General features: G+C 59.8%; 54 protein-coding genes, 1 tRNA gene and 1 pseudogene (1 of these 56 running past the window's edge). 34 read left to right on the forward strand and 22 right to left on the reverse strand.

The genetic code is table 11. The features are described from left to right. The 4 genes from HF949_RS07575 to HF949_RS07590 all read right to left on the reverse strand — a co-directional run. A partial coding sequence (locus HF949_RS07575) for a BapA/Bap/LapF family prefix-like domain-containing protein (protein WP_292899543.1) occupies positions 1-449 on the reverse strand: 449 nt, incomplete at its 3' end. Positions 450-895: 446 nt separating this feature from the next. Then, complete coding sequence (locus HF949_RS07580) at positions 896-2,371, reverse strand: TolC family protein (protein WP_292899545.1); 1,476 nt, start codon at positions 2,369-2,371, stop codon at positions 896-898. 376 nt (positions 2,372-2,747) lie between these two features. After that, positions 2,748-2,821 (reverse strand) — tRNA-Gln (locus HF949_RS07585). Positions 2,822-2,849: 28 nt separating this feature from the next. After that, positions 2,850-3,074 carry a hypothetical protein gene (locus tag HF949_RS07590; protein WP_292899547.1) on the reverse strand — a complete coding sequence of 75 codons (225 nt, stop codon included), beginning with the start codon at positions 3,072-3,074 and terminating at the stop codon, positions 2,850-2,852. On the opposite strand from HF949_RS07590, the gene HF949_RS07595 reads away from it, so the two are divergent. Both HF949_RS07595 and HF949_RS07600 read left to right on the forward strand, forming a co-directional pair. Beyond that, positions 3,057-4,562 carry a Ppx/GppA phosphatase family protein gene (locus HF949_RS07595; RefSeq protein WP_441338391.1) on the forward strand — a complete coding sequence of 502 codons (1,506 nt, stop codon included), beginning with the start codon at positions 3,057-3,059 and terminating at the stop codon, positions 4,560-4,562. The two genes, HF949_RS07590 and HF949_RS07595, sit on opposite strands and share 18 nt — an antisense overlap. A gap of 10 nt (positions 4,563-4,572) precedes the next feature. After that, positions 4,573-5,295 (forward strand): RlmE family RNA methyltransferase, encoded by a 723-nt coding sequence (locus HF949_RS07600; protein WP_292899549.1) that lies wholly within the window; start codon positions 4,573-4,575, stop codon positions 5,293-5,295. A gap of 9 nt (positions 5,296-5,304) precedes the next feature. Here HF949_RS07600 and HF949_RS07605 read toward each other — a convergent pair whose 3' ends face one another. Next, positions 5,305-6,720, reverse strand: a complete 1,416-nt coding sequence (locus tag HF949_RS07605; protein WP_292899551.1) for a DHA2 family efflux MFS transporter permease subunit — start codon at positions 6,718-6,720, stop codon at positions 5,305-5,307. A gap of 297 nt (positions 6,721-7,017) precedes the next feature. On the opposite strand from HF949_RS07605, the gene guaB reads away from it, so the two are divergent. After that, on the forward strand, positions 7,018-8,520 hold the full coding sequence (guaB, locus tag HF949_RS07610; RefSeq protein ID WP_292899553.1) for an IMP dehydrogenase: 1,503 nt from the start codon (positions 7,018-7,020) through the stop codon (positions 8,518-8,520). Positions 8,521-8,569: 49 nt separating this feature from the next. Here guaB and HF949_RS07615 read toward each other — a convergent pair whose 3' ends face one another. Next, the gene (locus HF949_RS07615) at positions 8,570-9,250 is read right to left on the reverse strand and encodes an MIP/aquaporin family protein (RefSeq protein WP_292899555.1); all 681 of its coding nucleotides are present in this window, start codon (positions 9,248-9,250) and stop codon (positions 8,570-8,572) included. 107 nt (positions 9,251-9,357) lie between these two features. On the opposite strand from HF949_RS07615, the gene HF949_RS07620 reads away from it, so the two are divergent. Next, a complete protein-coding gene (locus HF949_RS07620) occupies positions 9,358-9,777 on the forward strand; it encodes an MAPEG family protein (RefSeq protein ID WP_292899557.1) in 420 nt (139 codons plus the stop codon). Positions 9,778-9,780: 3 nt separating this feature from the next. On the opposite strand, the gene HF949_RS07625 is transcribed toward HF949_RS07620, so the two are convergent. Next, positions 9,781-10,692, reverse strand: a complete 912-nt coding sequence (locus HF949_RS07625; RefSeq protein WP_292899559.1) for a hydrogen peroxide-inducible genes activator — start codon at positions 10,690-10,692, stop codon at positions 9,781-9,783. A gap of 139 nt (positions 10,693-10,831) precedes the next feature. Between HF949_RS07625 and katA the strand changes: the two genes are divergently transcribed. The 5 genes from katA to guaA all read left to right on the forward strand — a co-directional run bounded on the left by katA (position 10,832) and on the right by guaA (position 16,467). Next, on the forward strand, positions 10,832-12,337 hold the full coding sequence (gene katA, locus HF949_RS07630; protein ID WP_292899561.1) for a catalase KatA: 1,506 nt from the start codon (positions 10,832-10,834) through the stop codon (positions 12,335-12,337). 119 nt (positions 12,338-12,456) lie between these two features. Next, on the forward strand, positions 12,457-13,743 hold the full coding sequence (locus HF949_RS07635; protein ID WP_292899563.1) for an RsmB/NOP family class I SAM-dependent RNA methyltransferase: 1,287 nt from the start codon (positions 12,457-12,459) through the stop codon (positions 13,741-13,743). A gap of 18 nt (positions 13,744-13,761) precedes the next feature. After that, on the forward strand, positions 13,762-14,214 hold the full coding sequence (locus tag HF949_RS07640; protein WP_292899565.1) for a PaaI family thioesterase: 453 nt from the start codon (positions 13,762-13,764) through the stop codon (positions 14,212-14,214). Beyond that, a complete protein-coding gene (locus tag HF949_RS07645; protein WP_404933509.1) occupies positions 14,211-14,852 on the forward strand; it encodes a 5'-methylthioadenosine/S-adenosylhomocysteine nucleosidase in 642 nt (213 codons plus the stop codon). Before HF949_RS07640 ends, HF949_RS07645 begins: the two co-directional genes overlap by 4 nt. Before the next feature lie 55 nt (positions 14,853-14,907). Continuing rightward, entirely contained in the window at positions 14,908-16,467 is a 1,560-nt protein-coding gene (gene guaA / locus HF949_RS07650; RefSeq protein ID WP_292899567.1) for a glutamine-hydrolyzing GMP synthase, read from the forward strand. Between the two features lie 813 nt (positions 16,468-17,280). On the opposite strand, the gene HF949_RS07655 is transcribed toward guaA, so the two are convergent. The 3 genes from HF949_RS07655 to HF949_RS07665 are packed head-to-tail and all read right to left on the reverse strand — an operon-like array spanning position 17,281 to position 23,070. Continuing rightward, positions 17,281-18,648 (reverse strand): alpha/beta hydrolase family protein, encoded by a 1,368-nt coding sequence (locus HF949_RS07655; protein WP_292899569.1) that lies wholly within the window; start codon positions 18,646-18,648, stop codon positions 17,281-17,283. Between the two features lie 13 nt (positions 18,649-18,661). After that, a complete protein-coding gene (locus HF949_RS07660) occupies positions 18,662-21,844 on the reverse strand; it encodes an efflux RND transporter permease subunit (protein WP_292899571.1) in 3,183 nt (1,060 codons plus the stop codon). Next, a complete protein-coding gene (locus HF949_RS07665; RefSeq protein WP_292899572.1) occupies positions 21,841-23,070 on the reverse strand; it encodes an efflux RND transporter periplasmic adaptor subunit in 1,230 nt (409 codons plus the stop codon). The genes HF949_RS07660 and HF949_RS07665 overlap by 4 nt, the downstream gene beginning before the upstream one ends. Positions 23,071-23,422: 352 nt before the next feature. Here HF949_RS07665 and HF949_RS07670 point away from each other — a divergent pair, with 352 nt between their 5' ends. Next, complete coding sequence (locus HF949_RS07670) at positions 23,423-23,920, forward strand: TetR/AcrR family transcriptional regulator (RefSeq protein WP_292899574.1); 498 nt, start codon at positions 23,423-23,425, stop codon at positions 23,918-23,920. Between the two features lie 630 nt (positions 23,921-24,550). Then, on the forward strand, positions 24,551-25,372 hold the full coding sequence (locus HF949_RS07675; RefSeq protein ID WP_292899576.1) for an IclR family transcriptional regulator: 822 nt from the start codon (positions 24,551-24,553) through the stop codon (positions 25,370-25,372). A gap of 75 nt (positions 25,373-25,447) precedes the next feature. Here the strand turns inward: HF949_RS07675 and HF949_RS07680 are convergent, their stop codons facing one another. From HF949_RS07680 to HF949_RS07690, 3 genes are read right to left on the reverse strand one after another with little or no spacing between them, the layout of a single operon-like run. Further along, on the reverse strand, positions 25,448-26,239 hold the full coding sequence (locus HF949_RS07680; RefSeq protein ID WP_292899578.1) for an HpcH/HpaI aldolase family protein: 792 nt from the start codon (positions 26,237-26,239) through the stop codon (positions 25,448-25,450). 17 nt (positions 26,240-26,256) lie between these two features. Next, positions 26,257-27,054, reverse strand: a complete 798-nt coding sequence (locus HF949_RS07685; protein ID WP_292899580.1) for a creatininase family protein — start codon at positions 27,052-27,054, stop codon at positions 26,257-26,259. A gap of 48 nt (positions 27,055-27,102) precedes the next feature. Beyond that, positions 27,103-27,876 (reverse strand): creatininase family protein, encoded by a 774-nt coding sequence (locus HF949_RS07690; RefSeq protein ID WP_292900067.1) that lies wholly within the window; start codon positions 27,874-27,876, stop codon positions 27,103-27,105. A 194-nt stretch (positions 27,877-28,070) separates the two neighbouring features. Here HF949_RS07690 and HF949_RS07695 point away from each other — a divergent pair, with 194 nt between their 5' ends. From HF949_RS07695 to HF949_RS07725, 7 genes are all read left to right on the forward strand, one after another. Continuing rightward, complete coding sequence (locus HF949_RS07695) at positions 28,071-29,621, forward strand: ABC transporter substrate-binding protein (protein ID WP_292899582.1); 1,551 nt, start codon at positions 28,071-28,073, stop codon at positions 29,619-29,621. Between the two features lie 192 nt (positions 29,622-29,813). After that, positions 29,814-30,833: an ABC transporter ATP-binding protein gene (locus HF949_RS07700; RefSeq protein ID WP_292899584.1), complete on the forward strand. Its 1,020-nt coding sequence runs from the start codon at positions 29,814-29,816 to the stop codon at positions 30,831-30,833. Then, complete coding sequence (locus HF949_RS07705; RefSeq protein ID WP_292899586.1) at positions 30,830-31,876, forward strand: ABC transporter ATP-binding protein; 1,047 nt, start codon at positions 30,830-30,832, stop codon at positions 31,874-31,876. Before HF949_RS07700 ends, HF949_RS07705 begins: the two co-directional genes overlap by 4 nt. Beyond that, the gene (locus tag HF949_RS07710) at positions 31,873-33,270 is read left to right on the forward strand and encodes a dipeptidase (RefSeq protein WP_292899588.1); all 1,398 of its coding nucleotides are present in this window, start codon (positions 31,873-31,875) and stop codon (positions 33,268-33,270) included. Before HF949_RS07705 ends, HF949_RS07710 begins: the two co-directional genes overlap by 4 nt. Positions 33,271-33,305: 35 nt before the next feature. Beyond that, a complete protein-coding gene (locus HF949_RS07715; RefSeq protein WP_292899589.1) occupies positions 33,306-33,752 on the forward strand; it encodes a GlcG/HbpS family heme-binding protein in 447 nt (148 codons plus the stop codon). Between the two features lie 24 nt (positions 33,753-33,776). Beyond that, complete coding sequence (locus HF949_RS07720; protein ID WP_292899590.1) at positions 33,777-34,700, forward strand: ABC transporter permease; 924 nt, start codon at positions 33,777-33,779, stop codon at positions 34,698-34,700. A gap of 2 nt (positions 34,701-34,702) precedes the next feature. Then, a complete protein-coding gene (locus HF949_RS07725; protein WP_292899592.1) occupies positions 34,703-35,581 on the forward strand; it encodes an ABC transporter permease in 879 nt (292 codons plus the stop codon). A 168-nt stretch (positions 35,582-35,749) separates the two neighbouring features. Here HF949_RS07725 and HF949_RS07730 read toward each other — a convergent pair whose 3' ends face one another. Together HF949_RS07730 and HF949_RS17605 are read right to left on the reverse strand one after the other, a co-directional pair. After that, a complete protein-coding gene (locus HF949_RS07730) occupies positions 35,750-36,589 on the reverse strand; it encodes a LysR substrate-binding domain-containing protein (RefSeq protein ID WP_292899594.1) in 840 nt (279 codons plus the stop codon). A 21-nt stretch (positions 36,590-36,610) separates the two neighbouring features. After that, positions 36,611-36,733: pseudogene (locus HF949_RS17605) on the reverse strand (helix-turn-helix domain-containing protein); the annotation flags it as partial. A 333-nt stretch (positions 36,734-37,066) separates the two neighbouring features. Between HF949_RS17605 and pcaC the strand changes: the two are divergent. The 4 genes from pcaC (at position 37,067) to HF949_RS07750 (ending at position 39,927) form a co-directional block, all read left to right on the forward strand. Then, positions 37,067-37,450, forward strand: coding sequence for a 4-carboxymuconolactone decarboxylase (gene pcaC / locus HF949_RS07735; protein WP_292899596.1), 384 nt, complete (start codon positions 37,067-37,069; stop codon positions 37,448-37,450). Beyond that, the gene (gene pcaH / locus HF949_RS07740) at positions 37,447-38,175 is read left to right on the forward strand and encodes a protocatechuate 3,4-dioxygenase subunit beta (RefSeq protein WP_292899598.1); all 729 of its coding nucleotides are present in this window, start codon (positions 37,447-37,449) and stop codon (positions 38,173-38,175) included. Before pcaC ends, pcaH begins: the two co-directional genes overlap by 4 nt. A 2-nt stretch (positions 38,176-38,177) precedes the next feature. Beyond that, positions 38,178-38,777, forward strand: coding sequence for a protocatechuate 3,4-dioxygenase subunit alpha (gene pcaG / locus HF949_RS07745; RefSeq protein ID WP_292899600.1), 600 nt, complete (start codon positions 38,178-38,180; stop codon positions 38,775-38,777). Positions 38,778-38,841: 64 nt separating this feature from the next. Then, on the forward strand, positions 38,842-39,927 hold the full coding sequence (locus HF949_RS07750; RefSeq protein WP_292899602.1) for a 3-carboxy-cis,cis-muconate cycloisomerase: 1,086 nt from the start codon (positions 38,842-38,844) through the stop codon (positions 39,925-39,927). A gap of 61 nt (positions 39,928-39,988) precedes the next feature. On the opposite strand, the gene HF949_RS07755 is transcribed toward HF949_RS07750, so the two are convergent. Then, positions 39,989-40,432 (reverse strand): amidase family protein, encoded by a 444-nt coding sequence (locus HF949_RS07755; protein ID WP_292899604.1) that lies wholly within the window; start codon positions 40,430-40,432, stop codon positions 39,989-39,991. A 300-nt stretch (positions 40,433-40,732) separates the two neighbouring features. Here HF949_RS07755 and HF949_RS07760 point away from each other — a divergent pair, with 300 nt between their 5' ends. From HF949_RS07760 to HF949_RS07810, 11 genes are all read left to right on the forward strand, one after another. Then, complete coding sequence (locus HF949_RS07760) at positions 40,733-41,458, forward strand: GntR family transcriptional regulator (protein ID WP_292899606.1); 726 nt, start codon at positions 40,733-40,735, stop codon at positions 41,456-41,458. Positions 41,459-41,461: 3 nt separating this feature from the next. Continuing rightward, positions 41,462-42,493 (forward strand): ADP-ribosylglycohydrolase family protein, encoded by a 1,032-nt coding sequence (locus tag HF949_RS07765; protein ID WP_292899608.1) that lies wholly within the window; start codon positions 41,462-41,464, stop codon positions 42,491-42,493. Next, a complete protein-coding gene (locus tag HF949_RS07770; RefSeq protein ID WP_292899610.1) occupies positions 42,490-43,470 on the forward strand; it encodes a PfkB family carbohydrate kinase in 981 nt (326 codons plus the stop codon). Before HF949_RS07765 ends, HF949_RS07770 begins: the two co-directional genes overlap by 4 nt. 31 nt (positions 43,471-43,501) lie before the next feature. Next, positions 43,502-44,557: an ABC transporter substrate-binding protein gene (locus HF949_RS07775; RefSeq protein ID WP_292899612.1), complete on the forward strand. Its 1,056-nt coding sequence runs from the start codon at positions 43,502-43,504 to the stop codon at positions 44,555-44,557. A gap of 78 nt (positions 44,558-44,635) precedes the next feature. Continuing rightward, the gene (locus HF949_RS07780) at positions 44,636-45,499 is read left to right on the forward strand and encodes an ABC transporter permease (RefSeq protein ID WP_292899614.1); all 864 of its coding nucleotides are present in this window, start codon (positions 44,636-44,638) and stop codon (positions 45,497-45,499) included. Next, a complete protein-coding gene (locus HF949_RS07785) occupies positions 45,499-46,287 on the forward strand; it encodes an ABC transporter permease (protein WP_292899616.1) in 789 nt (262 codons plus the stop codon). Before HF949_RS07780 ends, HF949_RS07785 begins: the two co-directional genes overlap by 1 nt. A 3-nt stretch (positions 46,288-46,290) precedes the next feature. After that, positions 46,291-47,352 (forward strand): ABC transporter ATP-binding protein, encoded by a 1,062-nt coding sequence (locus HF949_RS07790; RefSeq protein ID WP_292899618.1) that lies wholly within the window; start codon positions 46,291-46,293, stop codon positions 47,350-47,352. A gap of 82 nt (positions 47,353-47,434) precedes the next feature. Then, positions 47,435-47,797, forward strand: coding sequence for an ArsC family reductase (locus HF949_RS07795; RefSeq protein ID WP_292899620.1), 363 nt, complete (start codon positions 47,435-47,437; stop codon positions 47,795-47,797). Positions 47,798-47,916: 119 nt separating this feature from the next. Next, entirely contained in the window at positions 47,917-49,470 is a 1,554-nt protein-coding gene (locus HF949_RS07800) for a phospholipase D-like domain-containing protein (RefSeq protein ID WP_292899622.1), read from the forward strand. A gap of 40 nt (positions 49,471-49,510) precedes the next feature. Further along, positions 49,511-50,023, forward strand: a complete 513-nt coding sequence (locus HF949_RS07805; protein ID WP_292899624.1) for an HdeD family acid-resistance protein — start codon at positions 49,511-49,513, stop codon at positions 50,021-50,023. Continuing rightward, a complete protein-coding gene (locus HF949_RS07810; RefSeq protein ID WP_292899626.1) occupies positions 50,007-51,095 on the forward strand; it encodes an AI-2E family transporter in 1,089 nt (362 codons plus the stop codon). The genes HF949_RS07805 and HF949_RS07810 overlap by 17 nt, the downstream gene beginning before the upstream one ends. Before the next feature lie 82 nt (positions 51,096-51,177). On the opposite strand, the gene HF949_RS07815 is transcribed toward HF949_RS07810, so the two are convergent. From HF949_RS07815 to HF949_RS07840, 6 genes are all read right to left on the reverse strand, one after another. Then, the gene (locus HF949_RS07815; RefSeq protein ID WP_292899628.1) at positions 51,178-51,420 is read right to left on the reverse strand and encodes a hypothetical protein; all 243 of its coding nucleotides are present in this window, start codon (positions 51,418-51,420) and stop codon (positions 51,178-51,180) included. Between the two features lie 209 nt (positions 51,421-51,629). After that, the gene (gene panC, locus HF949_RS07820; RefSeq protein ID WP_292899630.1) at positions 51,630-52,487 is read right to left on the reverse strand and encodes a pantoate--beta-alanine ligase; all 858 of its coding nucleotides are present in this window, start codon (positions 52,485-52,487) and stop codon (positions 51,630-51,632) included. Then, entirely contained in the window at positions 52,484-53,317 is an 834-nt protein-coding gene (gene panB, locus HF949_RS07825) for a 3-methyl-2-oxobutanoate hydroxymethyltransferase (protein ID WP_441338392.1), read from the reverse strand. Before panB ends, panC begins: the two co-directional genes overlap by 4 nt. Positions 53,318-53,434: 117 nt before the next feature. After that, positions 53,435-54,424 carry a hypothetical protein gene (locus tag HF949_RS07830; RefSeq protein WP_292899634.1) on the reverse strand — a complete coding sequence of 330 codons (990 nt, stop codon included), beginning with the start codon at positions 54,422-54,424 and terminating at the stop codon, positions 53,435-53,437. A gap of 424 nt (positions 54,425-54,848) precedes the next feature. Beyond that, positions 54,849-55,259 carry a hypothetical protein gene (locus HF949_RS07835; protein ID WP_292899636.1) on the reverse strand — a complete coding sequence of 137 codons (411 nt, stop codon included), beginning with the start codon at positions 55,257-55,259 and terminating at the stop codon, positions 54,849-54,851. Positions 55,260-55,266: 7 nt separating this feature from the next. After that, positions 55,267-56,463: a glycosyltransferase gene (locus HF949_RS07840; protein ID WP_292899637.1), complete on the reverse strand. Its 1,197-nt coding sequence runs from the start codon at positions 56,461-56,463 to the stop codon at positions 55,267-55,269. Positions 56,464-56,785: 322 nt separating this feature from the next. On the opposite strand from HF949_RS07840, the gene HF949_RS07845 reads away from it, so the two are divergent. Next, on the forward strand, positions 56,786-57,332 hold the beginning of the coding sequence (locus HF949_RS07845) for a polysaccharide biosynthesis/export family protein (protein ID WP_292899639.1). The gene runs 785 nt beyond the window's last position; 547 of the gene's 1,332 nt are visible here — the first part of the coding sequence; its start codon is at positions 56,786-56,788; its stop codon lies beyond the right edge, outside the window.

The following is a 57,332-nucleotide window of genomic DNA, read 5'->3' on the forward strand; positions in this document are numbered from 1 at the left end:
GCATCGGCGTCAGCATCAGCATCACCGTCGTCAGCGTTGGATCCGCCGCCGGAAAGTGCGGCTGCCCCGCCGGCGAGAAGGCCCAGGCCTGCCAAACCCATCAGTGAGGATCCACTCACGCCGCCCCCGATAAGGTGATCGACAGAGGCAATTTCGGAGAACTGAAAATCGGCGAGACCTGCGGTGTGATCTCCAAACCACAGATCTCCGCTCGGATCCTCAAGAACCAGGTCGCTTTTGGCACCGTCACTTTCGATATAGAAATTCTCTATTCGAACCACGCGCCCGTCGTGCAGCTTCAAGAGAAGGTGATTGCCATCGCGGGTGAAGCTTTCTACCGCGCTGGGGGGGATTTTCAGGGTGACGACGCTTGGCGCGTCCAAAGCTATAGCGTCAAGAGCCGCGGTTCTCTCGCTTCCGGTGCCTTTAACTGAAATTACAGCTGCCACGAGATCACCTCTGTCAACAATGTTGCCCTAAATCAATTCTAATTCAATAAATAACCTGAAATAAAATTAGTGTAGACAAAATCCGTTTCAAAAAGAAATACGGGGATATATATGATCGTGAGAATATTGATAAAGGGAAAAAATCACGCAACATCAAATAGATAATAAAATTAGCTTTATAACCTTTTCAGAGATTCATTGTTTTCGATTCATTGATTTGGTTATTAAAAATATAAATATAAAAAGAGAAATATATAAGGCGTCAAAACTCTAGGTTGATTTGTCATTGCAAGGATCGCCAGATCTCTGCAGGTATGTCGCGAAAAACTGCTCCCGCAGTGGTAGATCCCCGCGAATCACTTGAACAAGCGCGGGCTAGCTTCTCCCGGGGGCGAGCGCGGAAGAAAAGACAGATGCGTCACGGGGCGTATGCAACTGCAAAGCCCCTAAAGGCGAACGCCGTGCAGTCTCTCGCCCTCCAGATTAAGGTAGTGGCGCAGCAGCCCTGTTTGAAAAGCGCAGTCCACGTTCAGTTTTTGCAAGTCGTAACGGATATTTGCAGCTTCAAAACGGGCGGCGTGAAATTCCTGGTCGGCGTTGAGAAGATCGAGAAGCGTTCGCGTGCCCAGGTCCAGATACTGTTTGCGATAAAGGTCGCGTGTCTGCTTCATCATCGCTTCACGCGAGGCTATGGATGCGAGCAATTGTCGATAGCTGGCGATCTGCCCGTTGGCCTCAAGCAGCTTGCCTTCGACCTCGACCCGCACACGATCGCGCGCCTGCGATGAAGCGCGCAAGGCCAGGTTGGCGGCGCGGTTGCGGGCGGCGTTTTCGCCGCCGTTGTAAAGGCTGCCCTTTACATTCAGGCCGATATTGTATTCGGGATCGCTATCGTCAAGTTCCAGGAGATCGGCGCCGACACTGGCCTCCAGCGAGAAGGTGGGGAGGCCCTCTGCCTTGCTTAGATCGACTTGCGCTGTCGCCGCCGTCCGTTCGGCGTCTGCCTGCATGATCGCGGGTATCCGCGACCAGTCCGGCTTATCGACCGAGCAGGCCTCGCTGAGCCATTTCGGCGCCGTCCCAGACACAGGCGTCCCAGACATGGCCGTTCCGGCCCCGGTAGCTCCGGTCAAAGTGCCGAGCCTGCTCCGCCAGCGTCGCGCCTGGGCTTCGATTTCAAGTTGCTTTGCGCGTGCCGCCTGTACCCTTGCCTCGGCTTGAAGCTGATCGGAACGCGTACTGGCGCCCTTGTCGGTGCGGGCGCGCACGAGGTCGAGAATGGCGCGGGTGTCGCGCACCTGGTCCTGGGCAATCCCGCCCAGCGCCTGGTTGCGCTGCACTTCAGTGACAGCCAGAGCGGCGTCGCGGATCAATTCATCCACCCGCAACAGCACTTGAGATCTGCGACCCTCAACACCGGCTCGCTCAACCTTTATCTTATGGTCGACCTTGCCGAAATCGTAAACCATCTGCGATGCGGACAGGTTGACCGTCGGCTTGTACCCGCTTTCATCCGCGTCGCTGCCATAAGAGGAATTCACGCCCCAGTTCACCCGCGGCAGATAGCCCGCACGCGCCTGTGCCACAATCTCGTTCTGCTGGTTCAGGCGCTCGACCGTTTCCTTCACCGAAGGGTGCCAGGTCAACGCACGGCGTACCATTGCCTCAAGCCCCGAGGGGCTCTTTTCGCCACGGGGCCTGGGAGAAAACTGGCGCTCCGTGCTCTGCTCGTCCTGAACAGACGGTGCTTCATTCGCCGGGCTCGGCGCCTCGGGCGTCCTTGTGATCGATCCGGTTATTTCACTGCTCGGCTGTACGGCGAGCTCCCCGGCGGGCTGTGTTGTCGGCGTGCTCGTGCATCCGCAAAGCAGCGCCATCAGCGCGCAGCCGAACGCGAGATACAATTCGTCGAGCTGACGCATTCACAACTCCGAACATTGTGAGCAAACGCAAAGCGGGCTGCCAACGCGGAACTTGTCGGAACGGTCGATTACCGATCACGGCAGACATGTGATGCACACGATGCGCCGATGATGGTTAACCAATGGTTACCGGGGAAACCCGGCTAAGTTTCACATGTCAGCGGGCATAGCGCGAAGCGGCGGCAGACGACAGTGGACGTGGGAACGCGTTCTGGTCGCCTGCAGGTGAGGCCGGATCCACGCGGGGGAGGGCCCTGCAAGCACCGGCCCATGCGCTGCGCAAATGCCTGCGGCGTTGCGGCAAGCGCAACAAGAGTGCAGAGAATCAACATTCCGGGCGTTTGTGCAGGCGCTTGAATTTGCTTGGGAAAGAATTTGGCTGGGGAACCTGGATTCGAACCAGGACTAACGGAGTCAGAGTCCGTGGGTCTACCGTTAACCTATTCCCCAGCGTGCGGCGCTGGCCGCTTTCGCCACGCTATTTAGCGATATGAGTTTTATAGTCAAGGGCGGATACGGATTCAATTCGAGGAACGGCAATTTTCTCGACCGCGCGAAGATGATTGCATTTCCGGCGAAGACCACTCTTGGTGAAACCAGCTATGGCTGATACTCTGGCATCAACTAAACGGAATGAGCTGCATGCTGCGCCCTGAAGGGCTTGCGCGGCGGCGAAGGAATAGCGGTGGAAAACCACGACCATGGCGGGGTCTCCCCGTTAGACAGGGTCGTCCGGGATGCCGCGTCGGATGGGGGCTCCTCCCCCGGCTTCGACGATCGGTCGGCCGGACAGCCTGCTCTTGTGGGCGAAACGAATGTTTTGCCCAAGCGAAAAAAAACGCGCAGGAAAAGGGCCTCACGCTCTCGCGCCGCGCCGCATCGTGCATCGGACGATGCCTCAGAAGAGGCATTCAATGGTGATGCCTCCAAAGGTGATGCCTCGCATTTGCGCAAAGACGATCCTGAACATGTGCGGGTCCGGGACGGGCAAGCGCATGGGGATGGAACGTCGCGACCGGAGGAAAATTCCCCGAAAAGAAAGCGCCGAAAGCGTCGCCGGCGCCGTGCATTCGTGCGTGAGGCGGTGGCTGAGACAACCGCCAAAGAGACGCCACCTCAAGCTGAAGCGGGAAAGTCGAGCCGCTCTCAACCGGCAAGGCGGCGCGAATCAGAGCAGGAAGGCCAGCGCACGTCTTATGCGGCGCTTGATCTTGGCACGAACAATTGCCGACTGCTGGTCGCCGTTCCAACCAGACCCGGACATTTTCGTGTTGTGGACGCTTTCTCGCGGATTGTACGCCTTGGAGAAGGGCTCAGCCGTGAAGGCCGGCTTAGCGAAGCAGCGATGGACAGAGCTGTCAGTGCTCTTGGCATTTGTGCCGAAAAACTGGGGCATCGAAAGCCCCGGCGTATGCGGTTGATCGCGACGGAAGCCTGCCGTTCGGCCGAAAACGGCGAAGCCTTCATAGAGCGCGTGAAGCACGAGACCGGGCTCACACTTGAAATCATCGACCGGCAGACGGAAGCACGGCTGGCCGTCGCTGGCTGCAGCACGCTGGTGGAACGTGGAACGGAGGGCGTGGTTCTATTCGACATCGGCGGCGGTTCGTCCGAGATTGCTTTGGTGGATATCTCCCGCCACCGCACACCGCGGCTTGCTGATCACATCGTTGCGTGGACCTCGCTGCCTGTGGGCGTGGTTTCGCTTGCAGAGCGTTTCGGCGGTCATCATGTGACGCGTGAAAGCTTTCTGGCAATGGTGGACGCGGTGAGTGAAATGCTTGACCGTTTTGACGATGGCGGACGTCTTTCCAGGATCGCTGCCGGGGGGCGATTTCATTTGATAGGCACCTCCGGAACGGTCACGACGCTTGCCGGCGTTCACCTGGGCCTGGCACGCTACGATCGCCGGCAGGTCGACGGGCTCTGGATGGAGCGGGACAATGTGGACCGCATGATAGAGACGCTGCTTTCATGGGATTTCGAACAGCGCAAGGCCAATCCCTGCATTGGTGCGGATCGCGCTGATCTCGTGCTCGCCGGTTGTGCAATCCTCGAGGCGATCCGCCGGCGCTGGCCCTCGGAGCGGTTGCGGGTGGCGGACCGTGGCCTGCGCGAAGGCATGTTGAACGAAATGATGGCCGCTGATGGCGCGTGGCGTCGCCGGCGGCAGACGGGACGAGGCAAATGAGGTTGTGCGGATGAGCAGGAAACCGGCCAAGACGGGCGGCGGCGCTCGTGCGCTCAAAACACGGGTCAAGAAAAAGCGCGGGCTGAAAAATTCGTCCCGCCGCTGGCTCGAGCGGCATCTGAACGACCCCTATGTGCATCGCGCACAGGCTGAGGGAATGCGCTCGCGCGCGGCCTACAAGCTGACGGAAATCGACGACCGCCACAAGCTGCTCTTTCCCGGCGCGCGGGTGATCGATCTGGGTGCCGCTCCGGGAGGCTGGTGCCAGGTTGCGGCCGAGCGGGTGGGGTCCACACCTGAAAACCCGCTCGTCGTTGGCATAGACTATCTGGGCATGGATGCGGTGCCCGGCGCTGTTGTTCTCGAGATGGATTTTCTCGACGATGATGCACCAGAGCGCCTTCTCGAGACGCTCGGCGAGGCGCCGGACCTCGTCATCTCCGACATGGCTGCGCCGACCACAGGACACCGCCAGACCGACCATTTGCGCACCATGCATCTGTGCGAGACAGCGGCGGATTTCGCGCTTTCCGTCCTGAAACCGGGCGGGCATTTTCTGGCGAAGACCTTCCAGGGTGGCGCCGAAACCGGCTTGCTCGATCAACTGAAGCGCAATTTCAAGTCCGTCCACCATGTGAAGCCGCAGGCCTCGCGAGCCGAATCGGTGGAGCTCTACCTTCTCGCCAAGGGGTTCAAGGGACGCTCCGAAGAACGTTCCGAAGAGGATCTGTAAGTCCTCTCTTCATTCGCCGGCCGGAGTCGGCTCTTCGACCCTGCCGCGCCTCTTGGTATGACCTGAAACGCGGCTCCCTGCTTCTGGTGGCAGGGAAAGGAACGGGATGGCAGCCATGGCGGAAAGCGCGGCCACGATCAGAAAGGCGCTGACAAAGGCGTCCATGCCCAGCTCTGTGCCGGTGATGAAGGCGGACGCCTCGAGAATGCCGCCGCCGACCGCCACGCCCAGAGCAATGCTGACCTGCTGAGCCGCCGCGGAAATGGTTGAAGCCTGACTTGCCTCACGGTCCCCCAGCTCGGCGAAAACGAGTGCATTGGCCGAGGTGAAGAATAGAGAGCGCAGCAGACCCGAACCGATGAGCACGACGATGATGATCCAGTGCGGTGTCGTCGGCGTGAACAATGCGTTGACGGCAATGCTCGCCCCGCCAAGCACGGAGGCGGCGACCAGAACGACCCGAAAACCGCCGAGCCGCAGCGCGGTGGTGGCGATAAATTTCATTGCAATTGCGCCAAACGCCGATGCGAAGGTGAGGAGGCCCGATTGAAAGGGTGTCAGGCCGAACACCACCTGAAACATGAGCGGTAGCAGAAAGGGCACCGCACCGACCCCGATGCGAAAGAGCGAGCCGCCGAGGATTGCCGAGCGGAACGCGCGATTTGCAAAGAGGCGGAGATTGAGAATGGGGGCAGGGGTGTGGAGTGCATGGCGGATGTAGGAAGCCGTGGCCAGGACACCGAGCACCACCGTCACCACGCCGACGATGGGGGGCAATGCCGGCAGGCTGATGACGGAGAGACCAAACACAAGCCCCGATGCGCCGATGCTGCAAAGCAGAAATCCGGAGAGGTCCAGAGGCCCGGTCTCCTCGCGGGCAAAGTCAGGCAGAACATGGCCAGAAAGGACAATGCCCAAAAGCCCGATCGGGACATTGATCAGGAAGATCCAGTGCCAGGAAAAATAGGTGGTGACGAAGCCGCCGAGCGGCGGGCCGGCGATCGGACCGATCAGAGCAGGGACGGTTAGCCAGGCCATGGCTTTCACAAGCTGTTCTCGCGGCACGGCGCGCACGAGAACAAGGCGGCCAACCGGGGTCATCATTGCGCCGCCCATGCCCTGCAGAAATCGTGAGAGCACGAAAGCAGCAAGCGAATTGGAAAAAGCGCAGGCGATCGACCCGAGCACGAAAACTGCGATCGCAATGCGGAAGACCTTCTTTGCCCCAAAACGGTCAGCCATGAAGCCGCTGATCGGGATGAAGATGGCGAGCGAAACGAGATAGCTTGTCAGGGCGAGTTTCAACGTCACAGGACTGGTGCCGATGTCGGCAGCGATGGCCGGAAGCGATGTGGCGATGACGGTTGAATCCATCTGCTCCATGAAGAGCGCGACGGCGAGTATGAGCGGTAGCGTGCGGTTCAAGGCATTCTGTCCCTGTGCCGGTCTGCCGGGTGGGGCTGGGAGGGAAACTTTAGGCAGGCCGGATCAGCATGCGGGCTATAGCATGGGGCGTATCGCTTGTCCTGTGGCAGAGGCGGTGCTGTGTTGGTGCTGTCATGTTGTGTGGATGAAACATTCCGCCCTCATAGAGTGAGACCTCCTTTTCAAGCCGGCGCTTCCGTGGTACCAGCCAGCGCCAATCCTGAAAGGGAATCACACAAGCGAGGCCGTGCCATTTTATGGCGGGGTCGCGCGTCCTCTTATTCCAAAGGGTCGGCCATGGCGAAAATCATCGAAACAGCAACCGGCGCCCAGGCGCTTACATTCGACGACGTGCTCCTGCAGCCAGGCCATTCCGAGGTGATGCCCGGTCAGACGGATGTGCGCACGCGTATCGCTGGCGACATCGATCTCAACATCCCGATTCTATCGGCGGCAATGGACACGGTGACGGAAGCGCGCCTTGCGATTGCCATGGCCCAGGCAGGCGGCATCGGCGTCATTCATCGCAATCTCTCCCCGGCCGAGCAGGCCGAAGAGGTGCGGCAGGTAAAGAAGTTTGAGTCCGGCATGGTGGTGAATCCGATCACCATAGGCCCCGATGCAACGCTGGCCGAAGCGCAGGCGCTGATGCGGGCGCACGGCATTTCAGGCATCCCGGTGGTGGAAAACGGTGGCGCAGGTGGGCATACCACCGGACGCCTGGCCGGCATCCTGACCAACCGCGACGTGCGTTTTGCCTCCGATCCCGAGCAGCCGGTGCGCGAACTGATGACCCATCAGAACCTTGTGACGGTCAAGGACGGCGTGGCGCAGGACGAGGCAAAGCGGCTTCTGCACCAACACCGCATTGAAAAGCTTCTGGTGGTCGATGATGCGGGCAACTGCGTGGGGCTGATCACGGTGAAGGATATCGAGAAGTCGCAGCTCAATCCTCATGCCTCGAAAGATGCCCAGGGGCGGCTTCGCGCTGCAGCGGCAACCAGTGTTGGCGATGATGGCTTCGAACGCGCCGAGCGCCTGATCGATGCGGGTGTGGACCTTCTGGTGATCGACACCGCCCATGGTCATTCTCAGCGCGTGCTCGACGCCGTGGCGCGCGCCAAGAAGCTGTCAAACACCGTGCGCATCATCGCGGGCAATGTGGCAACGGCCGATGGCACCAAGGCATTGATCGATGCGGGAGCCGATGGCGTCAAGATCGGCATCGGGCCGGGCTCCATCTGCACCACCCGCATTGTCGCCGGTGTCGGCGTGCCGCAGCTCTCGGCCATCATGTCCGCGGTTGAGGTCGCCGACAGGGAAGGTATCTCGCTGATCGCGGACGGCGGCATCAAATTCTCCGGCGATCTGGCGAAGGCGCTTGCCGCCGGTGCCTCGGCGGTTATGGTCGGTTCACTTCTGGCGGGCACCGATGAGAGCCCGGGGGAGGTCTACCTGCATCAGGGGCGTTCCTTCAAAGCCTATCGCGGCATGGGTTCGGTCGGAGCGATGGCGCGCGGTTCGGCCGACCGCTATTTCCAGGCCGAGGTGCGTGATACGCTGAAGCTTGTTCCTGAGGGTATCGAGGGGCAGGTGCCTTACAAGGGGCCTGCCAGTGGTGTTCTTCATCAGCTCACCGGTGGATTGAAGGCCGCCATGGGATATGTTGGTGCTGCCAATCTGGCGGAGTTTCGTGAGCGGGCGACCTTTGTGCGCATTTCGGGAGCAGGCCTTCGCGAAAGCCACGCGCATGATGTCACAATCACACGCGAAAGCCCGAACTATCCCGGTGGCGCGTAGCGCAGCCGGTTCAGCATTTTGCGAGAAAGGGCCGTCAGGCCCTTTTTTGTCAGGTGCGTTCCATCAAGGTCGTTTTGGCAATGATCCCCGCAAGAACGGCGCCGACAAAGGGCGCGGTGATGAATAGCCAGAGCTGGTTCATCTCGCGTGCGCCCGAGAACAGGGCCGGCCCTATGGAACGTGCGGGATTGACCGAGGTCCCGGTCGCCGGGATCAGGCAAAGGTGAATTGCTGTGAGTGTGAGGCCGATAACAATGCCGGAGAGCGGTGTCCGGTGTTTTTTCGCGGTTACCCCAAGGATCACAGTAACGAAGATAAAGGTGCCCAGGGCCTCCAGCGCAAAGGCCGTCGGCATCGGATATAGTCCCGCTCCATCCCAGCCATTGGCTGCCCGTGACACAGGCGCGACGGCATCGGAACCTTTTGCCATGCTCCAGAGTGTCGCAGCCGCAAGAGCGGCCCCTGCCGTCTGCGCAATCATGTAGGGCAATACGTCTTTGAGACGCATGCGACCGGCCAGAAAAACGCCAGCGGTCACAGCCGGGTTAAGATGAGCTCCCGAGACGGGACCTATGGCATATGCCATGGCAATCACCGCAACCCCAAACGAAATGGCAATACCCAGGCCACCCAGTGGCAAGAGATTTCCAAACCCGCCAACCGTCACGCTGGCGCATCCCAGAAAGACCAGGCAAAACGTTCCAAAGCACTCGGCGACGTAAGCTTTCATGGTTTTATCCTTGCGTTTAGGCCACCCTTGCCAAGCGTCTCCGTTTCGATGCTGATGGTGAAATCAGGAATCGAGACGGGAATCCGCGAAAACGGGAAGGGAACGACATGTCTCAACACGCAATTTTCTGGCCGATTCTCGCTCATGTCGTGCTCGTCTACGCCATGTATGTGCTGATCGGTCTCCGGCGGAAGAAAGCCGTGCAAACGGGAAGCGCGCGCGTTTCCCAGTTCAGGGAGAACCGCGAGGAACCGCCTGAAAGCCTGTTTGTGCGGAATAATCTGGCCAATCAGTTCGAGCTGCCCGTGCTCTTCCATTCAGGTTGCCTGGCCCTGTTTGTGCTTGAGGGAGCAGTGCCGGTCGCGATCTGGCTCGCATGGGTGTTTGTGCTCTCCCGCTACGCACACGCCTATGTGCATGTGACATCAAACAGGATCCGGTATCGGCAGCCATTGTTCGTGCTGGGATTTCTGGCGCTGGGCGCCATGTGGGTGATTCTCGCGCTGAAACTGTGGAATGCCGGATGACGTTCAGGCGCGGGCGAGCAGCGCCTGGTGTGCTTCCAGAACAGTCTCGCGCAACGCCGCAAAGTCGTTTCTGCGTGGGTTGGACTTCCGGCCTGCAAGGCATATGCTGCGGGAAGGGCTGGGGTCGAGAAACGGCAGCACGCTGACGGACGGCAAGAGGTTCGCCGAAGCGCGCGCCATTTGCGGAATGAGGGTCACCCCCATCCCATGCGACACCATGTGCAAAAGCGTCGTCAGGCTGGTTGCTCCGAAGGTCTCCATCGTTACGGGTTTGACGCGCCCGCAGATTTCGAGAGCCTGGCCGCGCATGCAATGGCCGTCTTCCAGAAGCATCAACCGTTCCAGTGCCATGCTCTCCTGCGCCACGGGCGGGGCTATCCGCGCGGCATCGCCGGTCGGCACTGCAAGGTAGAACGGATCTTCAAAAAGAATGTCCGGTGCAAGGCGCGTGTCGTCGATGGGGTCGGCGGCGATCATCGCGTCGAGGCGACCCGTCGCCGTGTCTTCGGCCAGGGCGTTGGTGACGGCCTCACGTACCTCAAGACGCAGCAGCGGGAATCTTTGCTTGAGGAGGGGCAAAAGCTCAGGAAGCAGATAGGGTGCAATGGTGGGGATCACTCCCAGCCGGAAGCGGCCTTCGAGCGCCTTGCGCTCCCTGCGCGCCTCACCTTCCAGATCGCGAACTTCGGCCAGAATGCGCGCCACGCGCGGAAGAAGAGACTGAGCTTCGGCGGTGAGACGCACGGCGCCGCTGCCACGCTCGAAAAGTTTGAAGCCGAGCTGGGCTTCCATTTCGGAAATCTGTGCGGAGAGCGCGGGCTGCGTGACGCCACAGCTCGTCGCGGCGCGTCCGAAATGCAGCGTTTCGGCCAGACGCTCGAAATACTGCATCTGTCTGATGGTCAGGCGTATCATAACTTTAAATTATCGCATCGAACATCAAAGACAATTGGAATTTATCAAAAGGCCTCGATACCTTGGAACCGTTCCAAGCCGCGCCGCAGGTGAGACCGGCAGCCGGGCAAAACCGGAAAGCAAGCAAGGGAGTTTTTTCATGGCTGACAAACCCACGATGACCACGTCTGCTGGCGCGCCCGTCAGCGACAACCAGAACACCGTGACCGCGGGTGAGCGGGGCCCGGTTCTGCTTCAGGACTACCAGCTCATCGAAAAGCTTGCACATCAGAACCGCGAACGCATTCCCGAGCGCGTGGTTCATGCCAAGGGCTGGGGCGCGCATGGCGTTTTGAAGATCACCGGTGACATTTCGAAGTACACGATTGCCAAGGCGCTTCAGCCGGGCGCGGAAACGCCGATGCTCGCGCGCTTCTCCACCGTTGCCGGCGAACAGGGTGCCGCAGACGCCGAGCGCGATGTGCGCGGCTTTGCGCTGAAATTCTACACCGAGGAGGGCAACTGGGACCTCGTTGGCAACAACACGCCCGTGTTCTTCGTCCGTGATCCGCTCAAGTTCCCCGATTTCATCCACACGCAGAAGCGTCATCCGCGCACCAATATGCGCTCGCCCACGGCCATGTGGGATTTCTGGTCGCTCTCACCGGAGAGCCTGCATCAGGTGACGATCCTGATGTCGGATCGCGGTCTGCCGACTGCGCCCATGTTCATGAATGGCTATGGCTCACACACCTATTCGTTCTGGAACGACAAGGGCGAGCGGTTCTGGGTCAAATTCCATTTCAAGACCATGCAGGGCCACAAGCACCACACCAATGCGGAGGCAGAGCAGGTGGTGGGCAAGACCCGCGAGAGCTATCAGGAGGCGCTTTACGGCGCGATCGAGAACGGCGAGTTCCCGAAGTGGAAGGTGCAGGTGCAGATCATGCCCGAGGCCGATGCGGAGAAGACCTCCTACAATCCGTTCGACCTCACCAAGGTGTGGCCGCATGCGGAATATCCGCCGATCGACATTGGCGTGATGGAGCTGAACCGCAATCCGGACAATTACTTCACCGAGATCGAGAACGCCGCGTTCTCGCCCTCCAACATCGTTCCGGGCATCAGCTACTCGCCCGACAAGATGCTTCAGGCGCGCATCTTCTCCTATGCGGACGCGCACCGCTACAGGCTTGGAACGCATTACGAGACAATTCCGGTCAATCAGCCGAAATGCCCGGTGCATCACTATCATCGCGATGGCGAGATGAACACGTTCGGCGGCATCAAGACAGGCAATCCCGATGCCTATTACGAGCCGAACTCCTTCGGTGGCCCGGTGGAAAACCCGGCAGCCAAGGAACCTCCCCTGAAGATTTCGGGCGACGCGGACCGTTACAATCATCGCATCGGCAATGACGATTACAGTCAGCCGCGTGCGCTGTTTAACCTCTTTGACGAGGGGCAGAAGAACCGGCTGTTCTCCAACATTGCGGCTGCGATGGATGGCGTGCCCGGCGAGATCATCGAGCGACAGCTCGCGCATTTCGACAAGGTTCATCCCGATTACGGCAACGGCGTGCGCAAGGCGCTCAAGGAAGCGCACGGCTACGAGCCCAATGCCGTGCCCGTGACGGGCAATACGCCGCAGCGGGCTGCCGAATAGGCAGATGTGAAAAGGCCTTGATAAAGTACGGGCGTGGAGCAATCCACGCCCGTTTTGCTTGTCTAAAGGCTCGCTACCGGCTAGCTGTGCGCCATTCGGGTAACCGGCAAAGGTGTCACATGCGACTTGGCGGACGACTGGCTGCGGCCATTGAAATTCTGGAAGACATCGACCGGCGCTATCGACCGGCGGCCGAAGCGCTGAGAGACTGGGGCCTGTCGCACCGCTTTGCCGGCTCCAAGGACCGGGCTGCCATTGGCAATTTCGTCTATGACGCGTTGCGCCGAAAGCGTTCAGCGGCGTGGATGTTTCAGGAAGAAAGCCCGCGCGCTCTCGCCTTCGGCGCCTTGATGATCGAGGCCGGCCACGATGCCGAAGCGCTGAATGCAGCATTGGCGGAAGATAATTTTGCACCACCACCGATTTCCAGCGAGGAAGCGAACCGCATTGCGGCACACCCGCTGGATCAGGCGCCTGACGGCGTGCGAGCGGAATGCCCGGAATGGTGCGAGCCGCTCTTCAAGCGTGCCTGGGGCGATGACTGGGTGGGGGAGGCTGCGGCCCTTGCGGAGCGCCCGCCGCTCGACATGCGGGTCAACACGCTGAAATCCACGCGCGAAAAGGTCGCGAAAGCGCTGGCGCGCACCGGCGTTCACCAGAGTGAACTTGCACCGCAGGGTTTGCGGATCGGCCCGATCGAAGGGCAGGGGCGGCACCCCAATGTGCAGGCAGAGCCTGCCTTTCAGAAGGGCTGGTTTGAGGTGCAGGATGAGGGGTCGCAGATCGTTGCCGCCCTCACTGATGCCGCGCCGGGCATGCAGGTGCTCGACTATTGCGCCGGCGCTGGTGGCAAATCGCTCGCCATGTCGGCGGCCATGGAGAACACTGGCCAGATTCAGGCTTTCGATGCCGAGAAACAGAGGCTTGCCCCCATTTTCGACCGCCTGAAGCGGGCAGGTTGCCGCAATGTGCAGGCAGTGGCCGATCCCGAGGCACTTGCTGTGCATGAAGAAAAATTCGATCTGGTCGTCGTGGATGCGCCATGCACGGGAGCGGGTACCTGGCGGCGCAGGCCAGACGCGAAATGGCGGCTCAGCGAAAAGCAGCTTGAACAGCGTCAGGCGGAGCAGGCCGAAATCCTCGCGCGCGCCGCCCGCTTCGTGCGTCCGGGTGGGCGACTTGCCTATATCACCTGCTCGGTATTTGTGGAGGAAAACGACGATCAGGTGCGGGCCTTCCTTAAGGCCAGTCCGGATTTCCAGTCGGTGGACCACGTGACACTGTGGGAAAGGCACTTCCCCGGACAGATTGCCAAGGCGAAAATTGACAGGATCACGGGCATTGCCCTTTCTCCAAACCGTACAGCAACGGACGGCTTCCATTTCGCCGCGCTGGAGCGGACCTGATGACCGGATGGCCAGACGATGAACCAGGCAAATCCCGCTGATGTCGAAGCCCGGGTTCGGGCGAGCTTCGCCCGCCAGAAGATGATGGAAACGATCGGCGCCGAGCTGACGCTCGTGACGCCGGGCATTGTCGAGATAGAGATGCCCTATGCCGAGGCACTGACCCAGCAGCACGGGTTCCTCCATGCAGGCGTGATCTCAACGGCACTCGATTCGGCATGTGGTTACGCCGCATTCTCGTTGATGCCGGAGGATGCCGCCGTCCTGACCATCGAGTTCAAGGTGAACCTGCTTGCGCCGGGGCGCGGGGAGCGCTTTCTGTTCCGCGGCACCGTCACCAAACCCGGCCGCACCATCATCGTGGCCGACGGGCAGGCTTATGCATATTCCTCCGAAGGAAATGCCAAATTGATCGCCACCATGACCGGAACCATGATGACCATCATCGGACGGGAGGGGATCGAGGGATGATGCGGACACCGGTGGAGCCGGCCATCCTTGCCGGAAAGCGCGTTCTCTTTGTCATGGCGGCCGAAGCCGAATACGGACCGCATCTGAAGAAGCGTTTCAAACCCCTGATGACAGGTGTGGGCCCCGTGGAAGCGGGAGTGGTGCTCGGCGCAGAGCTCGCCCTTCTCGATGCCGAGGGCCATCTGCCCGATCTCCTCGTTTCCCTTGGATCTGCCGGGAGCCGCACTCTCGAACAGACGGAGGTCTATCAGGCTACCGCCGTGTCCTATCGCGACATGGATGCCTCGCCGCTTGGCTTTGAAAAGGGCGTGACGCCTTTTCTGGATCATCCTGCGATCATGCCCCTGCCTCACCGCATTCCCGGCATCCGCGAGGCGACGCTTTCGACCGGCGGCAACGTGGTTTCAGGTGCCGCCTACAACGCCGTCAATGCCGACATGGTGGACATGGAAACCTTTGCTGCTTTGCGCGCCTGCCAGCGTTTCGGCCTCGAACTGGTGGCATTGCGTGGCATTTCCGACGGCGCGGCCGAACTGCAGCACGTGAACGACTGGACCGAATATCTGCATGTCATCGACGAAAAGCTCGCCGACGCGGTGGACCGCCTCGAACAGGCCATTGCCGACGGTCTTCTATGACCAAAAAACGGCATCGCCGCTTGCACCCAAACGCATCTTTCTCTAAAGGCTCGCCATGACGATATCCAATCCCGACACAGTTCTCATCGTTGATTTCGGCAGCCAGGTCACGCAGCTCATTGCGCGGCGGGTGCGCGAGGCCGGAGTCTATTGTGAAATCGCTCCGTTCCAGTCGGCCGAAGAGGCGTTTAACCGCCTTGCGCCCAAGGCGGTTATCCTCTCCGGCAGCCCGGCCTCGACCGTCGATATTGGCAGCCCGCGCGCGCCGCAGGTGATCTTCGATTCGGGCCTTCCGGTGCTTGGCATCTGCTATGGCGAGCAGACCATGTGCGCCCAGCTCGGCGGCCGGGTCGAAGGATCGGATCACCGCGAATTCGGCCGTGCCTTTCTGGAGATCGAGGACGATTGCCCATTGTTCGACGATGTCTGGGCCAAGGGCACCCGCCACCAGGTGTGGATGAGCCATGGCGATCGGGTGACGGCCATTCCGGCAGGCTTCCGCGTGGTCGGTACCTCGACCGGAGCGCCCTTTGCGGCCATTGCCGATGATGAGCGCAAATATTACGGCGTCCAGTTCCATCCCGAAGTGGTGCACACTCCAGATGGAGCGAAGCTCCTGTCCAACTTCGTCCACAAGATCGCGGGCCTTTCCGGCGACTGGACGATGGCGGCCTATCGCGAACAGGCGATCGAGGCGATCCGCAAGCAGGTTGGCGACGGCAAGGTGATCTGCGCGCTTTCGGGCGGTGTCGATTCCTCCGTGGCGGCGCTTCTGACCCATGAGGCTGTCGGCGACCAGTTGACCTGTATTCTTGTCGATCATGGTCTGATGCGGAAGAACGAGGCGTCCGAAGTGGTCGCCATGTTCCGCGAGCACTACAATCTGCCGCTGATCCTGGTGGATGCTTCCGACCGCTTCATCGGCGCTCTGGAAGGCGAGAGCGACCCGGAAAAGAAGCGCAAGACCATCGGCCGCCTGTTCATCGAGGTGTTCGAGGAAGAGGCGAAAAAGCTTGGCGGTGCCGATTTCCTGGTGCAGGGCACGCTCTATCCGGACGTGATTGAAAGCGTTTCTTTCACCGGCGGGCCCTCGGTGACCATCAAGTCGCATCACAATGTGGGTGGCCTGCCCGAACGCATGAATATGAGCCTGGTGGAGCCGCTGCGCGAACTCTTCAAGGATGAGGTTCGGGTGCTGGGCAAGGAGCTCGGTCTGCCCGACAGCTTCATCGGCCGCCACCCCTTCCCGGGACCAGGACTGGCAATCCGCTGCCCGGGGGGCGTCACCCGCGAGAAGCTGGAAATCCTGCGTTCCGCCGATGCGATCTATCTGGACGAGATTCGCAAGGCCGGCCTCTACGATGCGATCTGGCAGGCCTTTGCAGTCCTCCTTCCGGTTCAAACCGTGGGCGTGATGGGCGACGGACGGACCTATGAGTTCGTCTGCGCGCTGCGTGCGGTAACATCGGTCGACGGTATGACCGCAGATTTTTATCACTACGACATGGAATTCCTCGGTCGCGCCGCCACCCGCATCATCAACGAGGTGAAGGGCATCAACCGCGTCGTCTACGACGTGACATCCAAGCCGCCCGGCACGATCGAGTGGGAATAGCGATTGTCTAACCGGGGTTGGCGTTAAACGTTTCTGAAAGCCCTGACTTATCAAAGTCGACAAGCTTTCCAGTCTGATCCAGTTTTGCCAGTTAAAGGATGAAAACCACTTTGATGGCATTTTCGATGGGACACCATGAGCCGAATCTTGCCAAAGTCGGTAAGAGCACCCTTTCGCTGTGATGTATCTGGGAAGGTCTCGCAAAGGCTTAAATGCTGAGAGATGTGAGGCTTGGGTGGCTGAAACGAACAGTGACACCGTTCAGGTTCGCCACGAGATCAAGGGCATTGGGCTTGCTGTCGTGCGTGAAAGGTATCTGGACACCTGCCGCGCGCTACAGGAGGTTAAATCTTCAGCCCAGGAGAAATACGTCCTAAGAAGCGGTTGAAGGCGTTGTAGGAAGAAAATGCCAGTCTGAAGACGCTTTTGGCGGATCAGATGATGGATGTCGCCACGCTTCGCGAGACGCTTGCAAAAGAGTTCTAACGCCCTGTTTTGGGAGGAATTCCGTGAACCGGGCGATTGAAGAGATGAGTTCTCTCAACACGGTGTGTGTCCTGGCGGGCAGGGTGCCGGGTGTCCACCGCTATCAGTCGAGCCGACCGGATGACACTGACCTGCGGCAGTGCTTTAGGGAGTTGCCTTAAGAACGGCGTCGGTTCGGTTACTGCCGTTTTCGCCTGTTGCTGAAGTGCGAGGACATCGATGTGAACTGGATGATGCTCTACCCCATTTACAGGGAGGCGCGGCTGACGGTCCACAAAAGCGGCGGCAGGAAGCAGGTCCTGGCACAAGGGCTACGATGGCCATTCCTCAGGAGCCAAACCAGAGATGGCCCCTGAACTTCGTCTCGGATGCACCGGTCGATGGACGCCGCTTCCGCATTCTGTGTTTTGTTGACGACTTCAGCCGGGAATGTCTGATCAGCGTGGTCGACAACTCGCTCTCGGGCGAACGCGTGGCCCGTGACCCGGCTGCGCCAGGCTTGCCCGGCCTGGCGACTGAACAGACGCCGGTACCGAGGAAATCATGCCGTATAGTTGCACGGTGGAAAGCTTCAACGGTCGGTTCTGCGATGTGTGTCTCAACGAACATCCGTTCCGCGACTATCGACATGCTGGTTTGTTCCAGCCTGTCCATCCACTCGGCCAGACATTCCAGGACGCCTTCCGCGAAGACGCTGTCACCACCGAACCATATCCTGAGCAGCATGAGCCAGGCGTCCAGACCCTGATGCGTTGGCTTGACCTCATCCGTCGCCAACATGCCGTGATCGGCGTGATCGAATATCCGAATTTCAAACACTGGGGCTGCTGAGCGCGAGAGCTCGGCACGATAGGTGCGCGCACTTTCGATGGGATCGACATAGGCGTCGTGGGTCCCAAACAGTGCGAGGACGGGTACGTCGATTTTGCGCAGATCTGCCCGAACATCGGTGCGCCAGTTGCGCTTCGCGAAACCCCAAAAGGCTTCGCTCATTGGCTGGGCGCTCGAATTTTCAGAGATATGTTTCAGATAGGTTTCGTAGGAGGTGCCGCTCTGAATGAGAGCATTTATCGCGTCGTTGGTGCGTTGCTCAGCTGCTATCTCCTGTTCGCTCATACCCTCCGCTTCCATGCGTTTACGTCCTGAGTAACGGGACTGTTTCATCCAGTTGATGGCTCCGGAAACCGGGATCATGAAGGCGATATCGTCGCGCCTGTTCACCACTTTAGGCAAGACCCAGCCGGCCTGACTGAAGCCGATGAGCCCCACCGGGCCGTTCTCCAGTCCCAGATTCTGGCGCAGGAAATCGATGGCCGCGGAAACCTCGTCCGCACGGTCCTCCATCGACTGCAATCGCCAGTCACCGTCGGATCCTCCAGTACCGGGCTTATCCCATGACATCGAGCACCAGCCCTTGTTTGCAAAGAGGCGCCAGAAAGCCTCGTAATAGCCATGTGCGTCGCGCGGCATGTCGCCCGAACCGTGGACGAATATCATACAGGCGGATGGCTTGTCCGTTCCGGCTGGCAGGAGCAGAAGCCCCTGCAACGTATTGCCTGCATGTGTGAAGCTGATTTTCCGCCGGTCGAGCCGGTCCTCTTCCATGAGCACAAAGATTGCACCCAGTACCAAAAGCGCTGCGACCGGGCCGATGAACCAACAGACGATCCTGCGTGAGGGACGCTTTTCCTTCATATGGGTATTCCTTTCAGCTCGCCTTCGCTCGCGGATGTGCTTGCTCCAAGTGGTATTGAGTGCGGTTGCTGGATGCGCTGAGCAGGATATAGAGGCAGGGAATGACAAGCGGCACGAGAAGAGTGGCGAGGCCAAGGCCGAGAATGACGGCCATGCAGAGCGGGTACCAGGCAGGTGCGGAGAAGGCGAGCGGCAGTAGGCCGGCAATGGTGGTAAGAGAGGTGGTAACGATTGGCCGCAATCTGTCCGACGCACCGAGCGCCGCCGCTTCCCGAACGCTTTTACCTTCGCGCCGACGCTCGTTCATCACCTCGACCATGACAATGGCGTCGTTCACGACGATACCAACAAGGGCGATGATGCCGATCATGGCAGGAAACGACATGGGAATACCAAGGAAGAAGAAGCCGATAAAGGTTCCCGTAAGCGCGACAGGGACCATAGCCATGATGATGAGCGGTTGCAGAAATGACCCGAACAGAAGAATGAGGATGGCCGCGACGAACAGCCCCGCAAGGATCAACGAGTGGCGAGACTTGCCAAAGGTCTCCTCGGCGGTCTGAATTTCACCAGCCCAGCGGATCGCATAGCCGGCGGGCAGATTGTCCTGAAGATCCGTAATCAGCGGCGATAGCCGCTCGGCCACGCTGATGGCCGTCACTCCTTCGGCGAGTTGCGCCTTGACGGTGTTGGTGCGCCGGCCGTCACTGTGAAGATAAAGGCGGGGGCTCGTTGCAACCTTCATGTCCGCCAGCAATGGCAGAAGCAACGCTGCTCCATCCCCGGTAACAACGGGGGTCGTTTCAAGCTCGTAAAGACGGCGTGGACCGCCCAGTTTCCCAATGCGGCTTGGATGTTGCCCACCGAGATTGATATCGAGATCGGGGTCGGTGCCGGCAATCTTGAAGGTGTCTATCTTGTCGGTCGTGAGCGAGAAGCGCACCTGCTGCAAGACGTCGGCCTCGCTCAACCGGTGATAGGCCAGCACGTCGCGGTCGAGGGTGAACCGGACTTCCGTCTTGAAGGGACCGATTGTGTCGCGGATATCATTCACGCCCGGGATGGCGGCGAGCGCGCTCTGTATCGTCCGGGAAAGCGTACGCAGGCGCATGGGATCGTCGCCAACAAGCCTGATCTGTATCGGGGCGGCTGATGTCGCGCCGCCGAGATCCGGACTTAGCAGGACATTGAGGCCCGGCTCGTCGGAGAGCGCTGCTGCCAGCCGTTCGCGGATCTCGGGCAGTGCCTCATATGAGGCGATCTCGCGGGCATTTTTGGGTTTGAAGAGCACGGATATGCCCACCATATCGGCGCCGAAGAGCGGAAGGAGATACTCGTCGATTGTATGCAGCGCGAAGGGGCTCTTTTCTGCGGCGTGCGTGGTCACGCTGGCGAGATAGGAAAGACTACGGAGCGACTCCCCGGCCTTCAGTGCCACGCGTTCCGCATCTGCCAGCGTTGCGTCGGGCGGCAGCGAAACAGTGATGCCGAGTGTGCGGCGATCCTCTTTGGGATAGAGGATCGAGGGCAGAGATGTCGCCAGGAGCGCCGAGGCGAGGAAGCAGAGCAAGGCCAGCGCGACCACGATCGCGGCACGCGTTCTGGAGCGAAGGGGACCGTGGAGAAGCCAGGTTTCGACATACCAAGCGAGGAAAAGGGTTGCGCGGTCGACCGGCGTTGCTGCCGGGTTCACTTTTCGGGCAAGGAGGAAGCGTGACAGGGGAACCGCTATCAGAAAGGCGACACCAAGGCTCGCCACCAGACAGGCAATGGCAGTCAGGGGAATGAGCCGGATGAACTTGCCGTCGATGCCTCCTATCAGCATCAACGGAAACAGGGCGAGGACGGTGGTGGCCTGACCGGCAATTGCTGGCATGAGGTAGGCCCTGACTGTGGACCGGGCAGCATCGTCGAAATGCAGGCGCCGGATATAGAGTCCGTCATGCATGCCCTCCATCACCAGGATGAAAACATCGACAAGCAATCCGAGCGCGATGACCATGCCCAGAATGGTCAGTGTATTGAGCGTGAAGCCGAGCTGATCGACGATGACCAGCGCAGCCAGCAGAGCCACTGGCATGGCTATCGCCGCAACAATCGCCTCGCGCCAGGTGAGCGCCAGGAGCAGCATCAGAAAGACTGCGGCGGCGCCTTGCATGAGATTGGTCGTCACCTCGCGAAAGCTGTCGTGGATGACTTCGCGTTCGTCGTTGAGCGTGATAATCCCAATTTCCGTGGGCCAGTCAGTTGCTGTCGTTACTTCGGAGATCTGGCGGCTGACCGCTTCGATCGTGCCGACCGTGTCGTTACCGGGACGCTTGAGGACCGACAGGCTGATGGCAGGCCGGAAATCAGTGCCGTCGATGCTGACCTGTGAGGTTCCGTCCTCCTCGTCGAGGCCGATAAAGACCTCGGCCACATCGCCGAGCTGGACGATCGTCCCGTCGTCGAGTGCCGCAATCTGGGTTGTGCGCAGATCGGTTACGGAAGTCGCCCGACCGGCAAGATAGAGGGCGTGTGTCGCTGTTTTCGTCTCCAGTTCGCCCCAGGCGAGATCCCGGTTGGCGGAGCGGACGCGGTCGCGCACCGCACTTGTCGGGATGCCGAGGGCGGAAAGGCGTGCGACATCGAGGCGAATTTGCACCGCGCGTGGCCTTGCACCTTGCAGACGTACGGCGCGAACGCCCGGCAGTTCTTCGAGCTTGCGTTTCAGCTTGTCCGCACAAAGATTGAGCTGCTCCTCGTCTGTATCGCCGGAGAGAACAAAGCTTGCGACGGGCATGTCGTTGACCGAAACCTGTTGGACGTCCGGCTTCTTGACCCCAGTCGGAAATTGGCTTTCCGCTTCGCTGATCCGCGCCCGTAGCTCCTGCATGGCGACAGGGGTGGGAATGTCGGCCTCGAATTGGAGAATGACAAGGGACAGCGAGTTGCTTGAACTGCTCTCATGGAACTTCAATCCCGGGAGCGCCCGAATGACATCCTCGATCGGCTTGGTGACTTCCTTTTCCATTTGTTCTGGTGAAGCGCCCGCCCATTCGGTCGCAATAACAGCCTGGGGGATAGCAAGATCGGGATAGTTCTCGCGCACCATGTTCAGGAGCGCGACGCTCCCTCCAATCAGGCAGGCGGCCAGCAGAACGAGCGCCAGGGTCGGGTTGAGCAGCAAAAACTGAAGCGTACCGCGCCGCTTCATTGCCGCCTCTCGGGCCCCGGACGGTTATCCTCGCCAGCGATACTTGCAGTCGAGGTGGAGTTGCCCGTTGCGGAGGAATGGTCGCCTGCCAGTTGAACCGCCATTCCGTCATTGAGAAGGTGCTGGCCGGCGATGATGACTAGCTCGTCATCCTCCACGCCGGAACGGATCGCGACGTGGGTATGATTGGATATCCCCACCTGCACCTGTCGCTTCTCGACCACTGAGCCGCCGGGGATGAGGGTGAAGATGAACGGCTTGTCCCCGGAATGGACAAGAGCGCTATGGGGCAGGATTGTAGTGTTAAGGACCTGTGCAGCGGCAATCCAGACCGTCGTCAACATGCCGTCCCTGACGGTGCCGCCACGGATGCGAACCTTGACCTGAACCGCCCGGCTGCCAAGCCCAATCGACGGACTGACCGACCAGATCTGTCCGGTGACGACGTCCGGGTGGTCGATGCCCTCGGTTGCGGTCTCCCAAATGGTTTCAGAATTGTCGCTGGCGAGAACGTCCTGCCCGGGCGCCAGATTCTTGGCGTCTGGCCAGGGCACGTTGAGCGCGATCTCCAGGACCTCCTCATTGACGAGGATGGCAGCCGCGGTATTCTCGCGCGAGGCTTGCGAACCGGCCACCGCGCCTTCAACATAGTCGCCCACGCGCACGTTGATGAGAGAAAGCCGCCCGTCGAAAGGCGCGCGGAGCACCATCTTCTCAAGAACGATCCCTGCCTGTCGGAATTGAGCCGCTGCCAGATCGACTTCAGCACGGGCGGTTTCCAGTTCCGCTTTCGCTGTCCGCAAAAGGGTGTCAGCCGTCTCTGCTGCCTTGTGCGAGGCAATGCCGCGGGAAGCGAGCGCGGTCGTGCGCGTGTGTTCCTGTCGTGCCTGGTCGAGCGCCGCCTGTGCCACCTCGACACGCCGTTCCGCACGCTGCCGCTCGGCTGCCGCCTGCGCCATTCGTGCCCGCGCTTCCCGGTCGTCAAGGCGAAGCAGCATCTGACCGAGCTGCCCATCGGGTTTCGGGCCATGAACGAAGGTTCCTTCGCGCAGCGGTACTCCGTCTGCGTCCTGGCCGATTTCGGCGACGATCCCGGCGGTCTCGATATGGAGGTGGCTTTTCAGCACAGCCTGGGCGACACCTCGGGCGACGATCCACTGGGTTAGCGTTCCCTGTCTGGCACGCGTTGCGGCGACAACCGGCCTGTCTTCTTCTCGTGCGATCACTACTCGTGCGGGCGGTTCCTGTTCAAACAGGGCTATAAGGCTCCCCGCTGACACGAGCATCAGAGCGAGCCCGCCGGCCCACCGGTGCCAATGCCCTTTCTGTCTGCCAGCGGCGCTCTGCGCAGAGGGGGTATCGAGTGACAATTTGCGTCTTTCATTAAAAGAATGAGCGTTCACTTTATGAATTGACTTGCCAGGTTCGCTTGTCAAGTCATATAGAGAATGAATATTCGCTTTTTAAAAGGAGTGCGCCTTGAGAACCCGGGATGAGGCTCTGCACAAACGCAGGAAGTCTGAAATTTTGAGAGCGGCGGCCAAATGCTTCGCGGCAAAGGGCGTGCATCAGGCGAGTATGCAGGAAATTTGCGACACAGCAGGGATCAGTGCCGGTGCCCTCTACCGCTATTTCGAGAGCAAGGAAGCGATCATTGTCGCTTTGGCTGATGAGGAACGGGCCGAAAATGCCGAGCTGATAGCTCATCTCTCGGCGGCGGACGACATAGTCGACGGATTGTGCGAAGTCGTGCCCGAGATCATCGCCGTGCTGAGAAATGAACAATACGGGCGGCTGGCCATCGAAATTGGTGCGGAAGCAACGCGCAACCCGGTGATAGCAGAGGTTTTTGAGCGCAACGAAAGCGAGCTTCGACGCGCGCTTTCTGATGCCCTGGAGCGGGGTCAGAAGTGCGGCGCGGTTGATCCCGCGCTCGATGTCCAGGCAATGGTGTTCCTGGTCCTGGCGCTCTTCGATGGCATTCCGGGACGGAGCATCTTCGCTGAGAAAATCCTGCGTGAGCAGATTGCTGAAACCTTGCAATGGTTTCTCCGCAAGGCCCTGCGGAACGCTTGACCGTGCCGGGGCAGCCACGCCGCCGATGCGAAGACGGCTGCATGCGGTCGTCGCTGCAGGTGCGCTGACCAATGTCTCCGAGAGTATGGGGGGCTGGCTCTGCTCTAACATGTCCTGGAAACGGGCGAAGGCGCATCCGCCGCATTTTCCTTGAGTTCGCTGTCAGCAAGAGTCTCAAAAACTTCGCCCTTATCGAGCGAATGCCGGTCATGCGCCAACAGTCAGACAGCACCAGTCGAGTGACCTTTTCCGAGAGCTGAGGTCATGCGCCCGATATCAGCGTACGCGCAGCAGGATGACCGGTTCGTTGAAATGACGACAGAAAGCAAGAACACGCTCTTCCAGAGTGCACGGAATCTTATTCCACGGCCGAGGTTGCAGAGCTTCCTGCGACAAAGCCGGCACAAATATGCGATCCGGAGATGTTCAAAAAGCTTGGGGCTATTCACCTTGGTGGTCTTATTGGTTACGCTGTTGAAAGGCTGCGCTCCAGGCTGGCAGTAGTTCCGATCTCTTACTATCCATACACCTTGGCATTGGACCGAGCGAGAGACTTGCCGTTGGAACAGTCTGTTTACAATGATGTGTGGTGCGAGCGGCTGGGCGGTTCACCACGAAGAGGAGTGAGACTTGTTGGAAGAACATGAAAGCGGGTCTCTGCCTTCGACTACGGGCAAGCCTGTTCAAACGGGCGGCGGTGTTCAATCGTTGGAGCGTGCCTTTGATCTGATAGAACTGATCGCCAGTGAAGGCGGGCCAATTGCGTTAACTCAGCTGGCAGAGCTGTCGCAGTTACCACCGCCGACTATCCATCGCCTTGTGCGCACCCTTGTAAAGCGCGGTTATGTTCGCCAGACCCCGAACAGGCTCTACGTTCTGGGACCCCGTTTTATGCGTCTGGGTGATGCATCGCGGCGCGTGGTCGGCAACTGGGCGCAACGTCATTTGACCGAACTCGTCGACCTGACCGGGGAAACGGTCAATGTTGCTGTGCTCGATTACGATGGCGCGCTGTTTGTAGCCCAGGTGCCGTCCAAGCACCATCTGCGGATTTTCACCGACGTTGGTCGGCGTGTGCGGCTGCATTTGTCTGCGGTGGGCAAGATCCTGTTGGCGCAGATGACGGATCAGCGCATCCGCGAGGCAGTCAATCGACAGGGTATGCCTGCGCAAACCCCGCACTCGATTACTTCTTTCGAAGTGCTTCAGCAGGAGATCACCCTCGTTCGAGAGAGGGGCTATGCGGTGGACAATGGCGAGCAGGAGGTGGGCATGCGCTGTATCGCAGTGCCCGTGCCCGGGATGCCGACGCTCACCGCCCTGGGTATATCGAGCCCAGAACAGAGGCTTCCTGACGAAGCGATAGAGCGGATGGTTCCGCAATTGAAGGCGACCGCGGCGCGGATTTCCGAGGATGTACTGAGTCAGGAGGTTAAACCAGGCCACCCTTGAAGGGCAGCCTGGCCGGTTTAGCCTGGTCGAGTTCCTTTGGGTCTGTCAGGATTCTGCTCCTGATAGCATGCAGCTTCAGGCGCCAGTCGCAGGCGCGGAGAAAGCCTCCCGTGCGCTCCGCAGGAAATCGCGTGTTGCCGAGGCGACCAGGGCGGTGTTGCTGACCATAACCATTCGCGCTCCGAGTCTGGCGGCCTGTTCGAGATCTGCCGGCGTGCCGGCGGCAGCATTCAGATGCTTGCCCAGCCGCTTGGCGATCCCGGCCGCCTTGACGACGCATTCGCCAACTTGAGGGATCTGTTTTTCACCGGGATGTCCCAGCGAAGCAGCGAGATCGCCAGTTCCCAGGCAGATGATATCGATGCCGTCCTCGCCGATGATGCCTTCCGCATGATGATAGGCCTCTTCGTCTTCCATAAGCGCGCAAACTACGGGATGGTTTTGCGTGGCATGGAAAAAGTCCTTTGGGCTCTGCGTGGCACCGTAGTTGGCAGCGCGGGACGAGCCTGCCACGCCTCGCGTGCCATGCGGCGGAAACCGTAGCGCGGAAACCAGCCGCGCTGCATCTTCCGGAGTGCGTACATGGGGCGCGATGATGGCGCTGGCTCCGGTGTCGGCATAGGGAAGGATCACTTCGGGGCGGTTCTCCGGTACACGCACAAGGGAAGCCATGCCGGTAGCATCGGCCGAGGTGACGAGGTTGTAGCAGCTTTCGACACTGATCCCATCGTGTTCGGCATCGATCATCACCCAGTCGAATCCGAGCAGGCCGTAAAACTCCACCAAACGGGGTGAGGCGATGTCCGCCATCACTCCGAAGAGGGGGCGGGACTCCTTGAGCTGCTCGCGCAACCTGTTGGTTCTCATTGCTTTTCCTCCTTCTTCTAGAATGCGATCGCCGGCGGCTTTATGCGCGCATCCATGGTGCGGAAATGCCGGGTGAATTCAGCCACATAGTCGGCCATGCGGCGAAACAGTTCTTCACCTCGTTTGGCGCAGGGCATGCTCGCGTCGCCCCATCCGGAGGAGCGTGACACGTTCTCGATTCTGACAGGCAGGTTGACGCGGCTTTCACCGAACCTGGCCTCCATTGGCGACAACAGTTCGAGATCCTGATAGGCGTTGCGCGCACTGGGCTGCGCGAGATCAAGCCGCACCGAGCCGGGATGGAGATATTCGAGAAGCGAGGCTCCAGGTTCTCCGCCGTGACCAAAGACTGAGTGATCGTTGTTGAACAGATCTCCGCGCAGATCAGCCTGTAAGACGCCGGGGTTGAGGGAGGCCATCACCACACCGGTCTTTTTGCGGACCGTGCGCATCGCCGTCGAAACCGGGTAAAGGTTCGGAATGTGATAAGTGAGCAAGCAGATGTGATCGAATCCGCTGTCGATGAGCCCGAGAGCCAGTGTCTCGACATACTGCTCCACCAGGTCGGGCGATATGGCGACTGTCCCCGGAAAGGACAGGATGGAATCGGAAACACCATAGGTTAGTGGAGGCAGCCAGACATCCTGGTTTGCCCTGGCGGCCTCTTCCGCCAGTGCTTTTGGTACGAGATAGTCATAGCCGAGCGGCAACGGGCCGTTGCCTTCAACTGTGCCGATCGGTAGCAGAGCCACCGCGCCCCGCTGTGCTGCCTCGCGGATTTCCCGCGTGCTCATGAGTGGGAGATAGGTTTTCATATTGCCTCGCTATCGTGAATTTTGGGTCGCGGTTTGCAGGCAGACGGCCTAGATCGCGGGCTCAGGGGGAGCGAGCCGGGTGTCCATCGTCTGGAATTTGCCGATGAAATCCACAACGTGGTCGAGCATGCGGCCAAACAGAATTTCGCCACGTTCCGCAGATGCGTTGCCTGGATCCCCCCATCCGGAGGTCGGCGAGAGTTCTTCCAGCTCAAGATAGAAGTTGACACGACTGGCCCCGAAACGGGCTTCCATTGGCGAGATCAGTTCCAGCCCTTGCCAGTTTGCCTTTTCCCTGGCTTCGGCGAACGCGTCGCGGGTGGCCTCTGGATGAAGATACTTCAGTAGCGAAGTGCCAGGTTCGGCGCCGTGGCCGATGCTCTCCGGTTCAAACAGATCGCCGCGCAAATCGGCAAACAGCACCATTGGGTTGATGGAGGCAACCTGAACCCCGGTGTCGTAACAGACCCGTCGGCTTGCCTGCTCGACCGGGTACTGGTTTGGGCCGTGATTGGTAATGAGAAGGATGTGATCGAAACCGGCTTGGATAAGGGACTTCATGATCGCTTCCGCCGTCTCGCCCAGCATCTGCGGTGTGATCCCCAAGGTTCCCGGGAAACCTTTCAGACCATCCGAGACGCCATAGGCAACAGGCGGCAGATAAACAGAGCCGGTCGCTTCAGCGGCACGCTCAGCCAGGGCTGAAGAAACCAGGAAGTCGAGCCCGGTGGCATTCTGAGGTCCGTTTGCGTCGGTGCTGCCGATCGGCACCAGTGCCACCGCGCCGCGTTCGGCAGCCTCTTTCGCCTCGATCCAGGTCATAAGTGGCAAGAATGACTTCACAGCAACCCCCTTTTTCTAAAGTTGCGTATTCATATTATGGAAGTAAAATTCCATCAAGTGGAATTTATCAGGCTTTGAATCGATCTTTTCGTTGACAGGACCGCGCCCCAAAGGTAGATTGCAAAAATTCCACGATATGGATCAATAATTCCAAAAATAATAAGGGGACGTTGATGATCTTTCTTGTTGGGGCTCGGTTTCGGACGGTTTTGATTGCGTCGTGCGGCGTTGTGGGAGTGCTGGCTTCGCCTGCGGTCGCAGAGGAGCGGGCGCGGCTTCGCTTCGTGCAGCAATCACCGGTTCAAAGCTTAAACCAGAACATCGAATCGACGCGTACGTCTGGGCGGATCGGTGAAGAAATAGTCGAGGCGCCAGTCGGCGTCCGAATGGTCGACGGCAAGTATGAGTTCTACCCCAAGCTTGCAGAGTCGTGGTCGCAGGTTGATGCACGCACATGGCGCTTCAAAGTGCGGCCTGGGGTCAAATTCTCCAATGGAGAGCCGCTGACGGCGGAAGCATTCGCCAAGACGCTCGAGTTCTGGCGTGCCTATCCTGGCGGAAAATCTGCAGCGACTTTCGCCAACATCGACATTAATGTCGTGGACGAAATGACGTTCGATGTCGTTACCGAAAAGGAAAACCTTTCCTCTCTTCCCGCTCAGATGACCTATTTTGTTGTTGCGCCGCCACGCTATCACGAGAGTCTCGGCGAGCCCGCCGAAGCTCAGGTGGCATTTGGGAACGACCCCATCGGCACCGGTCCCTATCTACTTGATGAGTGGCAAAAGGGCGTGGTTATCAAGCTGAAGGAAAACCCGGAATACTGGGGCGAGAAGCCGACAATCAAGGATATCGAGATCCGCAGTGTCTCTGATCCGGCAACCCGTGTCAGCCTGCTTCAGTCAGGCGCTGCCGATGTCATTGGCGACATTCCGGTCAGCCTGTATGATCGCATTGCTGCCATGGACGGGAAGAAGATGGTGGGTGCCCGCAGTGACGTGCGCGTCTTCCTTGCCCTCAATCTAAGCACAGCGCCGACTGACAATGTTCTGGTGCGCAAGGCGATAAGCTACGCCATCGATCGTAAGCTGATCATCGACAGGCTCCTGCGCGGCCACGCTGAAGAGACCCAGGGCATCTTTGCTCCTGGAGAGCTTGGATACACGGCGGATTTCTCGGCCTATTCCTACGATCCGGAAAAGGCGCGCGCCCTCTTGAAGGAGGCCGGCTTCGACGGTCCGGTTCCCATTACCCTCAATTATCCGATCGGTACGTTCGATATCGACCAGCAACTGGCGGAAGTGATCCAGGCGCAGTTGCAGGAAGTCGGCTTCGAGGTGGCCATGAAAGGCGGACCCAATCCGTCGCTGCAGCCGCTATGGCGTAAACCGGGTTCTTCCGAGGGCATCTATCTCTATCAGATGAGCCCGGTCTACCCAGACTCCAACTTCCTCATGAACACCGCATATTTCGGCTCCGGGTCGGTCTACAGGGCCTTCGGCACGGACGAGAAACTCGATGAAATCAGCCATGCGGCGGCTACGGCGAAGGAAGCTGAGGAACGTCAGGCGCTTTATGAGAAGGCGCAGGAGCGGGCCATCACCGAACTCGCCATGTGGGTGCCGCTCTACATCCGTGAGCTGGGATACGGTATGGTTGAAGAATTCAACTGGGACCCTCCTGCGTCGAACAGGCTGAACTTCTCTTCGGTGAAGTTCGACTGAACGGCGAACGGTGTCGCGATGCAGTCTCCCGACGTCGCGGCACCGTTAGTTATGCTGATTTCGGTTTGAGCCACTTCAGGATGGTAAAGTAGTCGTTTTCAGCAGGGGAGTGCGGACGCGGAGCGAAAGCTGCTTCACGCCTTCCTTCATCCCGCCCAAACTGCCCGAAGCCCGCTCGCGGAGTTGTATCGTATGGCTGAGTCCGTTCCTGTCGCGCCACAAGACGCTGCCTCTCTGCTCAGCGTGCGCGATCTCAGCGTCTGCTTTCACGCAAAAGGTGAGACTGTTCATGCCGTCAACGGCGTCTCCTTTGACCTGGCAAGAGGCGAGGCGATCGGTATCGTCGGAGAGTCCGGCAGCGGAAAGTCGACCGTCGCATTGGCGATCATGCAATTGCTAGCCCCGGCTGCAGAAATCAGCGGAAGCCATGTCACGCTTGAGGGGAGGGATCTTCTGGCCATGAACCCCCGGGCGATGCGCCAGGTACGGGGCAGGGAAATAGCGCTCGTCTTTCAGGATCCGATGACCGCGCTCAACCCCGTTCTGACTGTCGGCCAGCACATGCAAGAGGCACTTTATCTGCATGAAGGATTGAAGGGGCAGGCAGCGTTCATTCGCTCTGTAGAGCTCCTTAATCTGGTTGGGATCGCTGCGCCAGAGAGCCGCCTGTCCGCCTATCCACACCAGCTTTCAGGGGGAATGCGCCAGCGGGTGATGATCGCGCTGGCAGTTAGCGGAAACCCCAAATTGCTTATAGCAGACGAGCCGACCACTGCGCTCGACGTCACGATCCAGGCGCAAATTCTCCAGCTTCTTGCCCGTTTGCGGGACGAACTCGACATGTCGATCATTCTTGTCAGCCATGATCTCGGTGTCGTGGCAAGCCTGTCCGACCGGGTCTTGGTCATGTATGGCGGTACCGTGGTCGAGGACGCGACCGCTGAACAGGTTCTGCTTTATCCCAAACACCCCTATACCTCGGCGTTGATCGCCGCTCGTCCCGAGATCGATGGAGACCGCGACGTGCCGCTAAGGGCAATTCCCGGAGCTGCGGGGCGCCAGTGCGAGCCGCCATCAAGCTGCAGCTTTGCGCCACGATGTCCGGAATGCATGGATGTGTGCAGCCAGTCATTGCCGCCGCTTCTGTTCGTCAACGGACACGGGACCGCCTGCTGGAAAGTTTCGGGCATTGACGGGGAGCGCATCCCGTGACGGCTTCCAAGACCGCTGACAATTCGTTGCTTCAGGTCGACAATCTGAAGGTTCATTTCGGACAGGGACGACGGCTGTTTTCGCGCAGCCGCTGGTCGGTGCGGGCTGTCGATGGAGTCAGCTTTCAAATTCGCGAGGGCGAAACACTCGGCCTGGTCGGTGAATCGGGTTGCGGCAAGAGCACGGTTGGTCGTGCCGTGGCGCAGCTGCTGACGCCCACTTCGGGTATGATCTCGTTCGACGGCGAAGATGTAACTGGTATGGATTCGGCCCGCGAGCGTCGCTTCCGGCGTGACCTTCAGATCGTTTTCCAGGATCCTTACTCCAGCCTCGACCCCCGCATGCGGATCGGTGCGGCGATCCGCGAGCCCCTCATCATTCATGGCATTGCCCGGGGCCGCGAAGCCGATGCACGCGTGACCGAACTGCTCGATGCCGTCGGTTTGCCGGTATCGGCGGTTGAACGCTATCCGCACGAGTTCTCCGGTGGGCAACGCCAGCGCATCGCCATTGCCCGGGCACTAGCGCTTGAGCCCCGGCTGATCGTTTGCGACGAGCCCATCTCGGCGCTGGACGTATCCGTGCAGGCGCAAATCGTGAACCTGTTGGGCGAGTTGCAGAAGCGCCGACGGCTGACCTTTCTGTTCATCGCCCACGATCTGGCGGTTGTGCGCCACATTTCGCATCGCATCGCGGTCATGTATCTCGGCCGGATCGTGGAGACAGGCGATAGCGAAACGCTCTGCCGCGAGCCGTTGCATCCTTACACCAAGGCGCTTTTCGGGGCTGTGCCCCGAACCGACCCACGTGCGGCGCGTTCCGGTGACTGGTCGGTTATCGAGGGCGAGATCCCGAGTCCGCTCAATCCACCGAATGGCTGTCATTTTCATACCAGATGCCCTTTTGCCAGGGAGGTCTGCCGCCACAGCGACCCGCCACTCGAGGCACTGTCCAAAGACCGCGGGGTCGCCTGCCATTTCTGGCGGGAGATCCGGGCAAATACTGGTGCCGACCCGATCAAGACGAAAAAGGCTGCTACATGACTGACTGGACCGTTGACGAGGCCATTGCGCTGACGCGCAAGGAAGAAAAGGACAACATTGCCCGCCTTCGCGAGTTTGTGCGCATCGAGTCTGTGTCGATGACACCTGCCAGGGCCGATGACGTGATGCGGGCTTCCGAATGGCTGGCGCACGAACTCCGACGTATTGGCTTTGAGCATGTGCGCATCCACGAGACCGAAGGGCATCCAATCGTCACGGCAGACTGGCTGAATGCCGGGTCTGATGTTCCAACAGTGCTCATCTACGGTCATGTCGACGTGCAGCCGGTCGAGCCGGTCTCTGAATGGACCGTGCCGCCTTTCGACATCACTGAGCGTGACGACCGCCTCTATGGGCGGGGCTCCACCGACGACAAAGGGCAGCTGCTGATGCATCTCGTCGCGCTCGATGCTTTGATGCGCAACGGTGGCGGCAGACTACCCTGCAACTTCAAGCTGGTTGTCGACGCCGAGGAGGAGATTGGCTCGCCCAGCCTGCTTGGCTGGATGAAATCAAATCCTGAATTGGTCACGGCTGATTTTGCGGTTGTGAGCGATTCGCCGATGTACGACTACAACATGCCGTCGATTGCCTGTTCACTGCGCGGCATTGCCAATCTCGAAGTGGAGCTGCGCAGCGCCGATGGCGATGTGCATGCGGGCCAGTTCGGCGGAGCGATCGCCAATGCGGCCCGTTCGCTGTCCCGCATTCTGGCGGCGTTGCACGATGCCGACGGTTGTGTGACCGTGCCGGGCTTTTATGATGGCGTACCGTCGATCGCCCGGGAAGAACGCGAGCGTTTTGCGTGTCTACCCTTCGACGAGAACGCCTGGATGGCAAGCGTGGGCGCTCTCGGCGCAGAGGGTGAAGCCGGGTTCTCTACGCTGGAGCGTACCTGGGTGCGTCCGACGCTGGAGATCAACGGTCTGTTCTCAGGACACATTGCCGAAGGCACAAAGGCCATCGTGCCGGCTGTGGCAACAGCAAAGCTTTCCTGCCGGCTGGTCGCGGGTCAGGATCCCGAGGCCCTTCAGAACAAGGTCGCCGAACACATCGCCGCGCTGGCGCCAGCCAATGTGCGTTGTATGGTCAAGCGACTGAGCGTCGTGCCGCCAGCGGCAATCGATCACCGGTCGGCGGCGGTGCAGCTCGCCGCCTCGAGCCTGGCGCAAGCCTTTGCCACCGAGGTGTTCCTTGTGCGAGACGGCGGTGCCATTCCGGCCGTCGCCCATCTCAAGGATCATTTTTCGATGGATACGCTGCTGATGGGGTTTGGATGCCCGGATGAAAACAAGCATGGCCCGGACGAATGGCTCGCTATGCTGCACTTCAGGAAAGGCATCGAAGCCCTTATCGCTTACTGGCCAGCTCTAGCACGGACCGGTGCTCAATAAGCTTCTGCAAACTCACAAGAGACCACGGGACAACCATGAACAACGTGATGAACATCGATCTCGAAACCGCCAATGCACTGATTGCCGCGGGCGTCAGCCGTGCCAGTGAAATCGGCGTTCCGATGGCGATTTCGGTCGTCGATACCGCAGGCCATGTTGTGGCGCTGCATCGCATGGACAACGCGAACTGGCATACGATTGGACTTTCCCAGGGAAAGGCGATGGCGGCGGCCGCGATGCGCCTGCCCAGCGCCGACCTCGGCGCGCGGTGGAAGGATTTTCCCGCTCTTACCACAGCCGCGACAGTGCTTAACGGCGGACACTTTGTTCCCCTGCCAGGCGGCTTTCCGCTCAGAGTGAACGGTCAGGTGGTGGGCGCTGTCGGCGCCAGCGGCGGCACTGGCGCGCAAGACGCCGATGTCTGCCTGCACGGTATTTCCGGCACCGGTCGGTTCGATGCCGAAACGCCGCCAGCGGCATAGGCGGCAAGTCGAATTGCGGAGGATATGATGGCACGCTTTCTCGCCCGACGGCTTATCCTGGCGTTCGTCGTCGTGTTTGCGGTCGCCTCACTCACCTTTTTCGCCCTCAATCTGAGCGGCGATCCGATATCAAACGCGCTTTCCGATGCGGGAGCGAGCGAGGAGCAGATTGCCGCCGTTCGCCATCAGATGGGTTATGACCGGCCGATCATCGTGCGCTACGCGGACTTCATTTTCAGTGCCGGGCGCGGCGATTTCGGCCGCTCAATCTTTTATGGCGAGGAGACACTGCCTCTGGTGGTAGCGCGGTTTCCCTATACGATGATCCTCGCGGGGGTGGCCATGCTCATCACCGTGCTGGTGGCGATCCCGCTTGGCATCTTGGCGGCCACTTTCCCCGACAGTCTGCTCGATCGGACCATCGTGACGCTTGCAGCGCTGGGTCAGTCCGTTCCGATTTTTGTCGTAGGCCCTATCCTGATCCTGATTTTTTCGGTGCATTTGGCGATTCTACCGGTATCGGGTGCCGAGAGTTTATGGAGTGTGGTGCTGCCGGCAGTAACGCTGTCTTTCTATCCGATGGCCCGTATCACCCGGCTCCTGCGAGCGAGCATGCTTGAGGTCACAGGTTCTGAGTATGTGCTGACAGCCCGTGCGCGCGGATTTTCCGAGTTTCGTGTTGTTCTGCGCTACATTTCCAACAACGCGCTCCTGCCTGTGCTCACCGTGCTCGGCCTGCAACTGGGAAACCTGCTTGGCGGGGCTGTGATCGTGGAGACGGTGTTCGCCTGGCCGGGCATTGGCAGTCTCACGCGCGACGCGTTGATCAACAGCGACTTTCCCTTGGCGCAGGCAGCAGTGATCGTGATCGCCATCGCGGTTGTGGTCGTGAATTTTCTGACCGACGTCGTCTATGCGCTGGTCGATCCACGAATTCGGTTGAGCTAACCATGTCAGTAATTACGGACGCACAAACCTCTCCGCCTCGACGTCGCAGAAGGCGACTTGCGCGACGGCGCATCGGTGTCGTTGTGGCGCTTGCCGTGCTGCTGATCCTCTTCGCCCTGGCGCTCAGCGCACCACTGTGGGCCGTCGATCCGGCGAAGCAGTCTCTGCTCGACGCGGAACTGCCGCCTTATCCGCTCAACGGCTCTGTTCCCGGGCATCCTCTGGGCACCGATGAACTTGGCCGTGATCAGCTTTCCCGCATTCTGTTCGGCTTGCGAACGTCAATCACCATCTCAGCCCTTGCCATGATGCTGGCGATGAGTATTGGCACGGCGATTGGTATCATCGCCGGGTTCTTCCGGGGCCTTGTAGAGGAAGTTCTGATGCGTATCGTTGATGTGCAGATGTCCTTTCCAGCCATCCTTCTGGTGGTCACATTCGTCACTGCGGTGGGCCCCAGCTTCCAGTCGATTGTCATCGTGCTGGCGCTGTCGGTGTGGGTGGTGTTCGCGCGTGTGGCGCGTGCCCAGGTTCTGGCATTGCGCGATTCTGATCTTATCCTGGCCATGCGGGCGCTTGGAGCTTCGACGCCGCGTATCCTGTTCTTGCATATAGTGCCGAACATCGCCGGCCCGCTGATTGTCATTGCCACACTTGAAATGGCCACCCTGATCGTTGCCGAGTCGGCACTCGGTTATCTGGGGCTTGGCGTTCCGCCGCCGACACCCAGTCTGGGTGCCATGATCGCTTCAGGGCAATTCGGCCTGATCACTGGCGTCTGGTGGCTTGTGGTCGGTCCAGGGCTTGCCATGACAGCATTCATTATGTGCATCAATGTTCTGGGTGACCGGCTCCGCGACCGGCTTGACCCCCGTAGTTAGCAGAGAGGTCGACCTGACCTTAGGTGCTTGATCTTGATATTGGTGGCGTCGTCTTTGAATCCGGGCAGGCATCCTGGGCGGGCACTGCATCGCTGGCTCTCACTGATGAAGGGCAGCCGACACGGAGCATGTCAAAGTCCTGCGTGATCTGCTCCATCATTTCGACACTCACTGGATACGCGCGCGCAGCCGGTCGGTGATGAATTCCATGGCGAGCACGATCGCGAAGATCACGAGAATGGAGGGGCGTAATCCCGGAAAGACGTCCAGGTACCATATGCGTGCTTTCAGCCATCGAATGCGTCTTTCAGATCGCTTTGCGAAACCTTGTCGCTCGCCTTGTCGAAGAGGATGCGTCCATTCTTCAAAGCCACGACCCGGCTCGCATATGTCAGCGCATGCTCCATGTCGTGTGAGGTGGAAAGCAGCATTACGCCGTGTTTGGCGCACAGTCGGGCAGACAGGTTCATCCACAACCCCGCGCGATATGAACCAAAGCATATCGGAGCGCTCCAGAAGCGACAGGGCAACGGGGAGCGCCACTGTCTCGAAGGTCGGAGCAATGTCGGAAAGCCCCATGGCGGCAAGGTACCGGTTAACCGTTTCCCGGATAATCGCGCCAGGGTTCGGCAGGATGAGTGGAAATCCGGAAAGCGCCTCGCGCACGGGACGCTGAAGCGCGGGGCGGCCCGTGCGCGCGACAAGAAGAATGGGCTCTTCATAGAGATATTCGAATGACAGACCAGGCATGTCCCGGGCGGAAGGCATTCGCCCCACCATCAGGTCGTTTTTTCCTCTACGCAGCATCTCAATGAGATACCGGTTTGGTCCGGTAATGACCCCGATCCGCGCCTGGGGGCGAGCCTGAGCGAAGTCCAGGGCCACGGAGGGGAAGAACCCGCCCGCCACTGTTGGCAAGACGCCCACCTTCACCAGATCGACGGCTGCACCGCCAGAGAGGCTGCGCACACCGGCTTCAAGATTTTGCAGTGCCGAGAGCGCATGCATCCGAAATCCCTCCCCGGCAGGGGTGAGAACGGCGTTCCGGCCGACTCGCTCGAACAATGCCGAACCCAAAAGCGTCTCAAGCTCGCGGATGGTTTTCGAGAGGGCAGGCTGCGAGACGCCGCGCGCTCTCGCCGCGGCAGAAATGCTGTCATGCTGTCAGGCCGATAGAAAGGCCTGAACATGGCGCAGTTTCATGCCGAGAGGTATACCCATATGGTTATGCGTTTTTGCATATCTTAATATTTTTTCGGAGGAAGAAATTATGTCAGTCTGCCTGTGGAGCTGGTCGCGCAGGTAATAAACGCTGCCGGGTTCGGCCGGCGCAATCGTGTATGGGGCCCTGAACAGGTGAAACCCCTTGCTGCACATCCTTCCGGTGATGAATGTCGCATGTCCGGGGAGGCGTGGACTTGCCCGCGGTGGGAACATCGGCTGAATTGCGAAGAGGTGCATGACCTTTGTGGAAAGGATGCTGTGATGAGTGACAGGTATGACAGGGGCATGAAAGTGCGCCGCGAGGTGCTCGGAGATGCGCATGTGGATCGGGCGGAGGCCGCCAAGACCGCATTTGATCAGTCTTTTCAGTCGCTGATCACCGAAGGTGCCTGGGGCACGGTGTGGGCGTCTGACCGCCTTACCCGTCGCGAGCGGTCCATGCTGACCGTCGCGCTTCTTGCAGCGACTGGCAATTTTGAGGAAATTCCAATGCATATACGCGCCACGGCCCGCACGGGTGCCTCCCGGGAAGACATCGCAGAGGCATTGCAACACGTCGCCATCTATGCCGGTGTGCCAAAGGCCAACCATGCCCTCAAGCTTGCCAGACAAACTTACGCGGAAATGGAGGAAAATGACGAATGAGGGATCTCGGACCACTCATCCCGCGCAATCATTCGGTTCATCCGGCAGCTTATGCTGAGGACTACAAGACAAGCGTGACGCGCTCGCCCAATCTGCCGCTTCTTTCGATGGAGAGCACACCCTCGGAGGAAACCGGCCCTGTTTTCGGGGCAGAACTGATCGGTGAGCTGGACAACAACCTCATCCTCAACTGGTCCAAGGGGCTTGCCCCCGCCGTGGGTGAACGCATTCTCGTGCATGGACGTGTGCTGGACGAGAATTGCCGGCCGGTGCCAAATGCGCTTCTCGAGATTTGGCAGGCCAATGCCGGTGGCCGCTACAGGCATGTCAAGGATACCTATTTTGCCCCGCTCGATCCGAATTTCGGTGGATGTGGCCGCACGCTCACGGACGAAAGCGGCTATTATGAATTCCTCACGATCCGGCCGGGCGCATACCCCTGGCCGAACCGTGCCAATGACTGGCGCCCGATGCATATCCACTTTTCGATCTACGGCCAAAGTTTCGGCCAGCGCCTCGTCACGCAGATGTATTTCGAGGGGGATCCGCTGATTGCCCATTGCCCGATCGCAGCGACCGTCAGGGACCGCAGTCATCTCGATCGCCTTGTGGCGCCGCTCGACCTGTCGAAATCGCGCCCGCTCGATTACCTCGCATACAAGTTCGATATCGTGTTGCGCGGTCGTCGACAGACAATGTTTGAAAACAGGCTGGAGGGCATGTGATCATGGTTCAGAAGCTGGCCACTCTTGCTGAAACGCCTTCCCAGACCGCCGGTCCATACGTTCACATCGGCCTGATGCCCACTTATGCAGGCAATGCCGGTTCCTTCCCTCAGGAGATTGGTGCGTCGCCCGTCAAAGATGACGTGAAGGGGCAGATGATAGAAATTGTCGGTTCCGTCTTCGACGGCACGGGATGGGTGTTGCGCGACGCGCTGATCGAAAGCTGGCAGTGCGATGGAGAAGGCAAGTTTCCGGGACAGGATGGCGCCGACCCGAATGTTTCGGGCCATTGCCGCTTCGCCGTCGATGAGGCAACCGGCGAGTTCAGGCTTAAAACGGTCAAACCGGGAAGCTATATGGGGCGTGGAGGTGTGAGAAGCGCACCTCACATTTCATTGTGGATTGTCGCGCGCGGTATCAATACAGGGCTCAACACACGGATCTACTTCGAGGATGAGGACAATTCTGGCGACCCGTTGCTGGGACGCATCGAGCAGCGCCCGCGCGCGGAAACGCTGATCGCAAAGAAAGTTGCCGATGGGAAATACCGTTTCGACATCCGTCTTCAGGGCGAGCGCGAGACGGTGTTTCTCGATCTCTGACAGATGCAATTGATAGCGCAGCGCCGATCAAGGCAGCTCGAGCAATGTCGAAAGGCTCTTCAGGATGAACGTTTCGGTTTTTGATCATCCATGGCTGGCGGGCTTGTTCGGCGACCCGGAGATGGCCTCGATCCTTGGTCCAGATCGGCAGATGAGCCACATGCTGTCCTTCGAGGCTGCCTGGTCGCGGGCCTGTGGGCGCGCAGGCTTTTTCGATGCTGAACAGGCCGAGGCGGCGGCGCTCGCAATCGAGAAAGCACAGATCGACCTGTCGGACATCGCTGCCGGCATGGCACAGGACGGTGTGCCGGTGCCGCGGTTGGTTCGGCAGTTAAAGGCGATAGCGGGGCCGGACGCGGTTCATCGTCATGCCACATCTCAGGATGTCGTGGACACGGCGCTTGCCCTGACCCTGAAAGAGGCCTCCGATCTTCTGGAAGTGCGCTTCAGGGCGCTGGTGGCATCGCTCGATCAACTCGTCGATCGTTTTGGGGACGCGCCCCTGATGGGGCGTACGCGAATGCAGGCGGCCACCATGATTGCAGTCCGTGACCGGGCCAAGACCTGGCGCCTTCCGCTGGATGACCATCTGAAGCGTCTGTCCGCGCTGCGCCCTGTTGTCGAACGGGTTCAGATTGGTGGCGCTTCCGGTGATCGCAAGGCAGTCGGCGCTCTCGCCGACACCATCGTTGCCGATGTTGCCGAAACCCTCGGTCTCGCACCCGCAGGCGAGGCCTGGCACGCCATGCGCCACAGCATCGCCGACTACGCATCGTTTCTTTCCCTTGTCACGGGGACACTTGGCAAGTTCGGGCAGGATGTGATGCTGATGGCGCAACAGGGGATCGACGAAATCGCGCTTTCGGGTGGCGGTGGATCATCGGCGATGCCGCATAAGCAGAACCCGGTGCTGGCCGAACTTCTCGTAACGCTTGGCCGGTTCAATGCTACGCAGGTTTCCGCCATGCATCATGCGATGATCCATGAGCAGGAGCGTTCGGGAGCGGCATGGAGCCTTGAATGGATGGTGCTTCCGCAAATGTTGATGGCGACTGCACGGGCGCTTTCAGCCGCGAGGGACATGTCTCTGGCGATAACGCGGATTGGCGAACCGTCTGAGGATCGCAAAAACACCAGTCTTGATGATTGATCAGCCGCGACCACTGTGAGGCAGCGCCGAGACGCTGCCTCTCACGGGGCGCGCAGCCCGGTCAGGTGTGGAGGGCAGTCGGTGCAGGCACTGGCATCGGCAGCTGCCCCGTGATGCCCTCCACCAACTGCCCAGGCTTCAGGAGCACCGCTTCCGAATGGGCGGGGCCGATGAACTGCGCACCGAAAGGCAGGCCGGATGAATGCCGCCCCGCGGGGGCCGACAGCGCCGGTACGCCCGTCAGATTTGCAGCGGCGTTCAACCTCACATAAGCCTCCACGACCTGCTCTTCACTTCCGTCCTGCCAGATGAGTGCTTTCTGGCCGCGTCGTGCTGCCACGGTTGGCACAGTGGGAACGATCAACGCGTCGATCTTCTGGCACATCTCCACCCAGGCGCGCTCCAGCAGCTCGAGATGATTCTCGGACGCGAGGCACAGGAGGAAGACCTGCCGACAGATGTCGATAAGCTTCTCGATCGGGTTATCGCTCCGATCATGTATCATTTCCTGTTTACGGACGCCCCACCGGGCCGGAGTATGCGCAGGAACCGCTCGACAGAGCATTGGAGACCGGTCACCTCCGCCGGTGAAGCGCCATAAACAAGATTCCTGGCCGCGGTAGGCGACCGCCATCAAGCGGTCTGCATTTCAGCGTGCATGGCTTTGGAAACACTCTCGGCGCTTGTGTCGTCTGCCTGATCGCGCTGCCGCAGGTTATCCTTAAGCTCAGGTCTGGTCCTCCGTGCGTTGACTCCTGCCAATCTGTAAAGTACAGGATTATACAGGTTCACTGGACAGGTTTATATGTCTCGACGCGCGAACACGTTATCACCGGGGATGGCAAAGCCTGAGCGGATCGCCACGGTTCTGGAGCGGGAAATTCGTTCAGGCGCCCTGGGGTTTGGCGAGCGGCTGCAAAGCGAAAATGAGCTGGTGCAGCGCTTTTCCGTCAGCCGCAACACGGTGCGGCGCGGCCTGGAAGAGCTCTCTGCGAGGGGGCTCATAACGACGAAGGTCGGTATCGGCTCCTTTGTCACGTTCGACGGAAAGATGGTCGATGACGGGATCGGCTGGTCGAAGGCGCTGGCTGACGCAGGGGCCAATGTCCAGACCCGCACGCTGCGTCTGGAAGTGATTGAAGATCCGGAACTGGCCGAGATGCTCGGCATCGGGAAGTCGGCCTTCATCGCAGTCGATCGCGCACGCAGCAATGCGGGCACCGGATACGCCATCTCCATCGAGCGCTCGCGCCTTCCTCTGTCGCCCGAGCTGGAAGAAGTTCCCCTCAAAGGATTGCGGGAAGGCTCCCTGCACCAGACATTGCGGGGCGCTGGGCTTGTTCCGGATCATGGAGAAGAGTGGGCCGACATCGAAATGCTGTCGCCTGAGGATGCGGCCATCCTCGGGTGCGAAACAGGAACACCGTTTCTGCGAACGCGCCGCGTGACACGAAGGCCAAACGGATATCCGATCGAGTATGTCACCAGCTTGCTCAACCCCACGCATTTTGCCCTGCATCTGGAGTTCTGAGGCATGTCGGACAGGTCAGTTGCAGAGGACCGGGCAAAGGCTGCGTTGATCGGAGGGGCGTTGGGCGATGCGCTTGGCATGCCGACCCAATTGCTCTCCCCTGCCCAGATCGGCGAGGCTTACGGCTTCGTCGAGAATTTCGTTGTGCCGGCTCCCGACCACCCCGTATCGAAAGGGTTGCCGGCCGGCGCGATCACCGACGACACCGAACAGGCACTGCTGCTGGCGCAAATCCTGCTTGAATCCGGGGACACGTTTGATCACCGCCGGTGGGTGAATGCGCTTGTCGAGTGGGAGCGTGACGTCAAGGCCCGCGGAAGCTACGATCTGCTTGGCCCTTCCACCAAACGCGCCATAGACGCCATCAACAGCGGCACGCCGCCTGAAGAGGCGGGGCGCGACGGCGACACCAACGGTGCCGCCATGCGCATCGCCCCGGTCGGTATCATGATGCCGGCCAGTGCACCGGCTGCGCTGGTCGCCAAGGTGGCCGAAACCTGCCGCGCAACCCACAACACATCCATGGCGATTGCTTCGGCGGCGGCAGTGGCGGCCGCCGTCAGTCATGGTGTTTCCGGCAGCGACTGGCGGCATGCGGCCAAGCACGCCATTGACGCCGCGAAGCTGGGTGCAGGCCATGGGCACTGGGTGGCGGGCCCTGATATTTCAGCCCGCATTCGTTGGGCGACAGACCTCGTGCGCAAAGAGCCTGCAGAACGCGCGATCGGGTTGATTTCGGAGCTCATCGGCACAGGTGTGGCAAGCCAGCAGTCTGTACCGGCTGCTTTCGCTGTTCTCGAGGTGGCACAGGGAGATCCCTGGCGTGCTGCGGTCATCAGCGCCAATCTGGGTGGAGATACCGATACGATTGGGGCGATCGCGGCAGGCATGGCGGGCGCCTGCGCAGGCATGAATAGCCTGCCGCAAGATCGTATCGCCCAGTTGAACGGGCTCGATATGGGGGTGGTTGAAACATTGTCCGCGAAGCTCGTTGCAGAGCGCTTCCGCCGTTTCGGAGACGAGGAGGCAGCATGACGCGTCTCATCCATGCCGGCAGTGCCGTTGTTGATTACGTCTACCGGATCGACACCTTGCCGAAACCGGGGGGCGAAAAGACTGCATCGAGCTACAACCGCATCGCCGGCGGTGGCTTCAACGTGATGGTCGCAGCCAGACGGGCCGGTCTGCCGGTTGCGTTTGCCGGTCGCCATGGCACAGGAGCGGAGGGGGATTTTCTGCGCGCGGCGTTTGCTGCCGAAGGGGTGGAAACATTGACCCCGCGCGCGCCCGACCTCGACAGTGGAAACTGTGTGGTGTTGGTCACTGCCGATGCCGAACGAACCTTTGTCTCCTGGCCCGGTGCAGAAGCGGTGCTGACGATCGCGGACCTGGCCCCGGTAACCGTACAGGACACCGATTGGGTTTTCATATCCGGCTACACACTGTCTTACCCCGGCAGCCGTGAGGCACTGGCCGACTGGGTCGAGGCCCTGCCGCCGGGCATCCCGGTCATTTTCGACCCGACTCCGGTCGTAGCGGACATCCCTTCTTTTATCCGTGCCCGGGTTCTGGCCCGCAGCACCTGGCTGAGCTGCAATGTCGCAGAAGCGCGCGCGATTGCCGGTGCGTCCGAACCTGCCACCAACGCTGCTCTTCTCATGTCTGAACACTGTCCGGGGGCAGATGGTGTGGTCATTCGCTCCGGTGCATTTGGCGCATATCTTCTGTTGCGGGATGGAAGCGATGGCGCCGTCGACGGATTCTCAGTGCCTGCGGTAGACACAAACGGCGCCGGTGACACGCATATCGGGGCCTTTGTTGCTGCCTTGGCGCGGCATGAACAACCTTTCGCGGCCCTACGCTATGCCAACGCAGCGGCTGCGATATCGGTGAGCCGGCATGGTGGTTGCGCTGCGCCCCGCGACGCCGAAATACGGTCTTTCCTGGCAGAGCGGAATCACGCCGAGGCTGACGAGCCGGTGCGCAGGGATGAGATGCGCAGGCAACAATAACAACGATGGCACAAAAAGAGAGGAACAACCGATGACCAAATTGCTTGGGAAACTGGCAGCGCAAGCAGTGCTGCTCTCCGTGTGTGCGGTTTCCGCCCATGCCGCCGAGCTGCATGTGCTCAACTGGAAGGGGTATGGCGCTGACGAGCCCTGGGCTGTGGAAGCGTTCGAGAAAGCGACGGGCCACAAGGTGGTCAACGACTTCTTCAACTCCGAACAGGAAATGCTGACCAAGCTGAGGACGAATCCCGGCCTCTACGATGTTGTCATGATCAATGCGGCGTTCACCGGTCAGGCACTGGCGGAATCTCTCATCCAGCCGATAGACACCGCAAAAATCCCGAATTACGCGGACATTTCCGGCGACAAGGCCAGCTCGCCCATGCTGAATCAGGACGGCAAGGTCTACGGTGTGCCATGGGTTTGGGGACTGACTGCGATCGCCGTCAACGACAAGTCGTTCGAGACGCTGCCGACCAGCATCTCGGTCATGTGGGATGAGGCGCACAAGGGCAGGGTCGTCATTCGTGATGACGCCGTCGAGGCTATCCAGTTCGGTGCGATCGCCTCGGGGCAAGACATCAATGACATCAAGGACATGGATGCGGTGAAGGAGAAGCTCACTTCGCTCATGCCACAGATCCGCACCTTCTGGAGCTCTGAGAATGACTGGAACCAGATGGTCGCTTCGAACCAGATCGATATTGGCACATACTGGTCCGGCTCGGCTGATCGTGCCAAGACCCAGTTCAACCTGCCGGTCAGTCTGGTAATCCCGGAGGAGGGAGCCGTTGCCTGGCTCGACGCCTTCTCCATTCCCGTCGGCTCCGACAATGTCGAGGGTGCTGAAGCCTTTATCAACTACATGATAGATCCGGAGTTTTACGTCGAATGGGTCACGAAAGTCGGTGCGCCGGTTTCCGCCAATGAAAAGGCAGTCGCGGCTCTTCCCGAAGATGCATTCAACAGGGCAGTGATGGGCGACCCCAAAGTGGCGGATCGCATCCAGTTTCAGGCTCCCGTCACTGATGAGCAGAGAGAGAAATATCTGGCCATCTGGCAGGAACTCAAGGTTGAGGCGAAATAGTCAGAAAAAGAACACGTGCATCCCGCTCACATGAGGCAAAGGGCGGGATGCGGCGCCGGGACCATCGGGAGGAGAGCCATGGCAACATCGATCCGCGGGAGAGGGGGCATCGGACCAGCGCTGCCGCTGCTCACACCCGCCTATCTTTGGCTCGCCGTGGCCATCTTCCTTCCACTCTCGGCGATGGCGCTTTTTTCCTTCATGACCGACCTGCCCATGTCTGGCAGGGATTGGTCCTTGACCCTTGAACACTACGCTGCGTTCTTTTCAAGCGGGCTGTATGTCACCTTGCTCTGGGCGTCGGTCCGTCTCGGCCTCGAGGTGACGCTCTGGTGCGCGGTGATTGGGTTTCCGGCAGCCTATGTGTTGGCAAGGGTTCTCAAAGGCAGGGCGCGAGAAGCGATATTCCTCCTGGTCATCCTTCCCTTCTGGTCAAATGGCCTCGTCCGCATCTTCTCCTGGGCCATGGTGCTTCGGGAAGGGGGGCTGCTGGACACGGTGCTGAACGCCATCTCGCCGTTCCGGATCGACATTGACCTCATGTATTCCTATCCGGCGGTGATCATCGGTCTCGTTCATTCATACGTGCCATACATGGTCCTGACCTGCTACCTGACCCTGCAGGCAATTGACAACGCGCTCATCGAGGCGGCTCGCTCATTGGGTGCCTCGAGACTGCAGACGCTGCGGCGCGTGGTTCTGCCACTCGCCATGCCCGGCCTGCTTGCCGGTTCCGTTCTTATATTTGTGCCCGTTGTTGGCTCGTTCATGGAACCCCGCATCCTGGGCGGGCGCACCGGAACGTTCTACGGCACGGTGATCGAGGATCAGTTTGTTGCCGTCTTCAACTGGCCGCTGGGCGCGGCGCTCTCCTTCATTCTGCTGGCTGTGGTGCTCGTCATTCTCAGCCTGTCGGCGCCGATCCTGAGAAGGGTGCAATAATGTTCACGACCCGTCTGCTCGAGGCGCTCGGCCGTGTGTGGATCGTGCTGCTGCTCTCTTTTCTCTMCCTGCCGATCTGCATCATGGCGTTGATGTCGTTCAACGCTTCCCCATTCTACCAATTGCCGTTCGAATGGACGACGGGCTGGTATGCCGATCTTTCACGGAACGGACGACTTCTCGCCGCAACCTGGAATTCCCTCCAGATCGCGGTCTTCACCACGGCAATCGCTACCGTGCTGGGGACAGCGGCATCGATAGCGCTGTTTCGCTATGAGTTTCGAGGCAAGAGACTGCTTCAGGCCCTGCTGTTCCCGCCCATAGCCATTCCATGGCTGATCACCGGCACCGCAATGTTGATCTTCTTCTTCGGCGTCGGCATCGGGCGTGGCCTTCACGCCATCCTGCTTGGCCATGTTGCTCTCGCGCTGCCCTATGTCATCGTTGTCGTTTCCGCGCGCTTGCAGACCTTCGCTCCTGAGCTTGAAGAAGCCGCCCGTTCGCTGGGCGCCAGCCAGTGGCAGGTCACCACGCGGGTCACACTCCCGTGGATCATGCCGGGGGTGATCGCCGGTGGTCTGTTCGCTTTCGCGGTTTCATTCGACCAGTTCGTCGTTTCCTATTTCCTTTCGACACCGGGCGAAGCGACACTTCCGGTGGAGATCTATGCGGCAATCCGCAAGGGTTTCACGCCTGAGATCAATGCCGTATCCACCATCATAATAGGCATATCCATGGGACTGATGCTCGTCACCGCCCGCTTCTTCAAGTTCGGGGGGGAGAAATAAACAATGGCCGAGGTCGTCGTCGACAGGGTTTCGCGTTCCTTCGGTTCGCACAAGGCACTGGATGAGGTGTCCATCGCCTTTCCCGACAGGGGATTTTATGGATTGCTTGGCCCATCGGGCTCCGGCAAGACCACTTTGCTGCGCATGATAGCCGGGTTCGACTTCCCCGATGCCGGGCGTATTGCCATTGGCGGCGAAGGGGTCGAGCGGGTGCCGGTGGAAAAGCGGCGTATCGGAATGGTGTTTCAGAATTACGCGCTTTTCCCGAACATGAGCGTTGCCGAGAATGTGGCGTTCGGCCTTTCGGTTCGGGGCGAAACCAGAGCCACGATCGAAGTTGAGGTGAAACGCGCGCTTGATCTCGTTCAATTGGGGCAGCTTGGAGAACGGCGTCCGCACCAGTTGTCGGGCGGGCAACGCCAGCGCGTGGCGCTTGCGCGGGCAATCGTGACCAAGCCCCGTGTGCTCTTGCTGGACGAGCCGCTGTCAGCGCTCGACAAGGCGCTGCGCGTGGACATGCAGATCGAGTTGAAGCGTATCCAGCGCGAGATCGGAATCACCACGATCTTCGTCACCCACGATCAGGAGGAAGCGCTGACGATGAGCGACCGTATTGGCATTTTGCGCGACGGTCGTCTGGTTCAGGAGGGCCCACCCGAGGAGATATACGACAGGCCGGAGAGTGAATTCGCGGCGACCTTCCTCGGCGATGCCAACATCCTTCGCGGTGTTGCGACCGGCAGTGGCATAAGCCTGCCGGATGGCACGATCATCAGTGCAAACCATGGAGCGAGCCCGGCGATCGGGTCAAGAGCAGGCTGCGCCGTGCGGCCCGAACGCATAAGCATCGGCGAGGTCGACAGCGCCACCCAGGGAGAGGAAAACCGCCTGAAGGGGCGTGTTTCGAAACGCATTTTCGGGGGCAACAGCAGTACCTACTTCGTCGATCACGGCGGGGACGTCATCAAGGTCCACGTGCAAAACAGCGGTGGCCCGAAACTGGCCGAGGGCCAGGACGTGATTTTGAGGTGGTCGCCTGACAGTGCGGTGCTTATCGATATGTGAGGCACTTCCAACCGGCTTCAAAGACGCCTATCACCTCATTGCATTGGCTTTGAGGAAAATCTTTGACTGGGAGTATCTGAGGATGACGGTTGGAAAGCCTGTCGTGATCTATGGCATCAAGAACTGCGACACAATGAAGAAGGCGAGAGCCTGGCTTGAGGCCCATGACATTGCCCATACGTTTCACGACTACAAGGCCGCCGGCATCGAACGCGACCGTCTGAAAGCATGGGTAGAGGAAGTCGGCTGGGAAAAGCTTCTGAATCGCGCTGGAGCAACCTTTCGCAAGCTTTCGGATGCCGAGAAGGCGGATATGGATGCCGAAAAGGCAATCCGCCTGATGGAACAACAGCCAAGCATGATAAAGCGCCCGGTACTCGATCTCGGAAACCGTCGTGTGGTCGGCTTCAAACCCGAGATTTACGAAGCCGGGTTCGCTTCCTGAGCACAACCGAAGCCGTGCTCTGGTGCGGCGCGGCTGCGCCTTGCACGGAAAGCCTTTCTTGCCTTGCTTTCTCACAGTTGGGATAAAACGAATGTTCCACCGTGCGGAAGGGGGACTTCGTGCGTATAAAGCAGGTCATGTTCGCTCTGATCTTCATAACCGCTGCCATCGTTCTGGCGGTGATCGTCCTGCGGTTGGTGTTCGCACTGCCAGATATTTCGCAACGAGAGCGCCAGGAGGCGTTGGCCGCGGACCCTTCAACGCTGCTTGGCCGGCTGCTCGAGACGGGCGCTGCAGCGCATCCGGGCAAGACCGGCGTGCTGCCGCTTGCCGATGGCAAGGATGCGCTGGCGAGCCGGCTGGAGCTGATCGAGCGCGCGCAAGGCTCCATCGACGCGCAATATTACATCTGGCACGATGACACCTCGGGGATTCTGCTGCTGGATGCTCTGCGCGAGGCCGCAGCTCGCGGGGTGCGGGTGCGCTTGTTGCTCGACGACAATGGCGTACCGGGGCTTGATCCCTATATGGCTGCCCTAAACGCCTTGCCGAACTTCCACATTCGCCTCTTCAACCCGTCCACGGTACGCCGGCCAAAACTTTTCGGCTACACGTTCGATTTCTTTCGCATGAATCGGCGCATGCACAACAAGTCCTTCATTGTTGACGGCGCTGCGGCAATCGTTGGCGGCCGCAATATCGGCGACGAGTATTTTCAGATCGGCGAAGCATTCTACGTGGATATGGATGTTCTGGCGACCGGAGCGATCCTTCCCGAAACGGCTATGGTGTTCGATGAATACTGGAACAGCGCCTCGGTGTTTGAAGTCGAAAAGATCATTTCCGGGCCCGGAGATCTCCAGGGTTTCCATGCGCGTGTCGCACAGGTGCGCGCAAGCGAAGAGGCACGAACGGTTCTGGCAGACCTCGAAAGCAGTGCAGATCGCTACGCCAGAGGCGGTGCTGCACTGGAATGGACGGACGTGCAGCTCGTCGCCGACGATCCGGTGAAAGGAGAGGGAAAGGCCACGCGTGACCAGTTGATGATCATGCGCCTTGGCGCGATCCTGGGTGAGGCGCGTCAAAGGCTCGATCTGATTTCGGCCTACTTTGTGCCGGGCAGGATCGGAAGCAGCTATTTCAGCGATCTGGCAAAGGCCGGCAAACAGGTGCACATTCTGACCAACGCCCTCAACACGACGGATGTGCTCCTCGTGCACAGCGGCTATGCCAAGTATCGTCGTGGCCTTCTTGAGGCGGGGGTGAAGCTCTACGAATTGAAACTGCGTGGTGGCGTGACTCAGGAATCAGAATTCCAGCTAAAGCCTTTCGGCCTCTCGGGCGCCAGTCTGCATGCAAAGACCTTCGCGGTTGATGGCGAGCGCATCTTTATTGGGTCGTTCAACTTCGATCCGCGATCAGCGATCCTGAACTGCGAGATGGGCTTCCTGATTGACAGTGAAAGCATGGCCCGAAAAATCAGCGAGGGGTTCGACGACAGATTGGGGCTGGTCAGCTATCAGCCTCGGTTGACCCCCGAGAACAAGATGGTCTGGGTGGAAGAACGGCGCCAGCAGGACCCGATCATCTATCAGGAAGAGCCCGGTGCGACCTGGTTCCGGCAGATCGCGGCGGTGGTGGTCGGCTGGCTTCCGGTGGAGTGGCTTCTCTAGCACGGGTTCCAACTGGCATTTGAGGTCGAACGGAGGGAATATGAAGCACTGGATGTTGTGGTTGCTCGCCGGCATCGTTGCTTTGGTCGGCGGCCTTGCCGCTCTTTTCAACCTCGGCTCCGCTTCCAGTTGGACACTGACATTGGGTGGCTGGGCCCTGATCATCGCCGGCGCCCTGCAGGGGTGGGCGGCCTATAAGGCACCCAGTGTCCCCACGATGATTGGTGCCGGGCTGCTGGCACTCGCCGGCATCTTTCTCGGCCTGTCTCTTCTGTTCGGCCCGTTCGGCGATGGTCGTTTGTTGCAATTTCTCCTTGGAGCACTCTTGATTGCATCGGGGGCCGCGAAACTCTGGGTGGGGCGCAGCCTGCACGGTGATCGCGCATTTCCCGTGCTTCTCTGCGCGGGCGGCGTTTCCGTGGTCCTTGGGGGGATCGTGCTTCTCGGGGTGACGATCAATTTCGGTCTGATCGTGGCTCTGGAATTGTTGGCCAGCGGCGTCGCGCTGGTGCTGCTGTCATTGCGATTGAAAAGACATGCTGGAGAAAACTGACCCGCTTCGCGCATTTATCATCCTGGTTCTTGCCGTCATTCTCACGGTTTTGGTCGGGTGGATACTGGTTGTCGGGCGCTCGGTCCTGATGCCGATCTTCATTGCGGTGATCTCGGTCTATGTTCTCTTGACCGCGTCCGAAGCGCTGGGGAGATTGCCAGTGCTTGGCCGACTACCAGAGTGGATGCGGCGCGGCCTTGTTCTGGCGATTTTCGTTCTGGCCCTGGTCATGCTGGCCAGTGTGCTGGTCGGCACAGCCGAACAGGTGATCGCGCGTCTGCCAGTGTATCAGAAAAACCTGACGGACATGCTCACCGGCATCCTTTCGCGATTCGACATCGAAGAGATTCCCAATCTTTCAACTCTCGTTGAAACACTGTGGGGACGCATCAACCTGCAACGCCTCGCGGCCGTCAGTCTTGGTTCGGTCGGATCCCTGGCCGGCATCATCTTCATGGCCGTTGTCTACTCGACCTTTTTGATGGCAGAGCGGGGGGGCTTTGCCAGAAAGATAGCGGCGGCTCTTCCCAGAGACAGGGCCAGCCAGACCCACACGATTGTGCGCGACATCAACCGCAGCATCGGAGAGTATCTGGCGGTCAAGACATTCGTGAACATCATCCTCGGCGTTCTCTCCTTCGTTGTGCTCAAGCTCTTCGGTGTCGACTTCGCTCTTTTCTGGGCCGTCTTGATCGGACTCTTGAACTACATTCCCTATGTCGGATCACTCATGGGAGTGATGTTCCCGGTGCTCCTCACACTGGCACAGTACGGCTCACTCCAGACCACGCTTCTGGTGGCGGTTTTGCTGACCTCGGCACAGATGTGGGTGGGCAATGCCCTGGAACCGCGCATGATCGGCCGCAGGATAAACATGTCGCCGTTCGTTGTGCTGGTGTCGCTCGCCCTGTGGTCGTCTCTTTGGGGCATTCCCGGCGCTATCCTCGCCATCCCGCTCACCTCCATTATCGCCATCATCATGGCCAACTTCGAGAGCACGCGACCGATCGCCCTGCTTCTGGCTGACGATGTGCAGGCTGTGCTGCACAATGGCGAAGATGAGACTCGGTGAATTCCGGGTCGCGCAGGCGCGCTCTCCAAAACAAAACGGCCCCGCGATGCAGGGCCGTTGGACCTCGAAAACCGGTCGGCGATTAAGAATCGTTGACCACCGAGCGATTAACGATCTTCAAGCGGCCATCCGGTTGGACGACATAGATCTCACGGTAGCGGCTTCCCCCACTGTGGAACTCGTTGAACGTCACCGAACCCACCGGCGTCCTGGTCAGCGGGGATTGTTCGGGGTTGTAGTTGAGACTTCCACTGATCGGCTCGAGCGCCGCCGCGGGCGCGGCGATGTAAAGCGTGGCGAGGGCGGTTAAAACTGCTATTTTCATAATGGTTTCCGTATAAAAACTGGTTTGCTTCACGATCTCGGACTGGATATCGCCAGAACCGATGCCGGGAACATCGCAGCACGGATGTTCACTGTGAAATCAAGCAGTGGCGAGGGAAACCGTCACTTGCGATAAAGCCATTGGGACCAGAGTTCACGCAGGCGTTACGGCGCCGCCGTTGAAAACCCGGGACCGAACGACCATGGATTTCAGACAGTGAACGGGGTGACGGGGACGTTGTCGATAAGACGGGTTTCACCGAGCCAGGCGGCTGCGAGAAGCCTTGCAGGACGATCGGCGCGCTGAAGAGGCTCCAGGGTTTCTGCATCGCGCAGCTCGAAATACTCCACCCGATCGAACCCGGCCCGTTGCAGGGCTTTCTGAGCAGCTTCCAGAACGGGAGCAGCGTCAGCACCGCCGGCAAGGCGCGCCGCACTCTGCAGCAAAACATCTGCAATTGCGGGTGCGATGCGACGCTGCGCGTCTGTCAGGCGTACATTGCGGGATGAGAGAGCCAGATTGTCGGCTTCACGCACAGTCGGACAGCCGACAATCTCGACAGGGATGTTCAGGTCCGCCACAAGCCGGCGCACCACGAGAAGCTGTTGAAAATCCTTCTCGCCGAAACAGGCTATGTCGGCACCGCTTTGAAGAAGCAGCTTGGTGACCACGGTGGCAACACCGTCAAAATGTCCAGGCCTATGAGCACCGCACAGCCCCTGGCTGACGCCAGTGACCGAAACGGTGGTGGAAAACCCGGTGCCATACATCTCTTCCACCGGGGGGGCGAACAGGACGTCAATCTCGTAAGGCGCAAGCTTTGCCGCATCATCGGCCTCGGTGCGCGGATAGGCGGCAAGGTCGGTAGGATTATTGAATTGCTTCGGGTTGACGAACAGTGTGACGATCACCCGCTGGGCACGCGCCTTGGCCGTCTCCACCAGGCTGAGGTGACCCTGATGAAGTGCGCCCATGGTGGGCACGACGGCAACACGCTCTCCAGCGCGGCGCCACATGCGAACGCGCTCACGCAGTTCTGCGACCGTGCGCAGGATGCTGGGGTTCATTCCGTCTTTCCCTTATTGCCATCGGTGAAAATGTGAACATCGCTCGGAAATTCCCGGGAACGGACCTCTCGCGCATAGGCAGCAATGGCCGCATCCGAAGCCTCACCGAGTTCCGCAAAACGCTTGACGAATTTCGGCCGGAACGTATCGAACATGCCGAGCATGTCATCGACCACGAGTATCTGCCCGTCGCAGGTGCGCGATGCGCCGATGCCGATGGTGGGTATGGGGATCGATGTCGTGATGCGATCGGCCAGCGTGGCCGTCACCTTTTCGAGCACCACGGAGAATGCGCCCGCTTCGGCGACCGTTTCGGCATCACGCAGGATGTGGAAAGCATCGTCGCCGCGCCCCTGCACCTTGTAGCCGCCGAAAGTGTTCACGGCCTGGGGCGTCAGACCGATATGCGCCATGACCGGAATTCCGCGTCGCGTAAGGAACCTGATGGTCTTTTCCATTGTCTCGCCGCCTTCGAGCTTCACGGCGCCACAGCCGGTCTCCGCCATGATGCGGGAAGCATTGCGAAAGGCCTGTTCTGGCGATTCCTCGTAGCTGCCGAAGGGCATGTCGACCACAAGAAGGGCCCGCTCCACGCCCCGCCGAACAGCCTGTCCGTGCATGATCATCATGTCGAGAGAAACACCGACAGTGCTTCGCAGACCATGCAGGACCATGCCGACACTGTCGCCCACCAGCACTATGTCGCAGTGCCGATCGACGATGCGCGCAAGCGGGGTGGTGTAGGCGGTCAGGCAGACGAGCGGCTCGCCACCCTTTTTTGCCAGGACATCAGGGGGCGTCAGTGCCGAAATCCGTGCGTTAGCGCTCAAACTGTCCTCCCTTCGCATATCGACACGATGCGGAACACGCCGCGTCAAAACGATTGCGACAGGGATATGACATAGTTTTTTGCGGATGCGAAGGCGCGCAATGAAGATTGCCGAATGTCAATCGCTGTTGAAAATGTCAGTCGATGTAAGGGTTTGTGCAAGGCTGTCAGGCGTAGTCGGCATTCCTGCCAGCACCGATTGTGCCGCTTTTAGGCCAGCCGTGATGCGCTGCAATATCGGCCCGGGGCCCAGCGTATCCAGCGGTATTCCCCACCGTCCCTTGCCGGGTGTGCGCTGCGGCCACACTTTCAGCTCGAAATACCGCGCGGCTTTTCGATCCACATCGCCCCAATATTGGATGATTGTTGCATCTGGCGCGCTCTTGGCTATCCAGCCGAGATCCTGAATTCCAAGGCGCGGTTCATCTCTCGGCCGTTTGGCGAGAAGAATGGCGCGCCAGTCGTGTTCGAAGATCTGGTTGGCGTGCGCGACGACGGCCACCTGCGCGCCGGCCCGCCGGAGCCCTTTTTCCAGCGTGTCGGAGAGGGGATTGTCGCAGATTAGTGCGATATCCGCTCCCTCCACCGGGATTTCCGCCTCCTTGAGCAATTCGAGACAGAGGGCCGGGTGGCGATCTCTGGCACCGACCAGAGGATGCGATTCATTGATGGCGGAGATAGGAATGTCATGCTCAAGGCACGCCTCGATGTCCACTTCGCCTGCCAGCGTCATCCATGCCTCGTGCATCAGCGCCACCACCGAATGGTCGGGTAGGCGTTCGATGAGTGAGCGCGTGACAGGCCGGATGGATGGCCCGTTAAGAAGAATATTGGTCGCGCGGCAGGTTTCGTGATCGATCCGCTCGTCTACGGAAAGCCCCTTCACGAGGCCTGCAGCCTCGACCAGCGTGCGTGTGGCCTCCGCCGCCTCTTCGGCTGACTGGAAGCGGGTGGCCGTCGGTGTCACGGCGGTCACTGCAGCGGCTCCCGCCATCAGTGCGGTTGCTGCAGTGGCGGCGAGAAACCGGCTGTCCACGGGAACCACGACACGCAGTCCAGACAGACTCAGATCGAAGACACGAATGTTGTCTTCGATCAGTGCGAGCATGCCGGTTGTGTCTGTGTGCTGAAGTGCTCGTTCTGAACTGCCACTGCTTGCCATCAGAGTTCTGCCCGGTTCGCCGACCTTTCGTGGTCTACCGTCCGCTGCGAGGCCAGCCCGCCCCGGACGTGTCCATCCTTACGCGTGTCCTCCCCCGCTCCCGGTCCGTTCCTCTCCTTGTGAACCGGAAGTCATCCCTCGCCATGGCTTGCGCACTGGCGATCCGGAGCCTCGTTTCTGCGCGCGCCAAGCCGGGAAACCTTAATAAAGGCGGTGGCTTAGCGTTTCATTTTTGACGATTCTCATTCTTTCCAACTGCTGGAAATCATAAAAGCCCAGGCGCATCGTGCAGATAGAACGTTGGGGCAAATCCCCTGCGCTTAGGTGTTACAGCGTTCATCTTGTCAGCGTACCGGCGGGCCTCTTCTAATCATTTTGAAACGCATGTGCGTAGCGGCTGCGGTCCCGGTGCGAGAACGGGCCGCAAGCCGGGCGCTTCTCGTGTGTCCCCGGGTTCGATCAAGTTTGAAGCCGTCGCGCGCAACTGCCCGACGATTTCGATCTGACGCTGGAGCGCCTTCATTCGCCGTGTGTAGTCTTTCATGGACCGGGTCATGTCATCGATCCGCGTTGAGAGCTTGTTTTCACTACCGTGACTCTCAAAGCGCTCCTGCGCGAACGCCGCTGTAGCAGCGAGCCGCTCGCAGCGCTCCTTCAGGCCGCGGCGTTCGGCATGCAATTCCCGGTCGAGAAGGTCAAGCGTGTGGGCGAGCGTTTTGAACCGCAATGTATCGGTTTCATGGTCGCGCACCGCGCTGCGTAGACGCAAGGCTGAAAACATGGCTCTGTCACGCTCCGTTTCTCAAATGACTGTCGGGGAGTTTGACCCTGGCGACGCGGGGACGCAGCGATGGCTGTTTGCGGACGGCACCCGAGAGTGAAACCGGGGCCGGCTTTCGCCTGGCCATCTCCTCCTCGATGATCTGCTGCATCCGTTGTTTAAAATGGGCATCGCTGAACTGCTGCGCGTGCCGGCGAATGTCTTCGGGACGGAAACGCCCTTCCATGGCCTCGAAGCGATGCACCGCCTCAATGAGTCCGGCCTCGGACTGTTCGTTGAACAGGAGCCCGGTCTGGTCGGGTACGATCGAATCGAGCACACCGCCGCTTGCATGGGCGATTACCGGCCGGCCGCTCGCCATCGCCTCCACCGGCACAATCCCAAAATCTTCCGTTCCGGGAAAAACGAGCGCCCTGCAGCGGGCGAGCATATCCTTCAATTGTGAGAAGGGCGCCCGGCCCAGAAACGATACATTGGACCCGGCCAGCCGCTTAAGCGCCGCCATCTCAGGGCCTTCCCCGATGACAACAAGCTTGCGGTCCATCCGAGTGAACGCGCGTACGGCCAGATCGACCCGCTTGTAGCCAACCAGTTGACCGGCAACGAGATAGTAATCGCCCAGTTCGGTCGCCGGCGCGAATTCATCGACGTTCACCGGTGGATTGAGCACGATGGCCCGACGTCGGTAATATTTGCCGATCCGGTCGGCCACATGGCGTGAATTGGCAACAAATGCGTCGACACGTGCAGCGGTGGTGACGTCCCATGCCCGCAGAGCCGGGGCGATCCACGGCATGAGCAGCCGGGTCGGCAGGCCGGCGTTGGCCCGATAAAAATGGTAGTGATCCCACACATAGCGCATGGGCGAATGACAATAACACACATGCGTTGCCTGCGGCCCGGGCGTGATGCCCTTGGCGGGGCCGGATTCGCTGGAAATGATCAGGTCGTAGCCCGAGACATCCAGACTTTCCAACGCAAATGGCATCAGCGGCAGCAGTGACTGGTAATGCCGCCGAGCCCCCGGAATCTTCTGCAAAAAGGAGGGGATGACCCGGTGCCTGCGAATCTTCTCCGACACCCGCCTTTCGTCATAGACCAGCGTGAAGATGTCGGCCTCGGGATACATGTCGCACAGGGCGTCAACGACCTTTTCGCCCCCGCGCATGGAGACCAGCCAATAGTGAACGATGGCGACGCGCAAGATGCTTCTCCCGGATTTGCCCTCCGGAATAGTGCTTTGAAAAAGCGCAGCAGGGCACACCGACAATACGGTTGAACCCGTGTCTGAAGGGCGCAGAAGTGCGCTCAAACGGCCTAGGAGGTCATCCGATCGGGCGTCACCCAAACCTGTGCGACAATCAATCTGCGTCAAAAGCCCAATGGGCTTAGAGGCTTTAGGCGAAAGGGACTAGCCGGACACCATTTCAACTGAATTTACCTTCCCCCGTTTCCGCTGATGATCGATGGTGGGGGAGGCGGCTTTGCGTCTTCCCGAAGGCAATGAACACTCCGGAACGGGCAGAATGAAGCAGGCAAAAGCTGGTCTCACCATTTCCTTCCCCAAAGCACGATCATTCGTGCTTGCGGCGCTCGTGTTCACTCTTTGCTTTCTTGTCAGCGGTGTCGCTGTCCGCGCGCAGGATGAGTTTAAGCTTCTGGCGCAGACGCGGGTCAAGATTGCCGTGGTGGAATGGGACGAGGCGCAGGGAGAGTATCGGGAATGGACAGCCCTGAACGGTGAATACACTGTCTCGCCTGCAGGCATGGTAGCTCTTCCCTTGGTGGGCCAGCTCAAGGCGGATGGCAAAACCTCTCAGGAGCTTGCCGGTGAAATCGCGGCAGCACTTCAAAAGAGAACGGGACTGATTGCGCCGCCCGCCACCACGGTGGAAGTGGTGCGTTACCCGCCTGTATTCGTCACCGGGAGTGTGGAACGGCCGGGAGAGTTTGAGTTCAAGCCGGGGCTTAACGTTTTGCAGGCTCTGGCGATGGCCGGCGGCCGTGTCCGCAGGTCTGATCAGGCAGGTGGCTATTCCGAACTCGAGCAGATCCGCTACGCGGGTGAGATCG

It is taken from the genome of Nitratireductor sp., from assembly GCF_017794765.1.
In the GTDB taxonomy this organism is placed as follows: Bacteria; Pseudomonadota; Alphaproteobacteria; order Rhizobiales; family Rhizobiaceae; genus Nitratireductor.

Coding starts and splice junctions, on each gene's coding strand:
- HF949_RS07660 (WP_292899571.1), bottom strand. CDS start 21,844: ATGAAGCGGCGCGGTACGCTTCAGTTTTTGCTGCTCAACCCGACCCTG.
- HF949_RS07725 (WP_292899592.1), top strand. CDS start 34,703: ATGTCAGTAATTACGGACGCACAAACCTCTCCGCCTCGACGTCGCAGA.
- katA (WP_292899561.1), top strand. CDS start 10,832: ATGGCTGACAAACCCACGATGACCACGTCTGCTGGCGCGCCCGTCAGC.
- HF949_RS07600 (WP_292899549.1), top strand. CDS start 4,573: ATGAGCAGGAAACCGGCCAAGACGGGCGGCGGCGCTCGTGCGCTCAAA.
- HF949_RS07580 (WP_292899545.1), bottom strand. CDS start 2,371: ATGCGTCAGCTCGACGAATTGTATCTCGCGTTCGGCTGCGCGCTGATG.
- HF949_RS07700 (WP_292899584.1), top strand. CDS start 29,814: ATGGCTGAGTCCGTTCCTGTCGCGCCACAAGACGCTGCCTCTCTGCTC.
- HF949_RS07795 (WP_292899620.1), top strand. CDS start 47,435: ATGACGGTTGGAAAGCCTGTCGTGATCTATGGCATCAAGAACTGCGAC.
- HF949_RS07810 (WP_292899626.1), top strand. CDS start 50,007: ATGCTGGAGAAAACTGACCCGCTTCGCGCATTTATCATCCTGGTTCTT.
- HF949_RS07680 (WP_292899578.1), bottom strand. CDS start 26,239: ATGAGAACCAACAGGTTGCGCGAGCAGCTCAAGGAGTCCCGCCCCCTC.
- HF949_RS07760 (WP_292899606.1), top strand. CDS start 40,733: ATGTCTCGACGCGCGAACACGTTATCACCGGGGATGGCAAAGCCTGAG.
- guaB (WP_292899553.1), top strand. CDS start 7,018: ATGGCGAAAATCATCGAAACAGCAACCGGCGCCCAGGCGCTTACATTC.
- HF949_RS07755 (WP_292899604.1), bottom strand. CDS start 40,432: ATGATACATGATCGGAGCGATAACCCGATCGAGAAGCTTATCGACATC.
- HF949_RS07635 (WP_292899563.1), top strand. CDS start 12,457: ATGCGACTTGGCGGACGACTGGCTGCGGCCATTGAAATTCTGGAAGAC.
- HF949_RS07645 (WP_404933509.1), top strand. CDS start 14,211: ATGATGCGGACACCGGTGGAGCCGGCCATCCTTGCCGGAAAGCGCGTT.
- HF949_RS07770 (WP_292899610.1), top strand. CDS start 42,490: ATGACGCGTCTCATCCATGCCGGCAGTGCCGTTGTTGATTACGTCTAC.
- HF949_RS07835 (WP_292899636.1), bottom strand. CDS start 55,259: ATGTTTTCAGCCTTGCGTCTACGCAGCGCGGTGCGCGACCATGAAACC.
- HF949_RS07805 (WP_292899624.1), top strand. CDS start 49,511: ATGAAGCACTGGATGTTGTGGTTGCTCGCCGGCATCGTTGCTTTGGTC.
- HF949_RS07620 (WP_292899557.1), top strand. CDS start 9,358: ATGTCTCAACACGCAATTTTCTGGCCGATTCTCGCTCATGTCGTGCTC.
- HF949_RS07730 (WP_292899594.1), bottom strand. CDS start 36,589: ATGCATGCGCTCTCGGCACTGCAAAATCTTGAAGCCGGTGTGCGCAGC.
- pcaC (WP_292899596.1), top strand. CDS start 37,067: ATGAGTGACAGGTATGACAGGGGCATGAAAGTGCGCCGCGAGGTGCTC.
- HF949_RS07720 (WP_292899590.1), top strand. CDS start 33,777: ATGATGGCACGCTTTCTCGCCCGACGGCTTATCCTGGCGTTCGTCGTC.
- HF949_RS07690 (WP_292900067.1), bottom strand. CDS start 27,876: ATGACCTGGATCGAGGCGAAAGAGGCTGCCGAACGCGGCGCGGTGGCA.
- pcaG (WP_292899600.1), top strand. CDS start 38,178: ATGGTTCAGAAGCTGGCCACTCTTGCTGAAACGCCTTCCCAGACCGCC.
- HF949_RS07615 (WP_292899555.1), bottom strand. CDS start 9,250: ATGAAAGCTTACGTCGCCGAGTGCTTTGGAACGTTTTGCCTGGTCTTT.
- pcaH (WP_292899598.1), top strand. CDS start 37,447: ATGAGGGATCTCGGACCACTCATCCCGCGCAATCATTCGGTTCATCCG.
- HF949_RS07640 (WP_292899565.1), top strand. CDS start 13,762: ATGAACCAGGCAAATCCCGCTGATGTCGAAGCCCGGGTTCGGGCGAGC.
- HF949_RS07780 (WP_292899614.1), top strand. CDS start 44,636: ATGGCAACATCGATCCGCGGGAGAGGGGGCATCGGACCAGCGCTGCCG.
- HF949_RS07710 (WP_292899588.1), top strand. CDS start 31,873: ATGACTGACTGGACCGTTGACGAGGCCATTGCGCTGACGCGCAAGGAA.
- panC (WP_292899630.1), bottom strand. CDS start 52,487: ATGAACCCCAGCATCCTGCGCACGGTCGCAGAACTGCGTGAGCGCGTT.
- HF949_RS07775 (WP_292899612.1), top strand. CDS start 43,502: ATGACCAAATTGCTTGGGAAACTGGCAGCGCAAGCAGTGCTGCTCTCC.
- HF949_RS07715 (WP_292899589.1), top strand. CDS start 33,306: ATGAACAACGTGATGAACATCGATCTCGAAACCGCCAATGCACTGATT.
- HF949_RS07670 (WP_292899574.1), top strand. CDS start 23,423: ATGCAGGAAATTTGCGACACAGCAGGGATCAGTGCCGGTGCCCTCTAC.
- HF949_RS07590 (WP_292899547.1), bottom strand. CDS start 3,074: ATGGTCGTGGTTTTCCACCGCTATTCCTTCGCCGCCGCGCAAGCCCTT.
- guaA (WP_292899567.1), top strand. CDS start 14,908: ATGACGATATCCAATCCCGACACAGTTCTCATCGTTGATTTCGGCAGC.
- HF949_RS07790 (WP_292899618.1), top strand. CDS start 46,291: ATGGCCGAGGTCGTCGTCGACAGGGTTTCGCGTTCCTTCGGTTCGCAC.
- HF949_RS07765 (WP_292899608.1), top strand. CDS start 41,462: ATGTCGGACAGGTCAGTTGCAGAGGACCGGGCAAAGGCTGCGTTGATC.
- HF949_RS07750 (WP_292899602.1), top strand. CDS start 38,842: ATGAACGTTTCGGTTTTTGATCATCCATGGCTGGCGGGCTTGTTCGGC.
- HF949_RS07695 (WP_292899582.1), top strand. CDS start 28,071: ATGATCTTTCTTGTTGGGGCTCGGTTTCGGACGGTTTTGATTGCGTCG.
- HF949_RS07625 (WP_292899559.1), bottom strand. CDS start 10,692: ATGATACGCCTGACCATCAGACAGATGCAGTATTTCGAGCGTCTGGCC.
- HF949_RS07655 (WP_292899569.1), bottom strand. CDS start 18,648: ATGAAGGAAAAGCGTCCCTCACGCAGGATCGTCTGTTGGTTCATCGGC.
- HF949_RS07685 (WP_292899580.1), bottom strand. CDS start 27,054: ATGAAAACCTATCTCCCACTCATGAGCACGCGGGAAATCCGCGAGGCA.
- HF949_RS07815 (WP_292899628.1), bottom strand. CDS start 51,420: ATGAAAATAGCAGTTTTAACCGCCCTCGCCACGCTTTACATCGCCGCG.
- HF949_RS07830 (WP_292899634.1), bottom strand. CDS start 54,424: ATGCTCGCACTGATCGAAGACAACATTCGTGTCTTCGATCTGAGTCTG.